This window comes from Acinetobacter sp. GW821-FHT09D10 (assembly GCF_059416285.1).
The window spans coordinates 369094-426764 of record NZ_JBWKOW010000002.1; the positions used below are offsets into that span (position 1 = coordinate 369094).

Consider the following 57671-nt stretch of genomic DNA (forward strand, 5'->3'; position numbering starts at 1 on the left):
GAAATAAAAGCGAAATAAACAAATTGCTAGTTGAAAAACTACGGAGAAAAATAATGCAAAGTAAAACATTATTGCTATTAAGCCTAGGTGCGATATTAAGTACAACTGCATCCGCACTTCCTTTAGATTCTAAAGGGGCTAAACAGCAGTTAAATCAGGCAGCAAAACAAAAAGTATTTCAGGGTAGAATCGATTTGGATGCCTTGGTCACTAATGATTCGAATGATTTAATTGTTGAATACAATATTCCTTCGGTGAGCGTGCCTTCTGGTTTAGAACGGCGGAGTTATATTGCAACAAATAAAAAGAATATACAGGCAAGGTTTAACCGTGCTGGCGGTGTGCAGGTACTACGAGACTACAATAATTTACCTTTAGCTTTTTATCGGATTAGTAACCGCGAAGCATTAGTCTCTTTATTAAATGATCCGAATGTTAAAGCGGTTTACCCAAATCGTATTAATCAAACCACGACCAATGAAAGCTTACCTTTAATTAACCAACCACAAGCAAACACCAATGGTTTTACGGGTGAGGGCTCTAGTGTTGCGGTGATTGATACAGGTGTGAACTATCAGCATTCCGATTTTGGTTGTACAGCAGTCAATACACCATCAAGCACATGTCGGGTGGTTTATTCTTTTGATAGTGCACCAGATGATGGAGCATTAGATGATGACGGACATGGCAGTAATGTTTCAGGTATCGTATCTAAAGTCGCAACCAAAACTAAAATTATTGGTATTGATGTCTTTAGAAAGGTGCGGTCTCAAGGTAAATGGGTCAGTACAGCCTATGATAGTGATATTCTTGCGGGGATTAACTGGGCTGTAAACAATGCACAAACTTATAATATTAAAGCGGTTAATTTAAGTCTTGGCGTTCCTGGCGTTAAATATACTTCAGAGTGTAGTGATAGTAGTTATGGAACCGCATTTGCCAATGCGCGTGCTGCTGGCGTCGTGCCGGTTGTAGCTTCAGGTAATGATGCATTTGCAGATGGTATTTCATCTCCTGCATGTGTTTCGGGTGCAGTAAGAGTCGGCGCAGTTTATGACAGTAATATTGGTGGTGTGTCATGGGGGAATCCAGTGAAATGTTCTGACCCAACCACGGCAGCAGACAAAGTGGCATGTTTTAGTAATGGCGGTAGCCTTGTGACTTTATTAGCACCAGGTGCAATGATTACCGCAGGTGGTTACACCATGGGTGGTACGTCTCAAGCAACACCACATGTGGCAGGCGCGATTGCTTTATTACGAGCAAATAGTGTGAGTCCGACCGAAAGTATAGACCAGACCATTACTCGCCTCAGAACGACAGGTAAACCAATTACAGATTCGAGAACGGGTTTGGTTTTTCCACGGATTGATTTGCTAACGGCAACAAATGGCTTGATCGCTAACTAAATAGCTTATTTATAATTTTTAAATCAGGTCCAAGAAATTTAAATGGCTATAACTCGTTGCAAAAGAAAGCTTCTGCAACGAGTTTTTTTATGGACAAGCCTTAATTACACTTTGCTAAATTAGCTGCATTAAAATTATTTTGGAGTTTTTTGAAGTTATTTTGAATTTCAGGATCTTGAATATTAAAGGTAGTAGAACTCTTAGTCGTAGAGTTGGTTGCTTGATTTAATATGCCTGACTCATCAGGGTATTGTAGGGTCGATGATGTAGCTGAAATTAGACCTTTATCATTAAATACCCAGTGTTCAGTAACGTGCCCGCCTCCTAAATAACCTGTAAATTCAATCATACAAGCTTGATTATCTTGTTTAATGAGCTTGGCCACATTACCTGTCGTTGATGGATAAGCTTCGATATTGGTGTCTTGCTCTAAAACTTGAGCTTGAGAATAAGAAGAAAGGGGCGTTGATGTTGCACATGCAGTTAATGCTAAGCAGCATAGTGTTGAAAAGAGAAGTTTTTGACTATTCATAAGGCAGATTCCTAGCTCTTTATAGTGAATGGTATTTATGTCTAGATTGATATTTGTATTTTATATTAAAGCGCGAAGTTATCGCGCTATCCAAAAAATTTAGTTAACCGTAGTGCTAGATTTACTTAACTCACCCTGTTCTATTGGGATGTTTTCACCGTTTCGGCTACTGGTAATATTTTGCTTGGCTTGATCTATTTTTGTTTCAGTAAAAGCTTTTGCTGTATCTGCTTTTTGTTGAACGACTTCTGCCTTTTCAGCAGTAAATTCTTTGGTATTTTTCCACTTTTCACTAATTTTATTTGAGGTCTTTTCAGAAGCACCTTGAATATTGTCTCCTAAATTTTGTATGCCTTTTCCTGTTTTATATAACAGTACACGCCCTAGGCTTGGATTATCACCATAAGGTTGTGTTTTAGGAGCTATTTCATTCACTTGTTGAGGTTGCGTTGTTTCAGCAAATAAGCTTGATGAAGCCAATATAGAGGTCGCAATACATAGAGTTTTTAGGGTTTTCATTTTGGATAAAACCTCCTCGACCAGAATCAAAAGATGAAGTGCTGATCTTACTGATAAAAATACAGCTTGTACTGCAATGAGATAAAACCCATACGATTTGATTACGATAAATCATCATTTCAAATATAATTAAATACCGTATCTAAATTTCTAGAATGATCTGGAGCCTCAAGTGATACAAAACATTGAATTAAAATGGTTATATGATCTGATTGTTCTAGAAAAATACCGAAATTTTACAGTCGCTTCTGATATTAGAAATATTTCTCAGTCTTCGCTGAGTCGTCGTATTCAAGCCTTGGAAAATAGTCTTGGTTTTGAAGTGTTTGATCGAGAAACTTCTCCTTTACAGTTAACAGAGCAGGGGAAGCTTTTTATATTACATGCTAGAAATTTACTGGATGATTTTGAGTTTAATATAGATCAAATTAAAGGTGATAATCATGTGCGAAGCAAAGTCACGATTGCTTCTGCGCATTCTTTAGCGGGATATATTTTCCCCAAAATTTTAGGAAACTTAAAAAACTACCAAGAAAAGATTTTTCATGTTGAGGCAATCAATGTGAATGAAACCGTAGATTCTCTTAAAAATGGTCAATGTGACTTTATTGCATCTTTCTATGATGATGACTTAATGAATCCACAATTTTTGTGCCATAAGTTGTTTTCAGCAAAGCTTTATTTAGTCACGGCTCCAAATCATTTAGGTCGACCTAAATTTTCACTCGAAGATACTTCAATTCCGCTCATGAACTATACCGATGACAGTTACATGGGGAAAAAGGTAAATAAATTTCTACAAGATCATCATTCGGACAAGTTTGAGACAAATTTTGTGTCTTCAATGAGTCTATTACTTAAGGACATGATCAAAGGCGGTTATGGCGTAGGGTGGTTACCCGATTACAGCATTCAAGATGAATTAAAACAAAATCAGTTAATGATCATGCCAATGAAAGAGTCAGTACTGTCTATCGATATTTATTTATATCGCAGTAGTGCAAGGCTTAATGCAACTTCTGAAGGATTATGGAATTTTGTGAAGGCAATTGATTGGACCATTGCCTAAACGTAATTATGCATAATTTGCATTAAATTTTATTTAATCATGCGGCTGATGCTGTTAATGAGTTCTGATACCACGCAATCGCATTTTTAATGAGTAAATCGGTCGCATCAACAAACAGTTCAGGATTTTCTTGGATACTGTCTTGTAAGATGAGCGGAATTTCAGTACATGCTAATAAGAATTTTATACTTTTGATTTGTCTATAAAAATGAATAACCTCACTCATAAGTTGTTTTGATTTTTCGATATTTCCTGCTTTGTATTGATAAATACTTTGCATCACTTTGTGTTGCATCTCAACAGATGGGGTAGAAAAATGAATATTGTTTTGGATGAACTGGCTTTGATAAAGCTGAGTGCTTATGGTGGCAGACGTCGCAAGAATACAAACTTCAGCAATTTGGCTGTCTTGAATAAAATGAACCGCAGATTCAATAATACTAATCATTTTGGTTTGGGTACGTTGCTGTAACTGGTTAAACCAAAAGTGGGCAGTATTGCAGGGAATAATGATACAGCCGACCTGCGCCGCTTCTAAAATTTTAAGATATTCAGCCATTTTTTCGAGTGGTTTATCATCATGATTTATAATTGATTGCGTTCTATCTGGAATGTCTGGAATAGAAACCGTGATGACAGGAATATGCTCTTGATCGCAATGTGCTGGCGTATTTTTAATAATTTTATCCATGGCATCAATCGTGGCTTGTGGACCCATACCACCTAAAATTCCAATTGCTTTATTCATGCTGAATGACTCAAAAAATACGTTATGTACTTAGCATCTGCTTCTTTTGAGTGAGGTCGTTGCAAAAAACGGATGGATCATGCAGTTTATGTTTTTATAATTAATTTTTAAATAACATTAACATTTTGTTTTGTATAAATAAAATTAAAATATTTAAAATTTCGTGATGTGTTTTATGCATCATTATTTTATGTAAAGCATAGGGTTTTACATGGAAGATTTTATTTGAATGCAAAGTTAGGCTATAAATTCTGACTTAATCAATTCTAAAAACATATCTCGAGCTTTATGGTTACTCACATTCTTATGCCAGAAAAACTGGTTTTGCATAAAGGCAAGGTGTTCAAATTTATAGCCTCGAATATTGGTTAAATTTTTATATTGCTCAAAAAGACTCTTTGGTACTAAAGACACACCAGAGCCAGCACTCACACAACCAATAATAGTGGCGTAACTAGTAATGCTGGTAATTGGAAGCGAGATATTTTTGAGCTTAAGCCATTCTTCAAGTGCAGCGCGGTAAGGGCAACCTTCAGTCCACATAAAAATTTCTTTACCAATCAAGTCTTCTTGGCAGTGGATTTCACCGAAAGATTCTGGGGCAATTAAAATAATTTCTTCTTGATAAATACTGAGCCTATTTAACATTGGAAATTCAATATTACCAGCGACAATAGCTCCGTCGAGTTTATGTTGAGAAATATCAACTAATAGCTGTTTCCATGTGCCAGTAATAATTTGAATGGAAACTTCTGGATAGCGTTGATGATATTTCGCGAGTAAGTTAGGTAAACGGGTTGTGGCAGAAGATTCAATAGCTCCAATTTTTAATGGACCAGAGGGTGGTGCATCAGGATGAATGCTTCGTTTTGCTTCATCACAAAGCGCTAAAATTTTTTGGCAGTAATTAAGAAAGATTTCTCCAGATGGGGTGAGCTTTAAACTTTTCCCTTCCCGATAAAACAGAGGCGCGCCGAGTTCTTCTTCAAGTTGTTTAATGCGTGCCGTGATGTTAGATGGAACGCAATGCAACTGCAAAGATGCCTTGGCCATCGTGCCGCATTCAACCACCGTTTGAAACATTTTTAACTGAGCGATATCCATGTTTTATCGTTCACTTTTAATGAATATTAGACTCAATATAAGTTAATTTTATTCAACTATCTATGCGCATATGATGAAAGAGTTCCATTTCATTAGCGCAGATTTAACATGGCAATTTCTCTTGCTGCCGAAACTCAGCCTCCGGCATTTAAACTCTATTTATGTATTGCTGTGACTGTCTTTTGTTGGGGCTATTCACCTATTGGAGTACATAGCGCTTTGCATTCATATACACCGCAGCATATTGCCTTGCTTCGCTTTTTGATTGCATCGGTTTTCTTACTACTTTTGGTCATGAAAAAAGGCATTCAGCCGTTAAAGTGGAAAGATGTTCCTGCGCTTGGGGTGTTAGGATTTTTCTCTGTGACCTTGCATCACTTGCTTATAAATACGGGGCAGAAATATGTGAGTGCGGTTGCATCCAGCATTTTAAGTCAATCTATTCCGCTATTTACCTTTATAGTTTCAGCTTTGATTTTTAAAGAGCAAATCCGTTTCAAACAGTGGTTGTGTATTTTATTAGGTCTTTGTGGTGCCATTTTAGTGGTTAGTGGTGATCGAGGCTTTGGTGTGCCGAGCCCTTATAGTTTGTTGATTGTTTTGGCAGCAATTGCATGGGCGATTTACTTTAATTTATATAAAAAATTTGCCTTAAATTATGATGCCTTAAGCATGATGTGCTACATCATTTGGTTCGGAACCATTCCTTTACTGTTCTATAGCGCGCAGTTGTCTGCTGAAATTTTACATGCCACTTGGCAGGCCAATATGTCGATTGTGTTGTTGGGTATTTTCCCCAGTGCGATGGCTTATGTACTTTGGGGCTATGTACTTAAAAATATGCCGTTAACGATTGCATCGAACTTTTTGTATTGCTCGCCGATTGTCGCAATGAGTTTGGCAGTTGTTTTCTTAAATGAAAAACCATCAATGATTGTGCTATTAGGTGGTGTGATTATTGTAGGGAGTTTGGTGTGGATGAATTGGGGGAATAATTCTTTTACAAAGCTGAGTAGATAATAATGTGGTAGTTATTGAGCGCTGATTTAAAAATGAGGGTATTAATTTCATTAAAAAATAATTATTTAAATCAGCATGTCTCAATAGTTTTTAGAATTTTATTTAATTATTTCATCTTAAGAAAGTTGAGTCGTAGTCAGAAATTAATATTTGAAATTAAATTATTCTATTCTTTCAACCTTTTCTATATGACTAGAAGAATCATATGTAATCTCAATTACAACTTTCTCTTTGTTAAGTGCTGAGTCTGGGATTGATACCGTTTCGTCTACGGAATCGAGCGATAATTCACTAGGCATTACATTATGTAGTGTCGACACGATTGTATTCGCTATTAAGCCGTTATATAAAGCCACTCCATATGCTTTTGGTTTATTGTTGATTTTATAGGAAGTGATCGTATCTATTCTTTTATCACCAATGAGTCTACTTACTACAGGTGGATGGAATTTATTTAGAAATTCATTTCGAGACATTCCAATTACATTAATCTTTTCTATAGCAGGTGGATTTGTAGTGTCGGGTAAAGTGATCCGATGGGGATTTATAGAACAAGCCATCTGTCCAACTGATGAGATAGAAATAACAAGTAATAAAATATTCTTCTTCATTTATATAATCTTAATTAATAAAAGCTGCTAATTTATAACGATATTTTTTGAAAATATCAAATTATTATAAAGACTTATCTGTGAAAAACACTTACACCAATAAAAGTCGTAAACAACTTAGGTAATTGAATCAATTATTGTGCTGTTGGGTAGGCGAATTATTATAGAAAGTTTTGGTGTGGATGAATTGGGGGAATCGGCGTACCATCGAATAAACTATAGATAAGCTATCAGTAGTTTAACCCTCCTATGTCATGTGCTACTTCCTTTAAGAGAATGAAATGATTGTTGTTACCTTGACCTATAAAAAACCATTAGCCGAAGTTGATGCTGTACTGAAAGAGCATATTGCATTTTTAGACCGTTACTATGAGCAGAAGAAATTTTTGGCATCGGGGCGTCGAGAAAATAGGGTAGGTGGAGTGATTTTAGTTTTAAGCTCTTCGATTCAAGAAGCTGAAGAAATTATGAAAAATGATCCGTTTTATACTCATGACGTGGCTGATTATGATTTTATGTGGTTTGAGCCATCGAAAAGTTTAGAAGAAATTAAAGCATTTGTTTGATTTAAAAAATAAAGAGATCCCTTTACTTTTTTACTAATTATCTATCAGCATGTACCTAATAATTATTTTTTAGATTAGAGAGTACCAATCATTGTAAAAATTTTGGTGATGGTGAATGGATGAATACTATTAAATAATAGATATAATTTTAAGTATTGCCTTCTCTATAAAACCTATACCTTTAAATTTATTATGGATTTTTAGAAAATACCTTGAGTTGAAACTTGTACTTTAATAGTATGGAGATAAGTGTGAAATTTGGATAAAAAATGTACTTACGAAATATTCATATTAGAAACATTGGGCCAATTGAAAAATTAGATTTAGAACTAGAACTTAAAGAGGATCTAAATCCTAAGCCAGTAATTCTAATTGGTAAAAATGGGTCAGGTAAAACATATACTTTGTCTTATATCGTAGATGCTTTTTATGAGTTAGCTAAGCAAGAATATAATGATGTTGTGGTTAAATCTGGAAATATGAATTCCCCTTACTTTAGGGTGATTTCAGGTATCGACATAAACACAAATGCGGATGATAAAAGTGCATCTGCTTATTTACGTTTTTTTAATGATCAAGAGAATCAGGAAATACATTATTGCGAGAAAGTCGGAAATATACGCTCTACCCAAGAATTATTAAATTTATATGGAAACAAAATTCATGGTTTTGAGAATGAAAATAAAAATGGTAAAAAAACTTTAGCTTCTGAAAAGGGTATAGAAAAATTATTTTCAAATACTATTACCTTCTTTCCGAGTTTTCGTAAAATAATTCCACATTGGTTAAATTTGAAGGCCCAAACGCAAGAGATATTTGATATTGAATCAAAATATTCAGGAAAATTGAATAAAGAAATAATGTGTGTGGACACTTTTCAAAAAAATATTCAATGGATGTTAGATGTAGTTTTGGACTCTGCGATTCTACCAGCAGAATTAGAGTGTTTTGATACTGACGATGAAAGGAATCAAATAATTCAGAATAAACATGCTATTAACAATTCCTATAGGAATATCAATAAAATATTTAAAACAATTTTAGATAATAATGAATTATATTTAAAAATTGGTTGGCGGAATGATGCTCATTCTCGATTATCTTTGCATAGTAAAGGGAAGATTATTGTACCAACCTTAGAACAGCTTTCGACAGGTCAATTAGTCTTACTTAATTTATTCATTACAATAATTAGACATGCTGACTATAAAGATTTAAATAATAGTATTCGTTTAGAGAATATTGAGGGAATAGTTGTTGTTGATGAAATAGACACGCATTTGCATACTAAACATCAAAGTGAAATCTTACCAAAGCTTATTAAGTTATTTCCTAAAATACAATTTATCATGACTTCTCATGCACCACTTTTTGTTTTAGGTATGGAAAAAGAATTTGGAAAAGAAAATATTCAGTTAATTGATCTTCCATCTGGGATGAATATTACTTCTGAACGATTTGGTGAGTTTGAAGAATCGTTTAATTTTTATAAGGAAACAATAACATTTGAAGAAGCTCTGCATAAAAAAATTCAGGATCAACAAAAACCATTGATACTCGTTGAAGGTAAGACAGATATTAAATTTATGAAGAAAGCTTTTGAGCTAAAAGGGAAAAATGAATGGTTAGAAAATATAGAAATAGATGAAATTGGTGTTACTCAAGAAGGTGGGCAAGTTAAATTTGGTGGTGAAAGCAGTTTAGATAAAGGTTTTGATTTTCTAAAACATAATTTAAATGCAATAAACCGAAAAGTATTATTTCTATATGATTGTGATACAAAAATTTCGAGAGAAACAATAGGTTATATTACTAAAGATAAAGTTCCTATGAATTTTGAAAATACTAAAATTAAAAAGGGTTCTGAAAATCTGCTTAAAGAAGAATTATTTACAGAAAATTTTTATCCACCTCGTGAATCAGTAGATGATTATGGAGGTGTTATAATTAAGAAAAATTTTGATAAAAACGTATTCTGTAATTATATTTGTGACAATCTTACAGATCCAACCGTATTTGATAGATATGAAGAATTAGTCTTTCCAATTATTGAACAATTCTTAGCTTAATAAAATAAAAAACCCGCTTTAAAGCGGGTTTTTTATAATAAAAGGTTAAATTAACCCTGTAATACACTTACATCAGCTATAGCAGTAAACAAGCTACGTAGCTGAGCCAATAAACGTAAACGGTTTGCCTTTAGGTCAGCATCATCCGCCATTACCATGACACCATCAAAGAATGCATCAATCGGCGCGCGAAGTGCTGCAAGCTTAGAAAGGGCAGCGGTGTAGTCTTTTGCTGCAAGTAATGGCTCAACTACTGGAGTAACTGCTTGAAGCTCAGCAAATAATGCTTTTTCAGCATCTTCAACCAAGTTCGCTTCAACTACAGAACCTTCTGGTGCTGCTTCTTTTGCAAGAATGTTAGCAACACGTTTATTTGCAGCAGCAAGTGCAGCAGCTTCAGGCAGAGCACGGAAGTGGTTTACAGCATTTACACGCTTGTCAAAATCAAGTGGAGATTTTGGTGCAAGCGCTTGAACCGCTTGAAGCACATCAACAGCAACGCCTTGGTCTTCATACTTGGCACGGTAACGACCTTCCAAGAATGCAACAGCATCAGCACGCGTTTTGTCGTGGTCTTTCACGATGTCGCCATAACCTTGAAGTGCAAGATTTACCAGTTCTTCAATCGTTACGTCCAATTCATTTTCAATGATTAAACGTAAGATACCAATTGCTGAACGACGAAGAGCAAACGGGTCTTTAGAACCTGTAGGCGCTTGTCCAATACCGAAAATACCAACCAGCGTATCTAAACGGTCAGCAAGGGCAATCGTTGTACCAGTTTTGGTTTTTGGTAAAACATCGCCAGCGAATTTTGGTAAATATTGCTCGCCTAAAGCTTCTGAAACTTCAGTGTTTTCGCCTTCAATGCGTGCGTAGTAAGTACCCGCAATACCTTGAAGTTCTGGGAACTCACCTACAAGCTCAGAAGTTAAGTCGCATTTAGCAAGTAACGCAGCTTTTTCAGCGTCGGCTGGGTTTGCACCAGTGATTGCAGATAATGCGACAGCAAGTTTTGCAATACGTGTCGATTTATCCCAAAGCGTACCAAGTTGTGCTTGGAATACCATGTTTGCCAATTTTTCTTTACGAGATGCAAGCGGTTGCTTTTGATCTTGTAAGAAGAAGAATTCAGCATCAGACAAACGAGGGCGAACAACTTTTTCGTTACCTTCAATAATTTGAATCGGATCTTTAGACTCAATATTTGAAACAGTAATGAAGTAAGGCTGTAATTTACCTTCGTTATTGATCAAACAGAAATATTTCTGGTTGTCTTGCATTGTCGTAATAAGTGCTTCTTGAGGAACAGCAAGGAAGCGCTCTTCAAAATTAGCACGAAGGGCAACAGGCCATTCAACGAGGCTTGTTACTTCATCAAGTAAGTCATTTGGAACAATAGCAGTTGCGTTAACTTCATCAGCTAACTTTTTCACTTGTTCTTGAATGGTCGCTTGACGCTTTTCAAAGTTCGCAACGACATATGCTTTTTCTAAAGCAGCTAAGTAGTCATTTGCATGCGCTAAAGTCACAGCTTCAGGTGCATGGAAACGGTGACCATAAGTCACATTACCAGCTTTATGATCTTGAATAGTTGCGTCAACAATTTGATCATCTTTGAGTAAAAGAACCCATTTCACTGGACGTACAAATTCGGTACGGCTTGCAGCAGAACGCATACGTTTTGCAATTGGTAAGCTGTCTAGCGCAGTTTGTAAAATCTGTGGAAGTAAAGTATCAAGGCTTTGACCTTTCACATCTTTTAAATAGCAAACTTTTTCAACTTTACCAGCTTGGAATGTTGAAAGCTGATCAACAGTAATGCCTTGACCACGCATAAAGCCTTCGAGTGCTTTAGTCGGTTTACCTTCTGCATCGTAAGCCGCTTGAACAGCAGGGCCATCAAAACGTTTTTGTGTATCAGCTTGAGCGGCATCGATATCAACAATTTTAAGCGCTAAACGACGTGGAGCTGCATAAGCTTCGATAGATGCGAAATTTAAGCCAGCATCTTTTAAGCCTTTTACCGTTTCTGCCTGTAATGCATCACGTAAGTTTTTTAAACTTTTCGGTGGAAGCTCTTCACAGCCAAGTTCGAATAAAACAGTATGTTTGCTCATTAGTTTTTCTCCGCCTTTGCTGCTTCACTTTCAGCTTGTGCTTTTAGCTGTGCCAATACTTCATCACGCAAGTGTGGTTCTGCCATTGGGAAGCCAAGCTCTGCACGTGCTTGTACATAACTTTGTGCAATCGCACGAGCTAAAGTACGTACACGTAAAATGTAGCGCTGACGCTCAGTCACAGAAATTGCGCCACGTGCATCAAGCAAGTTAAAGGTATGAGATGTTTTAACAACTTGCTCATAAGCAGGAAGAGAAAGTTTTGCTTCAATTAAACGGTTTGCTTCTGACTCATAAAAGTCAAAGAGTTCAAATAGTTTTTCAACTGGAGCGTATTCAAAGTTATAAGTCGATTGCTCAACTTCATTTTGATGGAATACATCGCCGTACGTCACAGTACCAAATTGGCCTTTGGTCCAAACAAGGTCATAAACCGAATCTACACCTTGAAGGTACATCGCAAGACGTTCTAAGCCGTAAGTGATCTCACCTGTCACTGGGTAACATTCAACGCCACCCACTTGCTGGAAGTAAGTGAACTGAGTTACTTCCATGCCGTTAAGCCAAACTTCCCAGCCTAAGCCCCAAGCCCCAAGAGTTGGAGATTCCCAGTTGTCTTCTACGAAGCGGATGTCGTGAGTAAGCGTATCAATCCCGATTGCTTTTAAAGAATCAAGATAAAGCTGTTGGATGTTGTCTGGATTTGGCTTAAGTACTACTTGGAACTGGTAGTAGTGTTGCAAACGGTTCGGGTTTTCACCATAGCGGCCATCTTTTGGACGACGTGAAGGTTGAACGTACGCAGCATTCCAAGTCTCAGGCCCTAAAGCACGTAAGAATGTTGCGGTGTGGAATGTTCCAGCGCCCATTTCCATGTCGTAAGGTTGTAGTACGACGCAGCCTTGTTCGGCCCAATAGTTTTGTAGGGCAAGAATTAAGCCCTGAAATGTATCAATGTGCGAGATGGCGCGACTCATGTAGCATCCACGAATTTATGAGAAAAATTGCCCCTAAGTATAAGGATTTTGTGGGGGAGTGGCAAAGACTAGTTTCTATACCTATAAAAAATTATTGGCTGTCATTTAGCTGGGATTTTCCTGCATGTTTTGCTTTTAATCGAGGTTGAAATGATGCAAAAAACCAAAAAATGAGGCTAAGAATAAAACTTACAGTGAATGTAGAGGTTGAGATCAAAGTACGTCCAACAGTTGGGAATACATAATCAAATATTGGTAAATTATGAGAAATATTTTCATAGATCGCTAAGAAGAAATAAATCAAGCTAAATGATACATGTGCACCTAACCACATTAATGGAAAAATAAAGCGGTTTTTAGTAATGAGTACTTGGCATATCTTAAGTAGTAATGGGAATAAGATAATATAATAAGTACCAACAAAGATTCCAATAATATAGAGGAGATCAAGTGCAAACTTGCCAGTAAGTACGGACAATAAAATTAAGAGGCTGATCGGAATAAGAGGGGTAATAATAAGAGCAATTTTAGGTTGGTATTCGATATTTGGCGTTGTTGGATTCATCATAATCATAGTAGGTTATGTTTTTTTAAATTCTAAAATGATCTGTTGATAATGTCCATGAACCATTAAAATAAGATTATTATCTTTTGTATTTAATACATCTTTTGATAGGATGATTTCTCATAATTTAAATTAGATTATTTTAGAATGAATTTGAAAAAATATTATTTTGGAATTTTAATATTATTTTTAGGCTTTGTTGGTTTTTACTATTTAAAGAATAATTGGATTTATTATTCAGCTAAATATAACTACAATTTCAATAAGTTAAATGCAGATGAGCTGAATAATTATGCTGCATTATTATATTATAAAAATAGAAATGATTGGATTCAAAGTGAAGAGGGTGATGAGGCCACTGAAGCAAAAAAAGCCTTAGAAATTGAAAAGCTCTTTCAACAAGCAGCTGAACAAGGGAGTGCTTTAGCTAAATTGAATTTGACTACGCTTTATTATCGGAAAGAAGACTTAAGTGCTTTTGTACCTAAGATGTTCAAACTCTCTGAAGAGGCAGCGCAAGCAGGCAATGCTGATGCTCAGTTCAGGGTGGGTACGTTTTATCATCTAGGTTATGGTGTAGATACAGACTATAAAAAAGCAATGTATTGGTATACAAAAGCTGCTGAGCAGGATAATCCAGCAGGAATGAATAATATAGGGGTTCTTTATCAACAAGGCTTAGGGGTAACAGAAAATGGTAAGGTTTCAACAGAGTGGTATATTAAAGCCGCCAATCTTGGTTATGCAGATGGTCAAGAAAATATGTTTCAAAATTATTATTCTGGGTTAAATGGTCTACCTAAGGATAAAGAGGAAGCAATGAAATGGCGTGATATGTGCTCTTACCGTACAGAGGAGATACCAATACAACCAGTTTATAATATCGATCTTAAAGTTGATGAAACCTATCCGAACACCTGTAAAAATCAGTAAAGCTTTAAATTGCCACTATACGGAATGATTGGGACTATTTCATAAATAAAAGAAATGAATAGTTTTCTATTGCTGAAGAAAGTTCAACTTATAAAGATTTTATATTCAATTAGCAGAGCGTTCATTCAATGTTGATGTTCTGCTCTTTAGTCTTATTATCTTTATAGTTATACCAAGTCAATAATGCCCAAAAATTAAAAGCTGTAATTAGTGTAGAGATCCCAATCCAACTAAAAATAAGCTCGGAAAAAAAGGTCTTAAAGGATAAGTTAGCAAGCGTATTAAAGATGAGGAGTATACCTAGTGCTGTTAAAAATATTGTTATGAAATTTAGAAGCTTGAATTTATTTAGTAATATAGATGTTGCTATAAGGAATGGTAAAAAGAAGAGATATATAATGAATAAATAAGTAAGCATAGAACTCATTGAAGCTAAAATAATGAGCACTGGTATAGGAGCGAACAATAGACTCTTTATTATGTCTAAATACCGATAGGCAACCGTTACAGAATTTTTGTTATATTGAAGCATATTAAAAATTATAGAATCGAGAATAAATTATGCTGAAATTTTGCTGCAAACTCATTGTTTTATCCAGTCTTTTTTGTAGTCCATGGCTATACGCACAAACTGACACTGATGAGCAAGATGAATATAACCAATGTGTTGATCAGACGATTAAAGAAATGCAGCTTGAAAGCATTAATAACATGGTCGTGCATAGTTGCTCTGAACAAGCTAAAAAGACTTATGAAGAAAAAATTGTTGCTCTGATTGATCAAATTCGTACACAAAGCGAAGAATACAAACAGCCAGAACGTTATCAAGATATTTTAAAATCTCAGCGACTTTGGAAAGCTTATGTAGATCAGGAGTGTAACAATGCAGGCTCATACATTGGCTCGCCGATGTATTCGTATTGCCCTATGCAAGAGTATGCAGCGCGTGTAAAACAACTAGAAGAATACGTTAACTAAGGCGGATTATTTAAACGTCACCTCATGACGCTTAGCGTACTCCACTGGATTAAATTTAAGAATGAAAAATGATATTTTTTAAACGATGCCATAAATGAGTCGTTTGATATGTCTGATCGCATTCGAGAAAAACTACAGATTCTTGCTGATGCTGCTAAATATGATGTGTCTTGCTCATCAAGTGGCAGTGACCGTAAAAATAAAGATAAAGGTTTGGGTGATGCCAGTCATTCAGGTATTTGCCATAGCTATACCGAAGATGGCCGCTGTGTATCTCTCTTAAAAATTCTATTTAGCAACGTATGTATTTTTGACTGCGCTTATTGTGTTTCACGTCGTTCTAATGACGTTCAACGTGCAGCATTTACGGTACAAGAGGTGGTGGACTTAACCATTAATTTTTATCGACGTAATTATATTGAAGGCTTATTTTTAAGCTCAGGCATTTTTAAATCAGCCGATCATACGATGGAGCGTATGCTTCAAGTCGTGAAGAAGTTACGCCTTGAAGAAAACTTTAATGGCTATATTCACCTAAAAACCATTCCGGGGGCATCGCCTGAACTGATTCATGAAGCAGGTTTATATGCTGATCGTATGAGTATTAATTTAGAGATGCCGACCGAAATTGGGCTAAAGACTTTTGCACCAGAAAAGTCCCATCAGGAAGTGCAAAAAGATTTAGGGTTAGTGCGTGACAGACTTATTCAGCTTAAAGATGAGCGACAAATCATTAAGCATGTACCGAAATATGTACCAGCAGGGCAAACCACTCAAATGGTAGTGGGAGCACATCAAGAGTCAGACCAAGATGTCTTGTTTATGGCAGACAAGCACTATAAAGAATTTAAGCTCAAACGGGTCTATTTTTCGGGTTACATTCCAATTAATACCGAAAATAATTACTTACCAGCAGTCGGTTCTGCACCGCCGTTACTTCGGGAAAATCGACTCTATCAGAGTGATTGGCTGATGCGGTTTTACGGTTTTCAGGTCAATGAAATCGTAAATGAGAAATTCCCGAATTTGGACCTCGATGTTGATCCAAAATTGAGCTGGGCTTTAAGGCATCCTGAGCAGTTTCCAGTAGATCTAAACCGTGCAGATTATCAAATGATTTTACGTGTACCCGGCATTGGGGTGAAATCGGCCAAGAAAATTGTGCAGGCTCGCCGTTTTGGCAAAATCCACATCGATTTACTTAAAAAGTTAGGTGTCGCCTATCAGCGAGCAAAATTCTTTATTCGCTGTGAAGACAGTCCAAAATTCCAAAAAGAATTATCTTCAAGCTTTATCCGGCAGCAGATTTTAACGCAGGGTTCATCGAAATATGTGCAGCAGCTTTCGCCACAATTAAGCCTTGGGTTTTAGTCATGTTTAATTATGAGGTAGCTTACTATTTTGATGGTTCAATGGTTGGGCTGCTGAGCTGTGTTTTTCGTGCATTTCAATTTAAAGAATTGCAGGTCAGACTTTGTTTGAATGATGCGGCTCAACATGGCTTATTTGCCGATAAAATTGAGGTTTCAAATAACGAGCAACATGCCGAGCGTGTTTGGTCCGCACTACAAAAAAAGCTTACATCTTCATCATTAAAACAATTTTATTTTGCTTATTTATCTGAATCGTTAGATGCCTATCAGCATTTATTTAATTACTGTATTTACGTTTTTACTAGTCACTCATCGATAGAAAAAGATTATTCGCACCCAAGTGTTTTAGCAATTTCGCAGTGGACGAAAAAGGTCGGGCGAGAGAAGCATCGGATGGAAGCTTTTATTCGTTTTAAGAAAACCAAAGATGAGCTGTTTTTAAGTCTGGTACGTCCCGATTTTAATGTTTTACCGCTCATTCAGCCGCATTTTAAACGGCGTTATCAAGATCAGCGTTGGCTCATTTATGATGAGAAACGTAAGTTTGGACTTTATTATGATTTAAGGGAAATACATGAAGTTTCACTCGAAGCACCCAACATCGACCGTAATTTAAATAACGGAATGAGCCAAAGCTTTCAGCTGGAGTTAGATGAGCAAGAAGTCTTATATGACCAGCTTTGGAAAGATTATTTTAAGAGCGTAAACATTACGGAACGTCAGAATATAAAACTTCATGTGCAATATTTGCCGAAACGTTATTGGCGCTATTTAAATGAAAAACTAATTGAATATTAAAGTTTTAAAATAACAAAAGATAATTCAACAGAGTTTCTTATCTTTGAAAGATATAATTTAAATGCACTTTATGTGGCTTTGGGCGTATACTTTTGCCCGTTATAAATAACGGCATATCCCCAAAGGTGTTCTGTGAGTGTTATACAGCGAGAATGGTTACAGATTTTAAAACCAAATTTTAAGGTTTTACCCTTAAAAGAACGGTTGCTTTGCGGTGTTGGAGCACTGTGTGGTTTAGCAATTTCTTCTTTAATTAGCTGGTATGTTTTAGGTGGAATTAATGCCTGGTACATTGCACCCATGGGAGCTTCATCTGTTCTTTTATTTGCTGTGCCAACCAGTCCATTGGCTCAACCATGGAATGTGATTGTTGGTAATACGCTAGCCGGAATTATTGGGGTTGTCTGTGCACAGTGGATTCCTGATTTAACCACTGCTTTTAGTGTCGCAGTAGGCTTTGCCATATTTTTGATGATGACCACTGATTCTTTGCATCCACCGAGTGGTGCAGTTGCGATTACGGCTATATTGGGTGGTGCTGCAATTCATAAATTGGGATTTTATTTCGTTTTTTATCCGGTTCTACTCAACTCGTTACTTTTACTCGGTTTCGCCGTCTTTTTTAATAGATTAATTGGAAGACATTATCCAGTTACCGCACGTCTCAATGAGCGTAGCAAAGACCCAACACCAACTCAAAAAGTATCGATTCAGCCTAAAGATATTGAATACGCATTAGAGCACCACACTGAATTGCTAGATATTAGCCAATACGATTTAGAAAAAATTATTTTAGATGCACAGGAACATGCCAACGAACGCATAGTCAATCAATATACCTGTCAGGATATTATGAGCCGTGATGTGATTAAGTTGCATGAAGATGATGATATTCATCAGGCGCTGGATAAGTTCAAGCATATTAACCTTATGAGCTTACCGGTGGTCAATGCTGACAATCATCTAGTAGGAACTTTAGCGTTATATGAAGTTGTGGAATGGTTTAAAGGTGCAGCGGACCCAAGAAACTCTTGGCAGCATTATGTGAAACAGATTATGAGTCATAGAGTGGTGACAGTATTGCCAACACAGCCTATTCAAGATCTTGTGCCTTATTTTGTCGAAAAATCTTTTAATTATATTCCAGTGGTCGAGGAGCGGAAGTTAATCGGAATGATTAGCCGTGCAGATATGATTGCTGCTTTACAACAACAGTTAAATCGTAAGTTATAGTTTTTAAGAATAAAAAAAGCTACGGTTGATTAGGGGATGCAACCGTAGCGACCAAAATTAATTAACGTGTTTGCTCTTCATGTACAGTTCGGACGGATTGTCGATAGCCTTCAATATGTTCTGGCTGTTTTTTCGGAATGACTAACCACAAAACCAGATAAACTAAGATTCCGGGAAAGGCCGCACTCATAATTGAAATCACAACAAAAATAATGCGTAGTAAAGTTACGTTCCAACCAAAACGTTCAGCAATACCACCCATTACACCGGCGATCATGCTATGTCGGTTCGAGCGATATAAACCAGAACTGGCCATCTAATTCTCCTTAAAAATAAAAAGTTACAAGGAATTGCTTATTCTCTTGCTTAATAAAAATATGGAGACGAAATAACGGGTTTAAAGTCTTCTAACAAGTAAAATGGTTAAAATATGTAAAGGATTAGAATGAAGGAAACCAACATCAACTAAAATGCACCCTTTCAGGGCTTAACGGTTTATCGCATCAATTGGCTCGTGCCTGAAATGAATATAAACATGGCTGTTGCTGTTATCTGTGAATAATGTATATGTCTTTGAAGCGGTCTAGGTTTTTAGTTAAGCATTTGGTTGTAGGGACTATGATGTGCCTGACACTTAGTGCTTGCGACATAAACCACACCAACTCCAAAGATCACTCTAGTCTAAGTTCTAGTTCTACTAATGAAGAAAATTTAATAAAAAATAGTACATCTACAAAAACATTAGATTATGTGGCAGGTCGTACTTTTTTACCTGAAGAAAATTTAGATCAAACCAAAAAATTAAGCGCAATCTCATTGCAATATGTAGGGCGATATCACACCCGAATTTCATGTGAGGATGCATTTGCCGATTGTGAGTCTGGAGAGGCGGAGTACATTTTAAATTTATTACCCAATGGATCAGCTTATTGGAATGTTATTCATTTTGGCCGAGTGGGAAGTAAGGATGGAGCCAAAAGTACTGCTATAAATCAGTTGTGTCCTGATTTAAATTGGAAAGTACATGAAAGAGAGCATGAGTTAACCATTCACTGTCCTTTATCTAATGTTAATTTTTATTTTAATGTTGATTCAAACAAAAGATTGATCGTGAATCTAGAAAAACTGTTTTATAGCGACTACGGTAAAAACCGTGAGTTTTTGGAACAAAACTATTTTGTTCCGAAGCAAGCTTATGTTCTGACTAAAGAATAAATATTAAATTTTTACTTGAATAAAAAAGAGCGCAATATGAATTGCGCTCTTTTCATTTCACGATTTAAAAATCATTAGTAGTCGAAGCTAAAGTGTTCAACTGGTAATGATGTTAATGTGCGAGAGGTTGTCACCATTGATTCTGCATGACCTTGGGTGCGAGGTAACATACGGTCAAAGTAGAAGTCTGCAACTTTGATTTTTGCCTTATAGAATTCAGGCGTTTCTGCACCATCACCTGCTTCAAGCTTCTCAGACGCAATGACTGCTTGTTGCGCCCAGAAGTAAGCCATCATCACGTAACCTGAGAACATCAAGAAATCTACAGAAGCAGAAGATACGATGTCACGGTCTTTACGTGCAGCAAGCATAATACGAACTGTTAAAGTGTTCCACTGAGCACAAAGCTTAGTTAAATCCCAAGCAAAACGACGTAAGTACTTATTACGTGCGTGTGCAGCACAGAATTTTAAGATTTCAGCAGTGTAGTCACGAACCACTTTACCTTTTGAGCTAAGCAATACTTTACGACCAATCAAGTCAAGTGCTTGAATGCCTGTTGTACCTTCGTATAGCGTTGAGATACGAGCATCACGAGCGATTTGTTCCATGCCCCATTCTTTGATGTAGCCATGACCGCCGTAAACTTGCATACCGTTATTTGCAGCTTCTAAACCAAGTTCAGTCAAGAAACCTTTCAAAATTGGTGTGTAGAAACCAAGTTTGTCATCGTAGTCTTCGTAAGCAGCTTGGTCGCCACGTGTTAATGCATCTGTCATTTTGTCTGCAAGTTTTGCAGCATGATAGATCATTGAACGGCCACCTTCAGCAATTGCTTTTTGAGTCAACAACAGGCGACGTACGTCAGCATGATGAATGATGGCATCTGCAACTCTTTCAGGTTCTTTTTTACCAGAAAGTGCACGCATAGACATACGATCTTTCGCATAAGGTAATGCACCTTGGAACGATAACTCAGCGTGCGCAATACCTTGAACAGCAGTACCAATACGTGCTGTATTCATGAAGGTAAACATTGCATGTAAACCTTTGTTGACTTCACCGATTAAATAACCAGTGGCATTATCAAAGTTTAGTACAGCAGTTGCAGAAGCACGGATCCCCATTTTGTGTTCGATTGAACCACAGGTCACTGCATTACGTTCACCGATACCACTATCAGCAGTAGGGATGAATTTAGGTACGATAAATAATGAAATACCACGAGTACCAGCAGGCGCATCTGGAAGACGTGCGAGTACGATGTGAATAATATTTTCAGTTAAATCATGTTCACCGGCAGAAATGAAGATTTTTGTACCAGAGATTTTATAAGTGCCATCTGCTTGAGGTTCAGCTTTAGTTTTAACTTGTCCTAAGTCTGTACCACATTGAGGTTCGGTTAAGCACATTGTGCCGCTCCAAGTTCCTTCAACAAGTTTAGGCATATACGTTTGTTTTTGCTCATCGGTACCGAATTGCAAAATGGTGTTCATACAACCCGAGCTTAAGCCAGGGTACATTGTGAATGACCAGTTTGCAGTACCCATCATTTCTGATTTGATGAGGTTTAAAGACATTGGTAGGCCTTGACCACCAAATTCTTCTGGATAAGAAAGACCTTGCCAACCACCCATAACGAACTGGTCATAAGCTTCTTTAAAGCCTTTAGGTGTAGTTACTTCGCCGTTGTCAAAATGGCAACCTTCTTCATCACCAGACTGGTTAAGTGGCGATAATACGTTTTCACAATAATCTGCCGCACCTTCAAGAATCATATCAACGGTATCTGGATCTGCATTTTCACCATTTGATAAAGTTTTGTAGTGAGCAGGGTAATCTAATACTTCATTCATTAAGAAACGAATATCATGTAGCGGGGCTTTATATGCTGGCATGGCTTTAATCCTAATTTTGAATCATTGTGGGATTATCTGAATCGATGATTTGATTATTCACTCGCATGATAAAAATACAATGATAATCACATCCGAAAGAAATGTCAGAAAAGCGAATTTTGTCGAAAATAAATACACCTGAAAATACATTTTCTGCTACATTCAGGACTTATACTTTTATGTGAAAAAACAACTATTTTTATATTTTTAGCAAGTTTTGCTAAAAATATAAAGCGATAAGGTTTTAAAAAAGGTTATGCATTTAAAATATCTCAGTTTATGTTTATTCAGTTTGGGTTTGACCGCATGTGCGCAGCATAGCCTACGTCCATCAGTGGCATCTGCTCATTTAGATCAAAAAGTCATTCAGGGTATGAATGCAATGTATGAATACCCAAGCTATGACTACCGCGGGCATTTTAAAGTTAATGTTGATTCAAATCAGCCCAACAAAATAAGCACTGTAGAGAAGAGTGCTCAACTTGATGCTGAAGTGCAAAAAAAAGTAGATCAATATTTACGTGAACAAAAAATTAATTTGAATAAAAAACAGAAGCAGGCGCTCTATGCCGCAATTGCAAATGAGCAATCTGTTTCGGGTGTATCTGGCGAATCACGTTCAGAAAAAGTAAATGCCGTTTTAATCAATTTATTAAATGATCTCCAATTTAGTTACGATGGTTCAGTTCATTATCGTCAAAAAATGGGGTCTTTAAACCTTACGGCAAGATATGAAAAACCGACTTTGCTCGTGCAGGCAAAATTGCCAATGGTGCTTGATCTAAAGGATTATAAGTTTTACGTTAATTATTTCGGATTAATGCCTTATTTGGTGAATAAAGATAATCAAAACAACTTAGCCTATGTCGATTTTTCGAAATATAAAGATCTGTTTACGAACGTCGATATGAAGAAGTTCGTTGAATATGTGAAGGCTTCTGGCGCCGTGTCTTATCGTTTGGCTGATCCGCAAAATTTACAACGTTTACCAATTACAGACGCTGACCGTAAGGCAGGAGTTGTAGAAAAAATTCGTTTAAAAGATACGGTTGAAGAGTTGCTACTGCAAGTCGATCTATATGGTCAAGTCAATGAAAAATACCTGCAAAAAAGTGTTTTAGGATTTGATGACCAAAAGATTGCTGAATCTATAGCAACTGAACTTGCTGCTTCTGAAGCTAAGAAAAAGTCAGGTGGTGCCGAAGGGCAGAAGGTTTCTTCTGACGATGCAGCGGCAGTCAGTCAACAACTTTACTCACTCATTAACGCTCATTTTGGCGGTACATTGGCTTCTGAGGAAGGCGATGAAGAACAATCAAGTGCCGCTCAAGAAGCAACGGCAGCAGCAGACGAGGCTTCTGCTTCAGGCCAAGATGAGGATGCTGCTGATGTTGCGGTAGCGGATGCTGAACAAACTACCCAAGATGAAGAAGGCCCAACCCTTACAGAAGAACAATGTGTTGAGTTACAGACCCTTAAAAAACCAGTAGTTTTAGGGGATATTAATTACTGTCAAATATATGGTGTTGATGTTCTTGATCAAAGCGTAGAGAGTGCCCAAAAAACTCAGATCAAGTCTCGTCAAGCTGCTTTAAAACAAACTTTTGCTGCTTATGATCAGAACCAGTTTGTGAATGATGAAGCATTCAAAGCTTTATGGTTAAAGCATAAAGCAGAGATCGAACAAGCTTTACCAAAACAAAGAAATCCAATTACGATTGATGTTGGACTCGATGAAAAAGGCCGTGCAGTCAACGTAGATTACGATATTGCATATACACCAGCTGAATTTAACCATCGCTTTAATATTAAAGCAGACATGCAAATTCTAAATTATGGTAAAGCAACTTCAATTGACCAGCAGCAGCTTAAACAAGCTAAATCAGTTGCTGAAGCAAGTAAGGGTTCTTTATTTGAAAACTTTGTAAAAGGCTTTAGTGAAAAACTTGGGCAGAGTGATGTTTCTGAACATGCAGTTGGCCCACATAGCGATGTACAAGATTTAGATTCGAATCTGGCGCTGTTGGCTAACCAAACTTATGATGCAACACGTGCCTATGACAAAACGTATAAGGCTGTGTTTATTGCAAAATTGACTGCCGAAAAACCGTCATATATTAATTATTATTCAGTTCAACAGTTGCAAGAAATTGCTGAAGTTTATGCTTATTGGTTCTCTGAAGAAGAAACCTATAATCCTCAAGGTAAGGCTTTAGAGCGTATCGAGGCATTGCAGAAAAAGCATCATCTTGAACAAGAAGACCAGTTTGATAATGATTTAGGCCGTGCTGTAGACCATATTGTGATTACAACAATGCAAGGTAAGGCTGGGCGTGAAGCATGGCAAAAATTACAGAAACAATATAAGCAGCCTGAGCAGCTTTTCTCGAAACAATATCAATTAGAATTTGAACAACAAAATGGTGCTTCTGCTGAAGAAAAACAATTGTTGTCACAAACAGCTGATATTTTAGGGAAGGTGTATGTTGCTGCACGTAAACAGCAACTTACGGAAAAAACAATTCAGAATTTAAAACCTGAACATAATGAATTTATTGATTATGAGATTTTCCGAGATGTTTATCAGCAAATGGTTACGACCAAAAAATAATAAATGAAGTAAAAAAAGAACCTACTTAAAGTAGGTTCTTTTTTTATATTTATAGAAAATCTTTTAATTCAGGTCTTACGCCATTCCAGATAGAAAAGGATTCAATAGCCTGACCGACTAACATCCCAAAACCTTCAGAATAGGGCACATTGCGTTGTTTAGCTTGCTCAAGGAAGCTAGATGGCTTGCCATAAGCCATTTCATAGGCATATTTAAACTCTAAAGTTTCTGGGAGTTGTAATGCATCACCCGAGAGGCTTGCAGAAGTTGCATTAATTACAATATCAAATTTCCCTTCTAGCTCATTTAGAGAAATTGCTTCTAATTGAGCTTGCGGGACTGCTACTTTTAGGTCATCTACAAGTTGTTCGGCACGAGCTAGAGTACGGTTTGCAATCACAATCTTTTTTGCGCCAGCCTGAACTAGAGGGTAAATAACACCACGAGTTGCACCACCAGCCCCTAAAATTAAAATAGTGGTATTTTCTAGGTTCCAGTCTAAGGCTTGAATTGCGGCCACTAAGCCTTGGCCATCAGTATTATCGCCGTGCAATTTGCCATTTTGCATCCATAACGTATTCACTGCTTTTGCAATCTGAGCACGCTCAGTTAGCACATTGCACAAAGCGAAAGCCTGTTCTTTAAACGGTACAGTAACGTTCATGCCACTTCCGCCATTTGCAAAGAAACTACGCATACTCGGCTCAAAACCATCAAGAGGGGCAAGACGTTTTTGATAGTCGAGATCAACACCTGTTTTTTGAGCGAAATCATGATGCAATTCAGGAGAGCGTGATTGTTCGATTGGGTTGCCAATTACTGCAAACTGTTTGGTCATTCTTATATCCAAAATTTTAAAATGGCGTGAAGCAGTTAAAAACGTGTGCTGAATATTCAGCAGGCCTCACTATAAGCCAAATTGGAATCAGAAAAAATATTTGAATGATGTTCAGAAAAGTGAAAATAAAAAAGGAGATTCTCTAGGGTGGAAGCCAAAGAATCTCCAAAAAGCAAAAAATTAAGCGACTTTTTCTTTTAAATTTAGCCAGTCACGTGGTTTTAGGTAATAGTCAGTTAAACGTTTCTCTGGAGAGTCTTCATCCCATTCAGGACGATAAGACCAACCTGCAAGGTTAGGTAGACTGACTAAAATAGATTCGATACGTCCACCTGTTTGTAAACCAAACAATGTTCCGCGGTCATAGACTAAGTTGTATTCGACATATCTGCCGCGACGGTAAAGCTGAAACTCTCGTTGTGCTTCGGTGTAAGGTTGTTCACGGTGTTTTTCAAAAATTGGCAGAATGGCATTTAAATAGCCATTACCCACAGCTTGAATATATTTAAAGCAAGTTTCGAAATCCCAGCCATTTAGATCATCAAAGAATAAACCACCGACACCACGTTGCTCATCGCGATGTTTTAAATAGAAATAATCATCACACCATTTTTTATGTTCAGCATAGACACTGTCACCAAAAGGCTGACACAGGTCGTAAGCGGCTTGATGCCAATCGATAACATCTTGTTCATCTGGATAGAACGGTGTTAAGTCAAAACCACCGCCAAACCACCAAATTGGATCTTGTCCTTCAGGCTCTGCAACGAATAAACGTACATTGGCATGAGAAGTTGGAATATTGGGGTTTTTAGGATGAATTACTAATGAGACACCAAGTGCCTGCGCTTTAGCACCAGCAATTTGAGGGTGTCTTTCTGTAGCAGAAGCGGGGAGTTTACTAATGTTGATGTGAGAAAACATCACACCACCTTTTTCAATCACTGTACCATTTTGCAAAACTCGTGAACGACCACCACCACCTTCAGGACGCTCCCAATCATCAATAATAAATTCGCTCGTACCGCCGCCAGCTTTTTCTTGTTGTTCTAAACCAGCACATATACGGGCTTGTAAATCGAGGAGAAATTCGCGGACACGTTGAATATCTGTTGAAGTCGGATGTTGCATAGTGACCCTCAAAGATGATTGAGATAGGAGATAGATACATCAAAGCATAAAACCATAAAAAAAGTAAGGGATTTTTAAGAAATGTCTCAAAAATCCCTTCCAATTATTTTTAAATTTATAATTTTGGCTTAAAAATCATCTTTTTGATAAAGGTGATCCATACGTTCACGTTTGGTTTTTAAATATTGTTCATTAAAAGGGTTGCGTCCAACCGTTAATGGAACACGGCCAACGATATTAATTCCTTGATCTTTGAGTGCCTGAATTTTCAAAGGATTATTGGTAATTAATTTAACTTCTTTCACTGCTAAGTGATCGAGCATAATGCTACACATGTCATAACGACGTGCATCGGCAGGTAAATTTAAAAGCAAATTTGCATCTACGGTGTCATGCCCCTGATCTTGTAAGGCATAGGCACGAATTTTATTAGTCAGTCCAATGCCACGGCCTTCTTGACGTAAATATAAAATAACGCCTTGTCCTGCCTCGTTGATGAGCTTTTGAGTTGCCTGTAATTGAGGGCCACAGTCGCATTTTAATGACGCAAACGCATCACCTGTTAAGCATTCTGAATGCACACGAACCAAAACAGGACCTGTAGGTGGATTTTCTAACCCTTTAGAAAGTGCCACATGTTCTTCACCTGATACCGGATCTTGAAAAACAGAAATATTGAATTCACCAAAAGCGGTCGGAAGTTTTGATGTTGCAATGAACTCTATAGGCACAGATTAACTCATCTTTTAACCGAAAACGGTTTAAAGTATAGCGTAATGCTGGGAGATTGGTCGAATTGTCATAATCATTTTGCGTATGAAGGTTTTCTTTTTTGTATAAAGAAGACGATAATAGTTGATAAATAGTCAGATTATTCAGGATAATCTGCCAACCATACCCATGATGTATGAGAGACTGCTTTGCATGACCTCGTTCGCAAATGTGGCTGATTGAAGGTGACTTCATTCGATTGTATGATCGACCCATTTTGACCCAGCTTAGGATTTGCCAGGCTTATAAAGGCTTTGCCACATATGTTGTATACCGAAATTCCAACTCAACGCCCTGTTACGCCATTGTTAGATGCAATTGATCATCCTCAACAATTACGTCAGCTCGAGCATAGCCAATTGGTTCAAGTGGCTGATGAGTTGCGTCAATATATTTTATATGCAGCAGGCCAGAGTGGTGGCCATTTCGGTGCTAATCTCGGCGTGGTTGAGCTGACGGTTGCGCTGCATTATTGCTTTAATACTCCAAATGACCGATTAGTTTGGGATGTAGGACATCAGGCCTATCCGCACAAAGTCCTGACAGGTCGTCGTGAACAAATGACGACGATTCGTTCTAAAAATGGTTTAGCAGCATTTCCAGCTAGAGAAGAATCAGTTTTCGATACATTCGGCGTAGGACATTCATCAACAGCAATTTCAGCTGGTTTAGGAATGTCATTAGCACGTCGTTATCAAAACGACCCATGTGAAGTGGTTTGTATTGTAGGTGATGGTGCAATGACAGCGGGTATGGCATTTGAAGCCATGAACGATGCTGTTGCACATAATGCCGATTTAATTGTTGTGCTCAATGACAATGACATGTCAATTTCTTGTAGTACAGGTGGCTTTGCTAAACATTTGGCTGCAATTTGGGAAAAAGGCCATTTAGTTAACGTTAATGAAGATGGCGAAGCGTATATACAGCCACATCCAAAATGGACTTATAACTCTCGTTTGCATCAATCAGCAACAGACGCAGCCGATAATTTATTTAAAGCAATTGGTTTTGATTACTTTGGTCCATTTGATGGCCATGACGTAAATCAACTGGCCCAAGTATTTAATGCTCTGAAGAAGCGTAAAGGTCCACGTTTAGTTCACGTCTATACTAAAAAAGGTAAAGGTTTTACTCCCGCAGAAGCAGATCCGATTACTTATCATGCAATTAGCAAAATTAATGCAACCTCAGCAGGTAAAACACCACCTAAATATTCTGATGTATTTGGTCAGTGGTTATGTGATGAGGCGGCACAAGATGAGCGCCTACTCGCGATTACACCTGCGATGTGTGAAGGCTCAGGCATGGTTCAGTTTGCTAAAGAATTTCCACAGAGATTCTTTGATGTCGCGATTGCTGAACAGCATGCTGTAACACTTGCAGCAGGAATGGCTTGTGAAGGCTTAAAACCTGTTGTTGCAATCTATTCGACGTTCTTGCAGCGTGGTTACGATCAGTTTATTCATGATGTTGCATTACAAAACCTTGATGTGACTTTCGGGATTGACCGTGCTGGTTTGGTTGGTGAAGATGGTCCAACTCATGCAGGTGCATATGATTATGCATACATGCGTACAGTTCCAAACATAGTCATCATGGCGCCAAAAGATGAAAATGAATGTCGCCAGATGCTTCATACAGCCTATGTCTATAATGGACCAGCTGCGGTACGTTACCCACGTGGTGCTGGTATAGGTGTTGAAATTCAGCAAGAGTTGACCGCTATTGAATTAGGGAAAGCCGAAATCGTTGCTGAAATAAAAACTAGCTGTGAAGAGCAGATTACAATTTTGGCATTTGGTAGCAGAGTGATGGTTGCTATAGAGGCTGCTGAACAATTTGCACAAAAACATGATGTGGGCGTGCGTGTTGTAAATATGAGGTTTGTGAAGCCGCTTGATGAAAACATGATTCGTGATTTGGCTGAAAATACTCATTTATTTGTCACAGTTGAAGAGCATGCCGTTATGGGTGGTGCAGGTAGCGCTGTCAATGAGTTTATGGCGCAAGAACAAATTGTGAAACCTATCATTAATTTAGGCTTGCCTGATTTGTTCTTACAACAGGCTTCACACGGACAAATGTTACAAGACTGCGGGTTGGATGCTAAAGGTATTTTGAGCTCAATTGAGAGAGTTTGGCTTAAGCTCAATCAGGTGGTTTAGGCCTCCAATAAAATTTTTGAAACATTTTCCCCCTAAAAGCGCATATATTTGCTAAAATATCTGCGCTTTTATGCATTATTCTTTGTCAAAATCTTCAAATTTGTCTAGTGGGTGTTCAATGGAACCTATGGTGGTTATGGCTGCGCGTGCGGCTCAAACAGTTGGTCAAGAGCTTTTAAAAGCGCATCAAAATCGTCATAAACTCGATTTACAAGTTGAAGAGAAAGGCATTGATGGCCCGGTAACACGTGTAGATCGTTATTTAGAACAATTAGCGATTGATACGTTGCGTAAAAGTTATAAAAACCATAGCTTCTTAGGTGAAGAGTTTGGTTTGCAAGAAGGCAAAGGCCATGATGCAGAGTGGTGCTGGGTAATTGACCCGCTTGATGGCACACAAAACTTTATTAATGGTTTCCCTCATTTCTGTATTTCTATTGCAGTTCAACATAAAGGTGTTACTCAACACGGCGTAATCTACGATCCAGTACGTGATGAGTTGTTCTCTGCTAGCCGTGGTCGCGGTGCAGTTATGAATCAACGCCGTATTCGTGTAAATGTAAAAGATAGTTTAGAAAATACATTCTTGGCAGTAGGCCATCCTTACCGTGCTAAACGTGCTGGCGAAATCGTATCTTATGCAGAGCAGCATTTCGCATCGTTATTAGCGGTTACTCAAGCAGGTGCTCAAATCCGTCGTGGCGGTTCAGCTGCTCTAGATTTAGCATATGTAGCTGCTGGTCGTTTTGATGGTTTCTTTGAGCTTGGTTTAAAGCCATGGGATATTGCTGCTGGTGAACTTATTCTTAAAGAAGCGGGCGGTGTAGTTGTTGACGCACGTGGTGGTAATAACTCATTTGAAAATGGTCAAGTACTCGCATGTTCGCTTAAATTGTTAAAACCTTTAATGCAAACTGTTGTTCCAGCTTGGGATAAAGCTGCAAAATAATTTAGCTTATTATAAATAAAACCCTCTTTAATCAGAGGGTTTTGTGTTTTAAGTAAAGAGTAAAATTAAATTAATTCAAGAAATATAGATAAAGTTGATTAAAACAGGTGACTTTTAATTTATTTCTGCTATAATCCGCCAACGCACTTAAATTTCCGTTCATTACCTGAACATTCTGTTCTATTCATTGTAAGCGCACGCCGTCCATAGAGAGGACCATTTCTTGCGCCCCGATCGCTCAGCGATTCTTCAGGTTCGGCCGTAATCAAGCATGCGTTTAGTCCACATCGTCGTTACTCGGATTGCTGCTGAATAAAAGCTTTCAGCTAATTTTGCTTTGCCGCTTTTTGCCGATGTCTATTTTGTATTTATTAAAAATGGAGCACCCACAAGGGTGAAACTCTCTATGAGCAAATCTTTTGCCGAATTTTCTTTGCATGAAACCTTACAACAAGCGCTTGAAGGTTTAGGTTTTACTACCCCGACTGCTGTACAAGAACAAGCAATTCCTGCTGCTTTAGAAGGTAAAGACCTTCTCGTATCAAGCCAAACTGGTTCTGGTAAAACTGCAGCATTCTTACTCCCAACATTAAATGCTTTAGCTGGTCAAGAGTCTGTTGTACCGTTCAAAGACCGTATGAAAGCAGTGACTCAACCGAATATCTTGGTAATTTCACCAACTCGTGAATTGGCACAGCAAGTAAGTCAAGATGCAATTGCACTTGTACGTCACATGAAAGGTGTTCGTATTGCTGCCATTATGGGCGGTATGCCATTTGCAAAACAAATTCAACAATTAAAAGGCGCGCAAGTTGTTGTTGCAACACCTGGTCGTTTACTTGACTTGGTGAATCGTCGTCAAATTAAATTAGATCAAGTAGATGCTTTAATCGTTGATGAAGCGGACCGTATGCTTGACCTAGGTTTCTCTGAAGACTTAGAAGCAATTAGCGAATTAGCAGCTAACCGTAAACAAACATTAATGTTCTCTGCAACATTTGCTGATCGTATCATTCGTCTTGCATCATGCATGATGAAAGATCCTATGCGTATCGCAATTGAAACAGGTCATTCAACCAATACAGATATTACGCAAACATTGCATTGGACTGATGGCTTCGAACATAAGAAAAAATTACTTACACATTGGTTAAGTGATGAAAACTTAGATCAAGCTGTTGTTTTTGCTAGCACGCAAGAAGATACAGATATGTTGGCAGAAGAACTTGCTGAAGCAGGTCATTCTGTTGTTGCACTTCATGGTGCAATGCCACAAACAGTTCGTAACCGTCGTTTACGTAGTATTCGTGAAGGTCGTGCAAAAATCCTAGTTGCAACTGACGTTGCTGCTCGTGGTCTTGACGTTCCGACTATTTCTCACGTAATTAACTTCGGTCTTCCGATGAAGCATGAAGATTATGTACACCGTATTGGTCGTACTGGTCGTGCTGGTCGTACTGGTCAAGCAATTACTTTAGCGACTTATCGTGAACGCGGTAAGATTCGTGCACTTGAAGAATATTTAGAAGCACGTTTGAGTGTTTCTGAAATTGAAGGCTTAGAGCCATCTCCACCTCCTGCTCGTTCAGGTCGTGATGGCGGTGGTCGTGGCCGTAGTGGTAATGGCGGCGGTGGTCGTGATGGTCGTCGTAGTGGCGGCGGTGGTTTTGGTGGTGGTCGTCGTTTTGAAGGCGAAAGCAACTTTAAACGCCGTGAAGGTGGTCGTGATGACCGTCCACGTCGTAGCTTCGATGATAAACCACGTGGTGAGCGTCCAGCGTTCGGTGGTGAAGATCGTCCGCGTCGCGAATTCAATTCAGACCGTCCACGTCGTGAAGGTGGTTTTGAAGATCGTCCACGTCGTGAGTTCACTTCAGATCGTCCACGTCGCGAAGGTGGTTTCAATGATAAACCGCGTTTTGAATCGAATGATGACAACCGTGGTAATCGCGTAGATTATAAACCACGTCGCGAAGCTGGTTTTGGTGATCGTCCAAAACGTAGCTTTGGTGGTGAAGATCGTCCGCGTCGTAGTTTTGATGATAAACCACGCGGTGAGCGTCCAGCATTTGGTGGTGAAGATCGCCCACGTCGTAGTTTCGATGACAAACCACGTGGTGAGCGTCCAGCGTTCGGCGGTGGTGATGATCGTCCAAAACGTAGTTTTGGTGGTGAAGATCGTCCGCGTCGTAGCTTCGATGATAAACCACGCGGTGAGCGTCCAGCGTTTGGCGGTGAAGATCGTCCGCGTCGTAGTTTTGATGACAAACCACGTGGTGAACGTCCAGCGTTTGGCGGTGGTGATGATCGTCCAAAACGTAGCTTTGGTGGTGAAGATCGTCCACGTCGTAGCTTCGATGATAAACCACCGCGTCGTAAATTCGACCGCTAATCAATATTTAGTTTGAAAAAAAAGGCCAGTAAAAATACTGGCCTTTTTTATTTTTCAGTTTTGTTATAAACTAACAAAATGTGAATTGGTTCAATTTTTTATTAAATAATGCGTAAAAGTAAGCGAAAAGAAACAATAATGGCACAATTGAAGAACCTTTTGGTTCAGCATGGTTTGCCTTATCTCTTTATTGCACTCGTTTTGTGTAATGGTGTTTACTTCGCCTACGCTTTTATAAATGGAAGTTCTGTTGAGCAATTCCAAGCTTCTGAATTGACCTCTTTTTACGAACATACCTCTTCTATTTCTATAAAATAAGTTAGATTTGCTTTTGTCAAAATTACAACAAGTTTGCTAATTTTCAGTGTTATAGTATGCGTGCATAAAAGTGCAGGAACGATTGCCATTATGAATAATAAAACTCCTCTCTCGACTCAACCACTTATTGAAGTGAAAAACTTGAGTTTTAATCGAGGGGAACGCGTCATTTATGACAATATTAGTTTAAATATACGTCGAGGCCAGATTACGGCCATTATGGGACCTTCTGGTACAGGTAAAACAACTTTATTACGTCTGATTGGTGGACAGCTTGTTCCAGATCAGGGGGAAGTTTTACTCGACACAAAAGATATTGCCAAAATGTCTCGTCAGGAACTTTTTTCCGCCCGTGCACGTATGGGAATGTTATTTCAGAGTGGCGCTTTATTTACGGATATGTCCGTTTATGAAAATGTGGCGTTTCCAATTCGAGCGCATACTAAGCTTCCTGAAAATCTCATTGCTGAACTGGTTGCGTTAAAACTTGAATCAGTGGGTCTACGTGGTTCTGAACAATTAATGCCGACAGAACTTTCAGGTGGTATGAATCGTCGTGTAGCATTGGCTCGCGCGATTGCACTTGATCCCGATTTAATCATGTACGATGAACCTTTTGCTGGTCAAGACCCAATTGTGAAAGGTGTTTTGACGCGTTTAATTCGTTCACTACGTGAAGCGTTAGATTTAACAACAATTATTGTTTCGCATGATGTTGCAGAAACATTATCGATTGCTGACTACATCTATGTGGTAGCTGAAGGAAAAATTCAGGGAGAGGGTACACCTGAAGAGTTGCAAAAACATGCTTCTCCATTTGTACACCAATTCTTAACAGGTTCGGCAGAAGGACCGGTTGAATATCAATTTAGTCATCAAGCTTATTTAAATAACGAGGTTCGTCCATGAATACGATTGCCTGGTTAGGTAGACTCGTTATTGAGCGGATTCGAGGCATTGGTGCTGCGGCACATATGCTCTTGCAGATTATTTTTTCATTTCCTACCAAGGGTGGTTTTGGTCGTTTTGGTTACCAAATGCACCGCGTAGGTGTGATGTCCTTACTTATTATTACCGTTTCTGGTTTGTTTATTGGTGCGGTTCTTGGCCTGCAGATGTATAGCATTTTGGTTACTTTCGGTGCTGAGTCGATGTTGGGTACAGCGATTTCGTTAACCCTACTCCGTGAGCTTGCTTCTGTGGTTGCTGCATTGCTATTTGCAGGACGGGCCGGTTCTGCATTGACTGCCGAAATTGGTTCAATGAAGCAAAGCGAACAGCTTGCCAGTATGGAAATGATCGGGGTTGACCCTTTAAAGCAAATCGTATCACCACGTCTTTGGGCAGGTATAGTCAGTTTGCCAATGTTAACTGTGATATTTGCTGCGATTGGTATTATTGGTGGCAAGATGGTCGGTGTTGACTTTTTGGGTGCTGATGAAGGCTCCTTCTGGAGTGGTATGCAAAATACAGTGCGTTTCTGGCATGACATTTTCAATGGCACGATTATTAAAAGTATTGTTTTTGCTTTGATTTGTACATGGGTCGCTGTTTATCAAGGCTATGCCTGTGATCCGACACCAGAAGGTATTGCAACGGCAATGACTCGGACGGTTGTGTATTCTTCATTATGTGTTTTAGGTTTTGATTTCGTGTTGACTGCGGTCATGTTCGGAGGGATTTAATGAAATCACGTAGTAGTGAACTGGCCGTTGGTATCTTTGTTATCATCTTCGGTATTGCGTTGTTTTTTTTAGCGATGAAAGTCAGTGGTCTTGTTGGTACGAACTTAAGTGATAGTTATACCATGAAGGCTCAGTTTGATAACGTCAATGGTCTAAAGCCTCGTGCTAAAGTAACAATGAGTGGTGTTACAATTGGTCGTGTTGATTCGATTACGCTTGATCCAGTTACGCGTTTGGCTACCGTAACATTTGGTTTAGATGGAAAATTGACAAGTTTTAATCCTGAACAATTAAAAGAAGTTCAGAAAAATGCACTGGAAGAGTTACGTTATAGCTCAGATTATACTCAGGCTTCTCCAGAGCAACAAAAAGCAATGGAACAGCAACTGACCAGTAACATGACCTCCATCACCAGTATTGATGAAGATGCTTATATAATGGTAGCAACGAATGGTTTGTTGGGTGAGAAATATTTGAAAGTTGTACCTGGTGGTGGTGTGAACTACTTAAAACGAGGTGACACGATTTCAAACACTCAAGGAACTATGGATTTAGAAGATTTAATTAGTAAATTTATTACTGGTGGCGGGGCTGGTAAAGTTGCTGCCGGTTCAGGCTCAACAGAAGCAGATGCTCCTGCAAGCACTAATAAAGATAGTGCACAAGCCTCATTTGTTGAGTAAAAGATTATTTGAAGGAGTGGTTCCTGGTGAATACGTTGTTTAAACAAACCCTGACAGCAAGTCTTTTGTCTACCATGATTGCAGGTACAGCTTTTGCTGCGCCTTCAGAAGCACCACCTGATTTTATCAAGCGTGTTGCTGATGGTTTGATTGCTCGTTTAAAAGCTGATCATGCTAAATTGCAAGCAAACCCTGCTTTAGTGAAGGCTATCGTACGTCAGAATTTAGACCCGTATGTTGATTCACAAGCATTTACACGTATTGTAATGGGTACTTATGCGACTAATCAGTATAGTACAGCTGCACAACGTGCTCAGTTTGAAACAAACTTCCGTAATACGTTAATTGAAAATTACGGCAGTGCATTTGCTAAGTATACGAACCAAAGCTATACAATGCGTCCTTATAAAGCAACTGCGGGTAAAAATCCTGTAGTGACATTGGACTTTAATCACAATGGTGAAAAAATTCCTGTGTCTTTCCAGTTAGCTGATAAAGGTACTCAGTGGAAAATCCGTAATATCAATGTTTCTGGTATTGATTTAGGATTGCAGTTCCGTAACCAGTTTGCTGCAACAGTGAAGCGTAATGGTGGCGATTTAAATAAAGCAATTGCAACCTTCCAACCGGATGCAGACGCTGCTGTTAATCAGAACAAACAGAAATAAGTAGGTGAATAGTGGTTCAGTATCTCAACCAACAATTGGTTGTTTCGGGAAAAATTGATTTTGAAAATGCCGAACAACAGTATAAAGCTGGGTTAGATATCATTAAGAAGCAACAAAGCTTTCCTTTAGTGGTAGATTTAACACAGCTTGAGCATGGTAGTACCTTGGCATTGGCTGTTTTAGTTCAATGGCTACGTATTACTCCGCAGAATACTGGTTTACATTTTAAAAATGTACCCGAAAAAATGCTGAAGATTATTCAAGCCTGCCATTTGCAGGAAGATCTACATCTGATTTGATCTGTAAAATATAAAAAAGCACCTAAATATAGGTGCTTTTTTATGCTTGGAATTAGCATTTTATTACAAAGCTTAGATCCATTTCTTCCATCGGAAGTAAATAATAGGACCAATAAAGAAGCCCATAATAATGAGTAAAACAATAAAGAAACTAGTCGTACCATGTGCGAAAGGTAATACATCTGTGTTCATACCATAGATACTGGCAATGAGCATAGGTGGAGCTAACATACTTGGTAAAATCGAGAATCGACGGATCGTGTCATTCTGCTCGGTATTAATGAATCCAGACGTTGTATCAAGCAAGAATCGTACTTTTTGGAATAAGAAGGCATCATGTTCTACGAGTGAGCGAACATCTTCACTAAGTTCGCGAATATCCGCATCGTAAATATGACTACCTAATGCGCGTGGACGTGATAAAAAAGTAAGTACACGTCGTAAATCAATTAAACAGAGCTGCGCTTTTCCTAGCATATCTTCTTGTTGAGCTAGGCGTGTAATCATGTCGTCAAGATCTAGAATTTGTTCACGCTGGTGGTTATTTAGAACTTCAGTAGAGTATTTTTCTAAATCTTTGTGGATATCTTCCAAGATATCCGCAAGCTCATCGAGTTTTGCCTCAAGAAGGCCTAATAAAATCCATGTTGGATCTTTATAGTCCATGTCATAGTCATTTCGACGGGCACGTGCACGGAAGGCACGAAAGGCAACTAATTTTTCTCCCCGCATCGTAAAGAGACGGTCTTTATGTAAGATAAATGCAACCGTTTGCACCATCGCTAAAATGTGTGATGAATCTTCTGCATCACCATCAACTTGATAATTTTTATTTTTCGTTAAAAAATAGGTGCTGATATGCAAAATACCGTCATCATCACGGTAAAATCGTGCTGAGGATGAAATATCTTCAAGCGACTTTAGTGTGGGTAAGTTTTGATCATAGGCATCTAAGACCCATTGTTGCTCTTCTTGCGAGGGGGCAATAAGATCAAGCCAGACTAATTCGGGATGTAGATCAAATCCACCATTGATGGTGGCATCTTCCAGACTTCCGCGTTCTGTGGCATAAAAGGCTTCAAGCATGTGTCTTTTTTCCTCACGCAGTCTGATGGAAATGGATGGGTGTATTTTAGACAAGGATTTGCCGAAAAACACTTGCTAATACGCTATTTTGCAAAAAAAAACTTTATCGATAGTTTAGTTTGTCAGCATGACAGTTCAATAAAACGGTTTTTTACACTATGAATTCAATTTGTATTTTCTGTGGTTCATCTCTTGGTTCAAACCCAATTTTCCAACAAGTTGCCCAAATTACAGGCGAGGCTATTGCAAAACAAGGTAAGACCTTGGTTTATGGTGGTGGTCGCTCAGGTTTGATGGGCGTTGTCGCTGATAGTGCCTTACGGGCAGGTGGACAAGTCATTGGAGTAATACCTCGTGCTTTGGTCGATCGTGAGTTAGCTCATCCGGGCTTAACCAAATTATATGTTGTCGAAAATATGCATGAGCGTAAGACCAAAATGGCAGATCTGTCCGATGGCTTTATTGCTTTACCAGGCGGTGCGGGTACATTGGAAGAAATCTTTGAACAATGGACGTGGGCGCAATTAGGTATTCATCAAAAGCCATGTGCTTTCTTAAATGTAGCTGGCTTTTATGAAGATTTACTTAAAATGATTCAAGGAACGGTAGATAATGGATTTAGCCAAGCACGGTTCGTTGATAAATTGATCGCATCAGACAAAATCGAAGATATTCTTCAACAATTTGAACAATATCAGGCTCCTGCTCCAAAATGGGCAAATGCTGATGTACAGCCATAAAGAGGTTAAATAGGTGAAAACAATTACGGTCGCTGCTGCAGTGATCTTGAACGAGCAAAATCAGTTATTGCTCGTAAGAAAGCGTAATACCCATGCTTTTATGCAAGTGGGCGGTAAGCTGGAACCTAATGAGGCGCCAGAGATCACCATGCAGCGAGAAATTCTAGAAGAAGTTGGAAGTTCTTGTGTAATTGAGCAATTTCTTGGTCGTTTCGAAACAGCAGCGGCGAATGAACCAGATCACATTCTGGTCAGTCATTTATATCTTGTTCAACTCGATCAGGCTCCTAAAATTGCTGCCGAAATTGCAGAAATGAAATGGGTGGATCTAAATGATTCAGAAACACACCTCGCACCATTAACCCGTGAAATTGTTATTCCTTGGTGTGAGCAGCATTTATCTATAGTTTAATCATCTTAGCTCGTTAAAGTTGCCGCTAAACAAGCGGCATGAATGGTTGTACATCCTAGTTGCTTTAATACCTGATTAAGGGCGTAAATTGAACTTCCGGTGGTAACGACATCATCAATAACGAGCACACGGCGATAACGCCGTTTTTCTTGAGTAAATGCAATAAATTGTTGCTCAATGTTCTCAAAGCGTTCCAGTCGAGAAAGCCCTTTTTGCGAATGCTCAGCAAGGCGTTGCACCGGCTGCCAAACAGGTATTTTTAACTGCTTGCTTAAGATCTTTGCGAGTAACAATGATTGATTAAAACCACGTTCAATTAAGCGTTGATTCGAAATCGGCATAGGTACAATAGCTTGTACTTTGGGAAATTTGAGTTGTTGTAAAATTTCACCTAACAAGATTTGATAGTGTAATTTTTGTTCATATTTAAACTGCTGAATGATTCGGTTGACTGGATATGCATAATCACAGGCCACAAGAACTGGTTGATCATTACGTTGAATTATTTGTTTAAGCCATGGTACCTGTTCCCAACAGTCCTTACAGAGCGAATGTTTTTCTCGCACACCTGACTCACACAACAAGCAAGGTGAGAGTGAGTGGATAAGATGCTGCGGATTTAAGAAACTAAACATATGCATAACGAGGCGCCTCAGGAAGCCAACGTTTTAATAGCGCATCTGCTTGTTCTGGATAATCTTTTAACACTTGCTGAGCTACATAATGAGCTTGACTCAGTAAGTGGTCATCTCGCTCTAGACGAGCAACTCTAAATCCCATATCTCCAGTTTGTTTAGTACCTAGTAATTCACCCGGCCCGCGTAACTCAAGATCTTTTTCTGCAATCACAAAGCCATCATTACTTTCTCTTAAAATAGAAAGTCTCTCTTGGCCATTTTGTGAAAGAGGTGTTTTATATAAAAGTACGCAAAAGCTGGCTTGAGCTCCTCGACCCACACGACCACGTAATTGGTGTAACTGAGAAAGCCCCAGACGTTCAGCATTTTCAATGACCATAATAGAGGAGTTGGGAACATCTACTCCAACTTCAATGACCGTGGTTGCGATAAGAAGCTGTAATTCATTATTCTTAAACGCTTGCATGACCGCTTGCTTTTCATCGGCTTTCATTTTGCCATGCACCAAGCCAATATTGAGCTCTGGAAAGCGCTCTTTCATTTCTTGATAAGTTGCCTCTGCTGCTTGAGCATCTAAAGTCTCAGACTGTTCAACCAGTGTACAAACCCAATATGCTTGTTTCCCATCTCTGCAATTTGAAGCAATTCGTTGAAGTACTTCCTCACGACGATCAAGAGGAATGGTAACTGTTTGAATTGGAGTACGCCCAGGTGGTAACTCATCAATAATTGATGTGTCTAAATCACCATAGGCACTCATTGCTAGAGTTCTTGGAATAGGAGTAGCCGTCATGACGAGTTGGTGCGGGGTGAACTGCTCAGCACCTTTATTACGTAGAGCTAGACGCTGATCTACGCCAAAACGATGTTGTTCATCAATAATCACTAGACCTAATTTTGCAAATCCAACGTTATCTTGAAATAAAGCATGTGTACCAATAATAAGTTCAGCATGGCCTTCTTTAATCTGTTGCTCTGCTTGAGCACGCGCTTTACCTTTTTGTTTTCCAGATAACCATGCGACAGTAATGCCTAATGGTTCAAACCAACGCTTAAAATTTAAGTAGTGCTGTTCTGCAAGAATTTCAGTAGGAGCCATTAATGCAACTTGCCAATCAGCTTCTAAAGCATGGCAAGCGGCTACAGCGGCAACCAAGGTCTTTCCAGCGCCTACATCGCCTTGCACTAATCGAAGCATTGGTTGGTTCTGCTTCAAATCATTCAAAATTTCTTTAGATACACGTTTTTGTGCATTGGTCATTTGAAAAGGTAAAGCTTCTAATAGTTTTTTGGCTAATATTTTGCTGCTTGAAAAAGCTGGAGAAGCAATTTGGCGAATATAAGCACGTCGATTAAGTAAACTAATTTGGTGTGCAACCAACTCTTCAAAAATAAGCCTTTGCTGTGCGGGGTGTGAACCTTGAGCCAATTGAACCATATTGGCATCAACTGGAGGCTCATGAATGTAATACAAAGCCTCTTTAAGCGCATAGCCATTGGTATATTGTTTGGGAAGCAACTCTGGTAAGGCATCACTATGGTGCTTTAAAGCTTGTTTTACATATTCGCGTAATTTGGGTTGAGTCAGCCCATCTGTACTGGGATAGATTGCTGTAAGCTGAGTTTTTGGTAGAGGCGTGTGTTCATTAATGAGCTGAATTTCAGGATGATACATCTCAAGGCCGCGTGCGCCTACGCGAACTTCACCAAAAATACGTAAGCGATGACCTGGTTTTATTTTGTCAGTCAGGTTTTTATAAATATGATAAAAGCGTAAGGTGACTTTACCGAATTCATCTTGAACCAAGGCTGCCATAGATTTTCGTTTTCCCGGAGGGAAATCAATTGATCTGACCTCACCTTCGAGTAAATAGCTACGCCCAACCACAAGTTGATTCATTGCAATAATCGTACTGCGGTCTTCATAATCACGTGGCAGATGAAACAGTAAATCATCTGTGGTAAAAATATTTAGTTTTTCGAGCAGGGCTGCTGAAGCCGATCCAACGCCTTGTAACTGATGGACTGAAGTCATGTCCCCTCAACGAGTTTTCTATGCATATATTATTTATCGGTTATGGTAAAACATCTCAGCGTGTTGCTAAACAACTATTTGAGAAAGAACATCAAATTACCACAATCAGCCGTAGTGTAAAAACAGATAGTTACGCAACCCATCTTGTTCAAGATATCTTTAAACTCGATTTAAGTAAAATTGAACCTGTAGATGTTGTATATATTTTACTTTCCCCAAACGAGAGTACGGTTGAGGGCTATCAGCATACTTATGTAGATAGTATTGAACCGATTCGAGAAGCATTAAAACCACATCCGGTACAAAAAATAATCGTAGTCTCTTCTACGCGGGTATATGGTGAAAATGCAGGGGAGATCATTGATGATTTTAGTGAAATTCAGCCAAGCGATGCACAAGGCCATATCTTACGGAATATGGAGTTACTTTGGCAGAAGCATTATCCAAACCAATGTGTAATTGTTCGTCCTACAGGTATTTATGGAACTTCCGTTGCCCGTTTGAAGAAAATGGCTGAAAATAGTCAAAGCTATCCAAATATTCATTATAGCAATCGAATACATATTGATGATTTAGCAAGATTTTTGGCTTTTATGGCTGATTATGAAACTCATCAAGCGAGCTATATTGTGACTAATAACCAACCATTGCCTTTGCATGAAGTTATCGTGTGGTTTCAAGAAAAATTGGGATTGCCAGAGTTAACTTTAGAATCGAACCAAACTTCAGGTAAAAGAATTTATGCTAAACATTTGCTTCAAACAGGTTTTCAATTAGAGCATCCAATTTGCTTTAATGACTATTTATTATGTTTAAATGTTCATAGTACTAAATAAAATTTTGATTAAACTTTAAATAAGAATAGAAATACCTGATGAGGCAGTCAAATTGCCGATAAAGATAAAAAGGTTGAAAGTGAAAAAAATTTGTTTAGCTCTTATTTTGAGCGTAACAGTTGTTGCGAGTTGGGCCGAGGATCAGGTGTGGTGTGCATATGATCCGATTGGTTCCCAAGGGGATATCACACGTCGTTTAAATGACATTCGATTATTTGCTCAGCAATATCAAGTCAAATTTAAAGTGGTTACCTATCAAAAAGAACAACAGGCCATACAAGCATTTGACGAGGGTAAATGTTCAGGTTTAGCGGCATCTAATTTTAATACTTATCGTTATAACCAGTTTATGGGGAGCACCGCAGGTATCGGGCTTATTCCTAATAATCGTACTGCTAAAAGCTTATTGCAGCTTTTGAATCATCCAACAATCGAGAAAAGGTTAATTTCTAAGGACTATGAAGCACTAGGGATGATTCCTGTTGGTACTGCCTATATGGTCCTAAAAAATAAAAAAATCTCTAGAGTTGCTCAATTAAGAAATCAGCGTATTGGGGTGTTACCAAACAATCCACCACAACAGGCATTGGTACGAAGTGTGGGTGCTCAGCCAGTTTATGTTGATTTATCTAATGCGATTGTTCAGTTTAAGCAAGACAAAATCGATATAGTTCCTGTCCCAATATATGGGCTATTGCCATATAATTTACAAAAAGAATTTGGACCAGATGTCCAAGTCATTAACTTCCCTTTGGCATATTTAGGCGTCAATTTAATTATTAAACCACAAGCTTATCCTGCTAATTTTGGCCGAAAAATTCGAGGATGGTTTGTTCAAAACAGCCAATTACTGACTAACCGTGCGACCCAGTGGGAAAACCATTTACCTGCCTATTACTGGGTAGATGTCTCTTTTTATGAAAAGCAGAGTTATGACGTTATGGTTGCAAAAATACGCAATCAGTACGTACTTTCAGGTTATTACGATGCTTATTTTGTTCAACTTATGAAGCGTCTGCGTTGTATGGATGATCCACGTTATTTTGAATGTCCAAGTCGCTAATAAAATAAAAGGCAACGAAAGTTGCCTTTTATTTTGACTCAAAATCTTAAGATTTTTTACGTTTTAAACGTCGTTTTGCTTGTTGAGATGCCATAGCTTCAAGCGCATCTTTTAACTCTTCGTCGGTAAAGGTCGTGATGTGTTGCAACATTTGTAAGGTTACTTCATCAAGAACCAACTGTGCACCAGCAGCCATTTGACGGAAATTATCATCAAACTCGATTTGGCCTTGGTCATTTGTTCGAATGTAATTTTGCTGTGTAAGTACTTTTAAGAAGCTTTGGAATAAAGCTTTGTCAAAGAACTCTGGCGAATTAAATTCATATAGAACTGACAAGCGTTGTCCGAGTAAATGACTTAATTCTTCAACTTGTTTAGCAGAAATATTACCCGAACCACGTTGAGTAATGAGCGCAAGCGTCATGTAGTAACGCTCAAGACTTTGCTTAACAGGTGTAGCTAAAACAACAAGTTGATTATGCTCTTCAGTATTTGGTGCAGAGCTAATCAAGTTACCTTCATCGTCTTGTTGAATCAGTTTCGATTGAACCAATGCATCTGCATATTGCTCAATTTGTTCTTTAAGCTCGCTACTCTTCCATTTAAGGAATAACTCAGCTTTCAAGAATGGATACAGGGTATAGATGACATTGGTTAAATCTGAACGGCTGATTTTTCCATTGTGTTCAACAAGTGATGCAACCAATGACGGTAAAACAAAGGCGTGCAAAATGTTATTACGGAAATAGGTCAGAAGAACAGCTTGATTGTCTTCAATCCCAATAATATCGCCGAGTGCATGCTGAACTCGTTTAATGAGTTTAAGCTTTAAACCATAAGCAATAATTTCTTTACCAGAAAGTGGCGTTACTTCCATACGTTGGTCATATGGGAAGTTTGATGCCAGATTGCGGTAAGCTTCAAGCTGCTTAATACAGATTTCTTCATCAAGCGTATGCTTAGGAGTTGCAAGCAAAATAATAGAAAGTAAAGAGACAGGGTTAATCACCACAGCTCGGTTAATATTTTCTAAAATTGCATGTGCAGAGCTATTTACTGCATCTGAAACCGCTTGAGGAATTGGGTCGTCATTTTTCTCGATATGAACATTTTCTGCATTATGTTGTTTAAGCAGATCATCAAGGAAAACAGGCTCACCAAAGTTCACGTGGACTTTACCGAAAATACGTTCAATTTTTCGTAAGGTTTTCACAATACCAAAAATTGATTCAGCTTCTTTCGGTTTACCTTGCATTTCGCCCACGTAAGTCGAGCCTTCCATCAGTCGTTCATAACCAATATAAGTTGGTAAAAAGACGATAGGTTTAGCACGGCCACGTAAATGGCTGTGAACTGTCATGGCAAGCATACCAGTCTTAGGCGGTAATAGGCGTCCTGTACGCGAACGTCCACCTTCAATAAAGTATTCAAGAGGGGTGTTGCGTGACAAAATACTATATAAATATTCTTTAAATACCGTTGTATAAAGACCATTTCCACGGAAAGAACGACGAATAAAGAATGCGCCACCTCCACGTAAAAGTTGCCCTACAAATGGTAGATTTAAGTTATCACCCGCAGCAATATACGGAACCATTAAGCCACGTTTATAAATCACGTAGGATAATAATAAATAGTCAATATGACTGCGGTGGCAAGGTGTATAAACCACTTCATAATCTTTTGCCAGTTCACGAACAGTACTGAAGTTATGCACTTCTACGCCGTCATAAAGCTGGGTCCATAAACGTGTTAAAGCAAGATCGGCAAAGCGGACTGCTGAGTGTGAATAATCTGATACGACTTCATTCACATAGCCAATCGCACGACGCTCAGCTTCGAGCATGCTGACTTTTCCGCGAATACTTTCACGGCGGATCGCTTCTTGCACATCGCGAGATTTTACAACTGACTGCATGACATTACGGCGATCCGATAAATCGGGGCCTAAGACCACTTCACGTTGACGATCTAAGTAATCATTTAACGTACTTACAATATATGTAGCTGGTGAAAGGTTTGGATAATGCTGTTGTGCATATTCAACCAGTTCACGTAGCGATTGCGGTTCATGAAATTCTAAATAGGATTGGCGGCCATGCAAGCCAATGTTGACCAATTGCTTAACGGTGCTTGGTGTAGCCCATGTATCTGAAAATAAGAGCTTAAACCAAGAATCTTCTTTATCTGGTGTACGGCCCCATAAAACGGTAACCGGAACAAGCTCTATATCAAGTTCAGGATTTTCTTGTAAGACTTCAATTAATTTTAGTAAGCGTGGTGGAAAAGCATGAGGAGGCGGATTCAGTAAATTATTTTCATCATTGTGCTGTAAAAATAAAACCGATGCTTTTTCCTGATGAGTGCCAACAACTAATGGGTCTAACGCGGGTTTTAAATTTAAACGACGCGTTTCTCCATCAACCACCAAAGCATTGCTTCGAGAATGGTTTTGTAAGACATAGCACACCACTTTCTGGCGGTCAGTCTTTGCTTCTGTTTCTGATACTGGTTCAGTAGGAACTTCCCCAAGAACATGTGGTGTTACCACGAGGTCAAGTAGTTTACTCGAAAGCCGACGATACATTTGACCAAACCCACTCTTGGACATAAGAACTCCTACTTCTTAAAGACAAATCCCAGCACCAAATGCGGAGGGTAATTATTTTGAGGCATTTATTGAAAAAAACAATATGCTAATAGCTTATAAATTATAATGCTTTTGGCATATTTTATCGTTAAAAATCGTATTTTTAGCTGTTATATGAGCAATGTTCGTCAGAAGTTGACTGATTGTTCCATGTGCAAATAGTTTTTTATGGCACAATAGATTCTACACATCTGTCCTTTAATACGATTTTTTTACCTGAAATATGAAGGTATCTCTCATGAATGCGTTAACCCAAGAACTTGTCGAGCTTTTGACTTTAGAAAAGCTAGAAGAAAATATTTACCGTGGTATCAGTCGGAATCTGGTCGGTAAACGTGTCTTTGGTGGACAGGTTTTGGGTCAGGCTTTACGTGCAGCATCTTATACAACTGATCGCCCAGCGCATTCTTTACATGCATATTTTTTGTATGGTGGCGATATTAATGCCCCAATTATCTATGAAGTAGACCGTTTACGGGATGGGAAGAGCTTTGTAAGTCGTCAAGTTCGTGCGATTCAGCATGGGCGAGTAATATTTTCAGCTATGGTTTCTTTTGCTAATCCGGAAGAAGGTTTGAACTATCAACATCAAGAACCCGAGTATCCTGCACCAGAAACGCTTAAATCTGAAAATGAGCTGAAACAAGGTATTCTAAACTTTGTACCTGAAAATGTTCGTGCTAGCTTTATGCGCGAGCGTCATGTAGAAATTCGTCCAATTGATCCAGTAAATCCATTTCAGCCGCAACCAGAAGCTCCATATAATGCGCACTATATCCGCACGCATGACCGTATTCCAAAACAATTAGATGATATTGCTTTACATCAAGCGATTGTTGCCTTTTATTCAGATTTTACCTTAATGACAACGGCTTTAAGACCGCATGGGCTGAGTTATATTTCTCCAAGTTTGCAATGTGCAAGCATTGATCATGCAATTTATTTCCACCGCCCACTGCGTGCAGATGAGTGGATGTTGTATGACATGGAAGCAACGGTAAGCGCAGCTTCACGCGGTTTAAACTTCGGTCGTATGTGGCAAAATGGTCAGCTTGTATGCAGTACAGTACAAGAGGGTTTAATCCGTTTGCGGGAAATTGAAACGCAATAGATTCCTCGAAAAAGCCATCTAACCAGATGGCTTTTTTCTTTTTAGGGAAACGATGTGACAAAAAATTGCTCGAATGAAAAGCAAGCTCATGTCATATTGTAAAAAGGTATGCCAACTGAAAAAAATAATGCTGATATGAACTTAAATACACAAATTCTGATTGCCGCCATTTTAGGTTTAGCCTTTGGTTTCCTACTCACAATGTATCCAGACACTGCTTTTGTAAAGCATAGTTTATATGGGCTTGGAATACTAAGTAGTGTTTTTATTGGGCTCCTTAAAATGCTTTTGGTACCTTTAATTTTTAGTTCGATTGTTGTAGGTGTATCCAATCTACAGGCAGGCGGACAGTTAGGGCCAGTCTGGAAAATCACATTTTTATGCTGTTTAACTACAACCACTTTAGCCTTAATTTTAGGCATCAGTTGTGCTCATTTATTTGAAGTTGGACGTGGCATAGATATTTCTATTTTCCAGACATCTATGCAAAATTATCAAGCGCCAGATAGTTTGAACCCTGCCAGTTTTTTCACGAATTTTATTCAAAATACTTTAATTAATCCATTTAAAGCGTTTAGTGATGGTAACGTTTTAGCTGTCGTAGTCTTTGCTTTATTCGTCGGTGTCGCTTTGGTGCAGGGTGGGGAACGTTTCAAAAGTATTCGTTTATTGAGTCACCAATTCTTTGAAATGATGATGCTGCTGGTTGGCTGGGTGATGAAATTAGCGCCGTTGGGTATTTTTGCTTTGTTAGCAAAGTTAATGGCAACAGAAGATATTTCAGTATTAAGTCGTTTGGCTGAATTCGCGGTCGTTGTAACAGGCACAACCATTTTTCATGGTGCTGTTGTTTTACCACTACTGCTTTGGATTTTCGGTCGCATGAGTCCTTGGACTTTTTTCAAAGGGACTCGTACAGCACTGATTACTGCATTTGCAACCAGTTCTAGCTCTGCCACTATGCCGCTTAGTATGAAGTGTGCGCAAGAAAACTTAGGCGTACGCCCGCAAACAGCAGGATTTGTTATCCCATTAGGCACACAGTTAAACATGGATGGTACTGCACTATATGAAGCGGCAGCTGCATTGTTTGTGGCAAATTTGGTGGGTCTAGATTTAAATCTGACACAACAAATTATAGTGTGCTTAACAGCAATGATTGCATCACTGGGAGCCCCAGGAATTCCAAGTGCGGGTATGGTCACCATGATTATGGTTTTACAGTCTGTGGGTTTGCCTGCTGAGGCAATTGCAATTTTACTTCCGATTGACCGTTTGTTAGATACAGTCAGAACGGTGGTAAATGTGCAGGGTGATATGATGATTAGTGTGGTTGTAGACCGTTATACGAAAGATAAAGATATCAGTGTCTAACTATCTATAGATCAAAAAAAGCAGGATTTTGAATCCTGCTTTTTTTATTTTAAGCAGCTTGAAGCTCTGCTCTTTTTGCTGCTGGAGATTGCGATAAATAGCTAACCGCATCTTCAGTGCTGCCTTCTTTGACTGGATCATACCAAGGCATGAGGTAATCAATTTGCTGAGCAATAAGCCAGAGTGGGTTAGGTAAAACCTGATTATCTTTTCGGCTAATTTTGTACCACTCTAAAGTAACCCACACTGGAAAAAATCTAGATTTAGCCGCATCTGCAAAACGTGGATCTTGTTTCATAATATGTGCAGCGCCATCTACCCATAATCCAAGTACAAGTGTGATAACAGCAAGACTCATATAGTAGCGTGGAATATAACCGCCACCAAGATGACGATATAAATCAAAGGCAACCGTGCGGTGTTCAATTTCTTCTGAACCGTGCCATTTAACCAGATCCACCATTTCTGGATCTGCGCCTAGTTCTTCCCATCGCTCGTTATATAACGCATATTTACCCAACACGCAGGTCATATGCTCAACAGTTGCAATAACTCCTAAACGGAATAGATCCCACTGTTTTTCTAAAATTTTTGGAACTACTCTATCAAAAGGTTTATCTGCCAAAGCGATAGTAAATAGATAATTCATAATGTCCAGATTTCTCTGGATATCAATATTACGTGCGCTTAAATATTCTTTGTTTGCAGAAGTGTGAGCATTGGCATGCATAGCTTCCTGACGGATAAATGCCTGTACATCCTGCTTGAGTTTTTCATCTGTAATTTGCGGTAAAACCTTATTATACAAACGGCAAAACCAGAACTCTCCAGCAGGCAAGATATTATTAATTTCATTAATAAAATAACTTGCGAAAGGTTGATTAGGAATCCAGTCGACAGGGGTATCTTTCCAGTCAAATTTTACTTTACGTGGAAGAATTTTATAATCAATAGAAGAACCTAAAGCCTTGTTCTTCAAAAAAGATAACAATTTCATCATTTATTCCTGATTTTTAACTCGATGAAGTTAAGAATGAGTATAAAAAAAGCCCCTACATTTGTGTTTAGCAATAGGGGACAATTGAGTATAAATTTAATGAAGAAATTGTATCTGTGAGGATAATTTAGCTTTCAGCATCCTCATCTGTCGCTTCAGGGATTGAATCGACATCAAATTCGGGCTGTTGATCAAGCGTAAAATGCAGGCGTCCACCCATGACACTTGCAAGCTCTTCCAAACCTAATTTATTAAGTGAAGAGAAAAGCTGAATAGAAAAATCAAGCTTCATTTTTTTAAGTTGCTGTTTAACTTCAAGTAATACTTTATTTGCAGGACCGCGATTAAGTTTGTCTGCTTTTGTTAATAGAATATGAACAAAGAGATGACGTGAATAAGCCCATTCCAGCATCATCATGTCAAAATGTTGTAGAGGATGGCGAATATCCATAAGTAGCACTAAGCCTTGTAAGCTTTGGCGATGGATCAGATAGTTTTCTAATTCCTTTTGCCACACCTTTTTCATATCTTCAGGTACAGCTGCATAACCGTAACCTGGAAGATCGACTAAACGCTGATCTGGGTTACCTAGACTGAAAAAGTTAATCATCTGGGTACGGCCTGGCTTTTTAGAAGCGCGGGCAAGTTGTTTCTGATTGGTTAATGCATTAATCGCACTAGACTTACCAGCATTTGAGCGCCCTGCAAAAGCAATCTCGTAGCCGCTATCTTCAACACAAAGTGCCAATTTAGGTGCACTCATTAGAAACTCAGCTTGGCGTAACCAGTTTAGTGATTGCACAGCATAGGCTGTGATCGCCGGATCTGGTGCTTTTTCATAGCTGATCTTTTGTTTGGGTGCGAGTCTGGCTTTGGTGTCTTTCGATTTTTCACTACGACGCATAAAAAATAACTTTTTAGATGAGAGGGCTCGTGCCTAGTATAAAGGAGCTTGGTTATTCTTGCTAATTTTCAATAAATCTACTTATGAAAATCAATAGAAGTCAGATTTGTAAAAAGGCAATAGGAGAGTCAGGTGGGGCAGACTTTGACTGTTGCAAAACCTCTCCAAGCGTGTATTGGTCTAGACTTTGGTAAAAGCTTTCTAAAGCTTGGTCAAGAATACCTTTTAAACCACAGTGACTTCGCAATACACAAGGTGGCGTATTGCATTCAACGATTTGATTGTCACCCTGTAATATTCGAACAATTGAACCTAAATTTGAGTTAAGTGCATCTGGATTTAAGCGAATTCCACCGCCTTTTCCACGAATGGTAATAATCCATTCCTGCTTACCCATGAAGTGAACAACTTTAACCAGATGGTTTTGTGAAACATGCAAATCTTTCGCGATTTCTGCAATCGTGTAGGGTGCATCACTTGGGCGTGCAACATACATTAATAGTCGTAATGCATAATCGGTAAATTTATTAAGCTGCATGATCACCAAAAATGGAAGAGATTAAAAGGATGATCATCTTAGCCTGAAAGTCTAAATATGAAAACTTTCAGGCAAGAGGTTTTTATATTAGAGCGTTAAAGGCGCTGAAACTTGAACTTGATCGCCAACTCTATAATGTTCAAGCAAGATATTCGCTACTGAGAACTCTGTATGGTTTTCTTCAGGCTGAACTTCAAAATGATATGAGTTGTTTTCCTGAGCTTCTGTAAATTTAAAAGCTTTCGGTTGTTCAAGCTGCTCATCTGGAACTTGTACTTTAACCGAAATAAAAGCATTTGCAGGTCCGCTAAGTACGTCTTCATGGTCAGTTGCTTTTAAGGTGAAACGTTTGCCAGATTCAAGAGGATCAATTTGAGTAATTTCAAATGAACGCCAGCCAGCCCATCCACCATTTAAGTTTTCAAGTTGTTCATATTTTTGTTTTTCAACGCCAATCAATATATCTGCCAATTGTAAATAAGCCTGTTTCCACGCCTCAATAAGTTCTGATTCAAATGGCACGTTGAGTACTTCACTAATTGAATGAAGTAAGTTGTCGCCAACAATTGCATATTGGTCTGGTTGAATATCTAAACTCACATGTTTCGTCGTAATACGCTCAACTGCTTTCGCTAAAACAGTAGGGTTCTCAATATTTTCTGCATAAGCAAGAACGGCAGCTGCAAGAGCACGAGGTTGACGTAAGCTAGTTTGGTCATCCAAGTTAAAAACATTTTTTAATTCAGGGTTGTTATTAAGCATACGCTTATAAAAGTATGTGGTCAGCGTAACGCCGTGTTCACGTAAAACAGGTACTGTAGATTTAACGAGTTCGATTTGTTGTGGAGTCATGGCTAGACCTTATTTATCTGGCTATATAAGATGTATTTAAAATACATCTTTAAAAAAACAATCGCAATAGATTTTTTATAAAAACCATAAAAAAATTAGGGAATATAAAATTCCCTAATTTAAAAGTGATATATCGAAGAAAGTTATTTACCAAATAGTGAACCTAGTAGGCCCCTTACTAATTTTTGACCTGTACTTCCCCCTAGACTGCGCGCGGCACTTTTTGCAAAAGTACCCACAATATCTTGCGTAAGCTTGGCCCGTTCACGTGCTGTTCGTTCTTCTTCTTTTTGCTGTTCACGTGCTAATCGCTCTTGTTCCTTTGCTTGCTGCTTTGCTAAAGTTTCTTGCTCTTTTTCTTGTTGTTTAGCAAGTTCAGTATTTTGTTGTTGTTGCTCACGTTCAGCGACTTTATTTTGTAGCATTTCATAAGCGCTATCACGATCTACAGCTTGTTCATAAATACCAGCAATAATACTTTGTGAGATTAGAGTTTGACGCTCTTCTGGAGTGATTGGTGTAAAAGCAGAGTAAGGAGGCATCACCCAGCCACGTTCTACAATTTGTGGCGTACCTTGCTCATCAAGACAACTAATGAGCGCCTCACCAACAGCCAGTTCGGTAATGGCTTCATCAACTTTAAAGTTTGGATTGGCACGGAACGTATCTGCTGCGGTTTTTACTGCTTTTTGATCTTTAGGCGTAAATGCACGTAACGCATGTTGAATGCGATTGCCAAGCTGGCCAAGAACACTTTCTGGTAAATCGAGTGGATTCTGAGTAATAAAATAGATGCCAATACCTTTAGAGCGAATTAAGCGTACAACTTGCTCAATCTTTTCTTGTAATGCTTGACTGGCATTGTCAAATAATAAGTGAGCCTCATCAAAGAAAAACACGAGTTTGGGTTTGTCCATATCGCCAACTTCTGGAAGCTGTTCAAACAACTCCGAAAGCATCCATAACAAGAAAGTGGCATATAGCTTAGGCGTATTCATCAGCTTGTCAGCAGCAAGAATATTGATATAACCATGTCCATTTGCATCGGTTTGTATAAAGTCCAGAATGTTTAAAGCCGGCTCACCAAAAAATTGTTCACCACCTTGGTCTGCAAGAGCAAGTAAGTTACGCTGAATAGCGCCTAAGCTAGCCGGAGATAAATTGCCATATTCTGCTTTAAACTCCGCTGCATGTTCACTAACGAAGGTGATCATGGCTTTTAGGTCTTTAAAGTCTACTAACAGTAGGCCCTGATCATCCGCAATTCGAAAAACTGCAGCTAATACACCTTCTTGAGTATCATTTAAATTGAGCATACGAGCCAATAAAATTGGCCCAATCTCAGAAATAGTAGTGCGAATAGGGTGGCCTTGCTGGCCGAACAGATCCCAGAAAACGACAGGGTTAGCAGCAAAAGGAACGCTATCAATCTGTAATAATTTTAGACGTTCATTAAACTTATCTGAAGCCTCACCTGATTTTGCGAGACTCGAAACATCGCCTTTAGCATCGGCAAGAAATACAGGAACGCCGATTCGAGAGAAACTTTCTGCTAGAACTTTTAAAGTAACTGTTTTACCTGTACCTGTTGCACCTGCAATTAGGCCATGGCGGTTAGCAAACTGAGAAAGCAAAACAATTTCTTTTGATGTGTCATTCAGATTTTTAGCAATAACAATCGGTGTACCCATATATTTTTATCCTTTGGTTCGAGCCACTATAATGTTGTCGTTTTTACAGTTGTTTCAGTGCATTTTCGATATCTTGGATTAAATCTTGCGGATCTTCCAGTCCTATACAGAAGCGAACTAATAAACCTTGTTGTAAATGTGTATTCTCAAGTTTTCTCATCATTTTTAAATCATAAAGCATGATCAGGCTAACTGGTCCTCCCCAGCTAAAACCGAGTTTAAATAACTCTAATGCATCACAGAAGCGACGTACTGCGGTAATGTCATAATCTGGTTTGAAAATAACGCTGACTAAGCCAGCACTTTGCCCATTTGTGCAGATTTCTTGCCAATATTGATGGCCTGGGGCGGTCTCATCACTTGGATGTAGAACTTGTGCAAATTGAGATTGGTCTTTTAGCCATTTAAGTAAAGTTTGAGCATTGGCTGATTGTTGTTCATAGCGTAAAGACATATGAGCTAGACTGCGTTGGACTTGAGCCGCATCGTCTCCTGAAACTGCAATACCTAAAATGGCATGCGTACGGAACAGACGATGATGGAGTTTATCATCACGAGTTACAATGCTACCCATTAAGATGTCACCGCCACCGCTCGGATATTTGGTTAGAGCATGGACGGTTAAGTCGACTGATAGGTGTTCATCTGAAAAATTAAAAGCATTAAACGCAAGCCCGGCTCCCCAGGTGTTATCTAATGCTGTTAATACACCATGTTTTTTAGCTTTTTTGACTAGATTTTTAAGATCGGGGAATTCTAAAGTAACCGAACCCGCAGCCTCCAACCATAATAGTTTACTTTTTTCAGTCGGTTGAAAACTTGAAGCGTCAATAGGGTTATATACTTTAACAATAACGCCATATTGATTTTGTAGATGATTTAAATGTTCTAGATTAGGCCCATAAATGTTGTCTGGGACCCATACCTCATCATTAGTGCTTAAAAATGCTGAGTTCACAACATTAATTGCTGATAGGCCACTCGGTGCAAGCAAACAATGCAGTCCACCTTCAATTTGTGCAATATTGTCGCCTAAGGTGAAGGTGGTCGGGGTGCCATGCGTGCCATAGCTATAGTCGTAATCATCAGTCCAATGGCGATCAAAAAGGTGCGAAGTTGATTTAAAAATAATAGTGGATGCACGAAATAAGGGTGGTTGCACTGTTTCGATAAATTGCGGAGCCTTTCTTGGTGCGTGAATGAGGCGAGTCTGGAAGTCGTTATGCTTTTTCATAGTGCGTTGCATTTTAGATAATAAAGTTAGATTAAGAGAAATTTAAGTTCTTCGCTAGATTTACGAAGTTTTATAAGACGTTTCGTTACAGTAGACCCATAAAATAAAAACTTGGCTTTATTTTTGCAAAGACCACTACAACATTCTAACAACAATAGGTTTAAGCGCATGAAGTCGCATTTACGAGTTCACTATTTTCAACACATTGCAGGTGAGGGATTTGGAAGTTGTTATTCATTTTTAAAAGCCCATCACGCGACCATTAGCTCTACGGAGTTTTTTGCACTTCCGGTTGATCGATCACTTGAAATAGAGGCTTTACCCAGAATCGAAGAAGTTGATTTGTTACTGGTCATGGGTGGAACGATGAGTGTAAATGATGAGGCAAATTTTCCATGGCTAAAGATAGAGAAAAGATGGTTGCGCCGTTATTTGGCAGCAGGAAAGCCTGCTATTGGTCTTTGTTTAGGGGGGCAACTGATTGCTAATGCATTGGGCGCGGCGGTGAGCCGTAATCGCTATCAGGAGCTTGGCTGGTCAACGGTCCAGAGAGTTGCAAATTTACCTCAAGAAAGCTTTCCGTTACCTGAAAAGATAAATGTTATGCAATGGCATAGTGAGACATTTGAAATACCTAAAGGCGCTATACATTTGGCGGAGAGCAGGGCTTGTCGCAATCAGATGTATCAGATTGGGAAAAATGTACTTGGCTTTCAGTTTCATCCAGAGATGACACCAGCAGCTTTGGCGCTGTTACTTGAAGATGAAGAGGAGTTGTCTATTTTTGACGGAGAATATGTTCAATCTACGCGTGAACTACAGTATTCAGAAGCACAAAAATTTGAGCAAGGCAATCAACTCCTAAATAAAGCTATTGAGTTTGTAATAAATGCCTAGATGAACTCTGAATGCTCGATCAAAGCAGGTTTTGTGGAGAAAATAGAAAAAGAGAATTGCATAAGACTTAAACAATCGTTATAATGAGCGACCCTCAATAGGAGGGGCATTTGCTGCGAAGAAAGTGGCAAATGTGCATTACAGTCGTGGCATCGATCATGACCTTAGTGATTTTCACTGCCTTTGACACTTACCAATGGGTGAGATGCGTCAAGGGTGATTCTTTATATGTTTGGCTTGGAGTTTACTGGTATGTCTAACCAGAGAATTCGTATCCGTTTGAAGTCTTTTGATCATCGTCTGATTGATCAATCTGCTCAAGAGATCGTAGAAACCGCTAAGCGTACTGGCGCACAAGTTTGTGGTCCAATTCCGATGCCTACTCGCATCGAACGCTTCAACGTTCTTACTTCACCGCACGTTAACAAAGATGCGCGTGACCAGTACGAAATCCGCACCTACAAACGTTTGATCGACATCGTTCAACCTACAGATAAAACTGTTGATGCATTGATGAAATTAGATCTTGCGGCTGGTGTTGATGTTCAGATCGCTTTGGGTTAAGGCTTTCGGTTGATTAACTTTTAAGTTAATTAGGCCGCTTTTTTAGAGGTTTATGCACATGGCTATTGGTTTAGTCGGTCGCAAATGTGGTATGACTCGCATCTTTACAGATGCAGGTGTTTCTGTACCTGTTACAGTCATCGAAGTCGATCCAAACCGCATTACGCAAATCAAAACACTTGAAACTGATGGTTATCAAGCTGTTCAAGTAACTACTGGTGAACGTCGCGAATCTCGCGTAACTAACGCTCAGAAAGGTCACTTTGCGAAAGCTGGTGTTGCTGCTGGTCGTTTAGTTAAAGAGTTCCGTGTTACTGAAGCTGAGCTTGAAGGTCGTGAAGTTGGCGGTACTATTGGTGTTGATTTGTTCACAGTTGGTCAAGTTGTTGACGTAACTGGTCAATCAAAAGGTAAAGGTTTCCAAGGTGGTGTTAAGCGTTGGAACTTCCGTACCCAAGACGCTACTCACGGTAACTCAGTTTCTCACCGTGTATTAGGTTCTACAGGTCAAAACCAAACTCCTGGTCGCGTGTTCAAAGGCAAAAAAATGGCTGGTCACTTAGGTGATGAACGCGTAACAGTACAAGGTCTTGAAATCGTATCTATTGACGCTGAACGTTCTGTTTTAGTTGTTAAAGGTGCAATTCCTGGTTCAACTGGCGGTGACGTGATTGTACGTCCTACCATCAAGGCCTGAGGGGAAATACCGTGAATTTGAAAACTGTTTCCGGCTCTGCTGTTGAATTGTCTGAAGTTGCTTTCGGACGTGAATTTAACGAAGCTCTTGTACACCAAGTTGTTACTGCTTATTTAGCAGGTGGTCGTCAAGGTACTCGTGCTCAGAAGTCACGTGCAGACGTTTCTGGCGGTGGTAAAAAACCATTCCGTCAAAAAGGTACTGGTCGTGCTCGTGCGGGTTCTACTCGTAGTCCTATCTGGGTTGGTGGTGGTAAAACTTTTGCTGCTCGTCCACAAGATTGGTCTCAAAAAGTAAACCGCAAAATGTACCGCGGTGCAATGCAATGTATCTTAGCTGAACTTGTTCGCCAAGATCGTCTTGTATTAGTTGAAGAGTTTGCTATTGCAGCTCCAAAAACTAAAGAATTGCTTGCTAAGCTTGGCGATTTAAATGCCGCTCGTGCATTGATCGTTACTGAAGCTGTAGATGAGAACTTATATCTTGCAGCACGCAACCTTCCGCATGTAGATGTGGTGGATGCAACTGCAATCGATCCTGTAAGCTTGATCGCGTTTGATAAAGTTGTTATGTCTGTAGCTGCTGCTAAGAAAATTGAGGTAGAACTCGGATGAACAACGAACGTATCTATCAAGTCCTTAAAGGACCAGTCTTCTCAGAAAAGGCACAAGTTTTAGGTGATACTGTTGGCGTTCAAGTATTTAAAGTAGATATTAATGCTACTAAACTTGAAGTTAAAAAAGCAGTTGAAAAACTTTTTGGTGTAGAAGTTGTTAAAGTTAACACTACTATTACTAAAGGTAAAACTAAGCGCTTTGGTAAAACATTGGGACGTCGTTCTGATGTTAAAAAAGCATACGTCACCCTGAAAGCCGGCCAAGATGTTGAAATGGCTGACTTGGGCGATACCGCTGAAAGCGCAGCGGAATAAGGACGAAAATTATGCCGATTCAAAAATGTAAGCCAACGTCTCCAGGACGTCGCTTTGTAGAGAAAGTGGTTCATGATCACCTTCACAAAGGCGCGCCTTACTCACCGTTGGTTGAAGCAAAAAAACGTACTGGTGGTCGTAATAATAACGGTCACATTACAACTCGTCACG

At 38.8% G+C, this 57671-nt stretch carries 57 protein-coding genes and 1 pseudogene (2 of these 58 only partly in view); 34 read left to right on the forward strand and 24 right to left on the reverse strand.

Features of this window, described 5'->3' with window-relative positions:
• Positions 1-18: the 3' end of a hypothetical protein gene (locus tag AC07M3_RS08430; protein WP_494567119.1), read on the forward strand. It extends 291 nt beyond the left edge of the window; the window shows 18 of its 309 coding nt (coding positions 292-309); its start codon lies off the left edge, out of view; it ends in the stop codon at positions 16-18.
• 35 nt (positions 19-53) lie between these two features.
• The gene (locus tag AC07M3_RS08435) at positions 54-1409 is read left to right on the forward strand and encodes a S8 family peptidase (protein ID WP_494566956.1); all 1356 of its coding nucleotides are present in this window, start codon (positions 54-56) and stop codon (positions 1407-1409) included.
• Positions 1410-1509: 100 nt separating this feature from the next.
• Here AC07M3_RS08435 and AC07M3_RS08440 read toward each other — a convergent pair whose 3' ends face one another.
• Positions 1510-1941, reverse strand: a complete 432-nt coding sequence (locus AC07M3_RS08440) for a hypothetical protein (protein ID WP_494566955.1) — start codon at positions 1939-1941, stop codon at positions 1510-1512.
• A gap of 99 nt (positions 1942-2040) precedes the next feature.
• The gene (locus tag AC07M3_RS08445; RefSeq protein WP_003653724.1) at positions 2041-2460 is read right to left on the reverse strand and encodes a hypothetical protein; all 420 of its coding nucleotides are present in this window, start codon (positions 2458-2460) and stop codon (positions 2041-2043) included.
• Between the two features lie 172 nt (positions 2461-2632).
• On the opposite strand from AC07M3_RS08445, the gene AC07M3_RS08450 reads away from it, so the two are divergent.
• Positions 2633-3529 carry a LysR substrate-binding domain-containing protein gene (locus AC07M3_RS08450; RefSeq protein WP_494566954.1) on the forward strand — a complete coding sequence of 299 codons (897 nt, stop codon included), beginning with the start codon at positions 2633-2635 and terminating at the stop codon, positions 3527-3529.
• 37 nt (positions 3530-3566) lie between these two features.
• Here the strand turns inward: AC07M3_RS08450 and cuyB are convergent, their stop codons facing one another.
• Together cuyB and AC07M3_RS08460 are read right to left on the reverse strand one after the other, a co-directional pair.
• Positions 3567-4277: a cysteate racemase gene (gene cuyB / locus AC07M3_RS08455; RefSeq protein ID WP_494566953.1), complete on the reverse strand. Its 711-nt coding sequence runs from the start codon at positions 4275-4277 to the stop codon at positions 3567-3569.
• 237 nt (positions 4278-4514) lie between these two features.
• On the reverse strand, positions 4515-5381 hold the full coding sequence (locus tag AC07M3_RS08460) for a LysR family transcriptional regulator (RefSeq protein WP_494566952.1): 867 nt from the start codon (positions 5379-5381) through the stop codon (positions 4515-4517).
• A gap of 108 nt (positions 5382-5489) precedes the next feature.
• On the opposite strand from AC07M3_RS08460, the gene AC07M3_RS08465 reads away from it, so the two are divergent.
• Positions 5490-6401: a DMT family transporter gene (locus tag AC07M3_RS08465; RefSeq protein WP_494566951.1), complete on the forward strand. Its 912-nt coding sequence runs from the start codon at positions 5490-5492 to the stop codon at positions 6399-6401.
• A gap of 161 nt (positions 6402-6562) precedes the next feature.
• Here the strand turns inward: AC07M3_RS08465 and AC07M3_RS08470 are convergent, their stop codons facing one another.
• Positions 6563-7012, reverse strand: coding sequence for a hypothetical protein (locus tag AC07M3_RS08470; RefSeq protein ID WP_151744443.1), 450 nt, complete (start codon positions 7010-7012; stop codon positions 6563-6565).
• Between the two features lie 281 nt (positions 7013-7293).
• On the opposite strand from AC07M3_RS08470, the gene AC07M3_RS08475 reads away from it, so the two are divergent.
• Positions 7294-7578, forward strand: coding sequence for a YciI family protein (locus AC07M3_RS08475; protein ID WP_494566950.1), 285 nt, complete (start codon positions 7294-7296; stop codon positions 7576-7578).
• Positions 7579-7847: 269 nt separating this feature from the next.
• A complete protein-coding gene (locus AC07M3_RS08480) occupies positions 7848-9647 on the forward strand; it encodes an AAA family ATPase (RefSeq protein ID WP_494566949.1) in 1800 nt (599 codons plus the stop codon).
• Between the two features lie 50 nt (positions 9648-9697).
• Here AC07M3_RS08480 and glyS read toward each other — a convergent pair whose 3' ends face one another.
• The 3 genes from glyS to AC07M3_RS08495 form a co-directional block, all read right to left on the reverse strand.
• A complete protein-coding gene (gene glyS, locus AC07M3_RS08485) occupies positions 9698-11767 on the reverse strand; it encodes a glycine--tRNA ligase subunit beta (protein ID WP_494566948.1) in 2070 nt (689 codons plus the stop codon).
• A complete protein-coding gene (gene glyQ, locus AC07M3_RS08490; protein ID WP_494566947.1) occupies positions 11767-12744 on the reverse strand; it encodes a glycine--tRNA ligase subunit alpha in 978 nt (325 codons plus the stop codon). Before glyQ ends, glyS begins: the two co-directional genes overlap by 1 nt.
• 91 nt (positions 12745-12835) lie before the next feature.
• Entirely contained in the window at positions 12836-13318 is a 483-nt protein-coding gene (locus AC07M3_RS08495; RefSeq protein ID WP_494566946.1) for a hypothetical protein, read from the reverse strand.
• Between the two features lie 138 nt (positions 13319-13456).
• Here AC07M3_RS08495 and AC07M3_RS08500 point away from each other — a divergent pair, with 138 nt between their 5' ends.
• From AC07M3_RS08500 to AC07M3_RS08520, 5 genes are all read left to right on the forward strand, one after another.
• The gene (locus AC07M3_RS08500) at positions 13457-14242 is read left to right on the forward strand and encodes a tetratricopeptide repeat protein (protein WP_092710736.1); all 786 of its coding nucleotides are present in this window, start codon (positions 13457-13459) and stop codon (positions 14240-14242) included.
• Positions 14243-14803: 561 nt separating this feature from the next.
• Positions 14804-15220 carry a lysozyme inhibitor LprI family protein gene (locus AC07M3_RS08505; protein WP_494566945.1) on the forward strand — a complete coding sequence of 139 codons (417 nt, stop codon included), beginning with the start codon at positions 14804-14806 and terminating at the stop codon, positions 15218-15220.
• Between the two features lie 108 nt (positions 15221-15328).
• Positions 15329-16591, forward strand: a complete 1263-nt coding sequence (locus AC07M3_RS08510; RefSeq protein ID WP_494566944.1) for a putative DNA modification/repair radical SAM protein — start codon at positions 15329-15331, stop codon at positions 16589-16591.
• A 2-nt stretch (positions 16592-16593) separates the two neighbouring features.
• Positions 16594-17391 (forward strand): TIGR03915 family putative DNA repair protein, encoded by a 798-nt coding sequence (locus AC07M3_RS08515; RefSeq protein ID WP_494566943.1) that lies wholly within the window; start codon positions 16594-16596, stop codon positions 17389-17391.
• A 132-nt stretch (positions 17392-17523) separates the two neighbouring features.
• Positions 17524-18624 (forward strand): HPP family protein, encoded by a 1101-nt coding sequence (locus AC07M3_RS08520; RefSeq protein WP_494566942.1) that lies wholly within the window; start codon positions 17524-17526, stop codon positions 18622-18624.
• Positions 18625-18685: 61 nt separating this feature from the next.
• Here AC07M3_RS08520 and AC07M3_RS08525 read toward each other — a convergent pair whose 3' ends face one another.
• Positions 18686-18940, reverse strand: coding sequence for a PspC domain-containing protein (locus AC07M3_RS08525; RefSeq protein WP_004639576.1), 255 nt, complete (start codon positions 18938-18940; stop codon positions 18686-18688).
• 251 nt (positions 18941-19191) lie between these two features.
• Here AC07M3_RS08525 and AC07M3_RS08530 point away from each other — a divergent pair, with 251 nt between their 5' ends.
• Positions 19192-19839 carry a hypothetical protein gene (locus AC07M3_RS08530; RefSeq protein WP_494566941.1) on the forward strand — a complete coding sequence of 216 codons (648 nt, stop codon included), beginning with the start codon at positions 19192-19194 and terminating at the stop codon, positions 19837-19839.
• Between the two features lie 74 nt (positions 19840-19913).
• Here AC07M3_RS08530 and AC07M3_RS08535 read toward each other — a convergent pair whose 3' ends face one another.
• A complete protein-coding gene (locus AC07M3_RS08535; protein ID WP_003653705.1) occupies positions 19914-21737 on the reverse strand; it encodes an acyl-CoA dehydrogenase C-terminal domain-containing protein in 1824 nt (607 codons plus the stop codon).
• A 256-nt stretch (positions 21738-21993) separates the two neighbouring features.
• On the opposite strand from AC07M3_RS08535, the gene AC07M3_RS08540 reads away from it, so the two are divergent.
• Positions 21994-24348: a hypothetical protein gene (locus tag AC07M3_RS08540; protein WP_494566940.1), complete on the forward strand. Its 2355-nt coding sequence runs from the start codon at positions 21994-21996 to the stop codon at positions 24346-24348.
• 49 nt (positions 24349-24397) lie between these two features.
• On the opposite strand, the gene aroE is transcribed toward AC07M3_RS08540, so the two are convergent.
• The 3 genes from aroE to ribA form a co-directional block, all read right to left on the reverse strand.
• Entirely contained in the window at positions 24398-25186 is a 789-nt protein-coding gene (gene aroE, locus AC07M3_RS08545) for a shikimate dehydrogenase (protein WP_494566939.1), read from the reverse strand.
• Between the two features lie 180 nt (positions 25187-25366).
• Positions 25367-26317 (reverse strand): oxygen-dependent coproporphyrinogen oxidase, encoded by a 951-nt coding sequence (gene hemF / locus AC07M3_RS08550; RefSeq protein ID WP_465083481.1) that lies wholly within the window; start codon positions 26315-26317, stop codon positions 25367-25369.
• A 128-nt stretch (positions 26318-26445) separates the two neighbouring features.
• Positions 26446-27048, reverse strand: coding sequence for a GTP cyclohydrolase II (gene ribA, locus AC07M3_RS08555; RefSeq protein ID WP_005043912.1), 603 nt, complete (start codon positions 27046-27048; stop codon positions 26446-26448).
• A gap of 303 nt (positions 27049-27351) precedes the next feature.
• On the opposite strand from ribA, the gene dxs reads away from it, so the two are divergent.
• From dxs to AC07M3_RS08600, 9 genes are all read left to right on the forward strand, one after another.
• The gene (gene dxs, locus AC07M3_RS08560; protein ID WP_494566938.1) at positions 27352-29256 is read left to right on the forward strand and encodes a 1-deoxy-D-xylulose-5-phosphate synthase; all 1905 of its coding nucleotides are present in this window, start codon (positions 27352-27354) and stop codon (positions 29254-29256) included.
• A 118-nt stretch (positions 29257-29374) separates the two neighbouring features.
• Positions 29375-30205, forward strand: a complete 831-nt coding sequence (locus AC07M3_RS08565) for an inositol monophosphatase family protein (protein ID WP_003653693.1) — start codon at positions 29375-29377, stop codon at positions 30203-30205.
• A 406-nt stretch (positions 30206-30611) separates the two neighbouring features.
• Positions 30612-32597: a DEAD/DEAH box helicase gene (locus AC07M3_RS08570; protein ID WP_132070377.1), complete on the forward strand. Its 1986-nt coding sequence runs from the start codon at positions 30612-30614 to the stop codon at positions 32595-32597.
• Positions 32598-32705: 108 nt separating this feature from the next.
• Positions 32706-32915 carry a hypothetical protein gene (locus AC07M3_RS08575; RefSeq protein ID WP_026055540.1) on the forward strand — a complete coding sequence of 70 codons (210 nt, stop codon included), beginning with the start codon at positions 32706-32708 and terminating at the stop codon, positions 32913-32915.
• 90 nt (positions 32916-33005) lie between these two features.
• Complete coding sequence (locus AC07M3_RS08580) at positions 33006-33824, forward strand: ABC transporter ATP-binding protein (protein WP_005038453.1); 819 nt, start codon at positions 33006-33008, stop codon at positions 33822-33824.
• Positions 33821-34600, forward strand: a complete 780-nt coding sequence (gene mlaE / locus AC07M3_RS08585; RefSeq protein ID WP_005038455.1) for a lipid asymmetry maintenance ABC transporter permease subunit MlaE — start codon at positions 33821-33823, stop codon at positions 34598-34600. The genes AC07M3_RS08580 and mlaE overlap by 4 nt, the downstream gene beginning before the upstream one ends.
• Positions 34600-35283, forward strand: coding sequence for an outer membrane lipid asymmetry maintenance protein MlaD (gene mlaD / locus AC07M3_RS08590; RefSeq protein WP_005038457.1), 684 nt, complete (start codon positions 34600-34602; stop codon positions 35281-35283). Before mlaE ends, mlaD begins: the two co-directional genes overlap by 1 nt.
• Before the next feature lie 26 nt (positions 35284-35309).
• Positions 35310-35951 carry an MlaC/ttg2D family ABC transporter substrate-binding protein gene (locus AC07M3_RS08595; protein WP_005038459.1) on the forward strand — a complete coding sequence of 214 codons (642 nt, stop codon included), beginning with the start codon at positions 35310-35312 and terminating at the stop codon, positions 35949-35951.
• An 11-nt stretch (positions 35952-35962) separates the two neighbouring features.
• Positions 35963-36250: an STAS domain-containing protein gene (locus tag AC07M3_RS08600; RefSeq protein WP_080027838.1), complete on the forward strand. Its 288-nt coding sequence runs from the start codon at positions 35963-35965 to the stop codon at positions 36248-36250.
• A 72-nt stretch (positions 36251-36322) separates the two neighbouring features.
• On the opposite strand, the gene AC07M3_RS08605 is transcribed toward AC07M3_RS08600, so the two are convergent.
• Positions 36323-37336, reverse strand: a complete 1014-nt coding sequence (locus tag AC07M3_RS08605) for a magnesium and cobalt transport protein CorA (protein WP_004639553.1) — start codon at positions 37334-37336, stop codon at positions 36323-36325.
• Between the two features lie 158 nt (positions 37337-37494).
• Here AC07M3_RS08605 and AC07M3_RS08610 point away from each other — a divergent pair, with 158 nt between their 5' ends.
• Positions 37495-38076: an LOG family protein gene (locus AC07M3_RS08610; RefSeq protein ID WP_307012167.1), complete on the forward strand. Its 582-nt coding sequence runs from the start codon at positions 37495-37497 to the stop codon at positions 38074-38076.
• Between the two features lie 13 nt (positions 38077-38089).
• Positions 38090-38488, forward strand: a complete 399-nt coding sequence (locus AC07M3_RS08615; RefSeq protein WP_133747466.1) for an NUDIX hydrolase — start codon at positions 38090-38092, stop codon at positions 38486-38488.
• 5 nt (positions 38489-38493) lie between these two features.
• On the opposite strand, the gene AC07M3_RS08620 is transcribed toward AC07M3_RS08615, so the two are convergent.
• Entirely contained in the window at positions 38494-39123 is a 630-nt protein-coding gene (locus AC07M3_RS08620; protein ID WP_307012474.1) for a ComF family protein, read from the reverse strand.
• Positions 39116-41161 carry an ATP-dependent DNA helicase RecG gene (gene recG / locus AC07M3_RS08625; RefSeq protein ID WP_426455426.1) on the reverse strand — a complete coding sequence of 682 codons (2046 nt, stop codon included), beginning with the start codon at positions 41159-41161 and terminating at the stop codon, positions 39116-39118. Before recG ends, AC07M3_RS08620 begins: the two co-directional genes overlap by 8 nt.
• A gap of 20 nt (positions 41162-41181) precedes the next feature.
• On the opposite strand from recG, the gene AC07M3_RS08630 reads away from it, so the two are divergent.
• Together AC07M3_RS08630 and AC07M3_RS08635 are read left to right on the forward strand one after the other, a co-directional pair.
• Positions 41182-41997, forward strand: coding sequence for a Rossmann-fold NAD(P)-binding domain-containing protein (locus AC07M3_RS08630; RefSeq protein WP_307012162.1), 816 nt, complete (start codon positions 41182-41184; stop codon positions 41995-41997).
• Between the two features lie 79 nt (positions 41998-42076).
• Positions 42077-43060, forward strand: a complete 984-nt coding sequence (locus tag AC07M3_RS08635; RefSeq protein ID WP_494566937.1) for a putative solute-binding protein — start codon at positions 42077-42079, stop codon at positions 43058-43060.
• A gap of 46 nt (positions 43061-43106) precedes the next feature.
• Here the strand turns inward: AC07M3_RS08635 and plsB are convergent, their stop codons facing one another.
• The gene (gene plsB / locus AC07M3_RS08640) at positions 43107-45671 is read right to left on the reverse strand and encodes a glycerol-3-phosphate 1-O-acyltransferase PlsB (RefSeq protein WP_045433169.1); all 2565 of its coding nucleotides are present in this window, start codon (positions 45669-45671) and stop codon (positions 43107-43109) included.
• A gap of 277 nt (positions 45672-45948) precedes the next feature.
• On the opposite strand from plsB, the gene AC07M3_RS08645 reads away from it, so the two are divergent.
• The gene (locus AC07M3_RS08645; protein WP_092710363.1) at positions 45949-46821 is read left to right on the forward strand and encodes an acyl-CoA thioesterase; all 873 of its coding nucleotides are present in this window, start codon (positions 45949-45951) and stop codon (positions 46819-46821) included.
• 108 nt (positions 46822-46929) lie between these two features.
• Positions 46930-48195, forward strand: coding sequence for a dicarboxylate/amino acid:cation symporter (locus AC07M3_RS08650; protein ID WP_035359955.1), 1266 nt, complete (start codon positions 46930-46932; stop codon positions 48193-48195).
• A 49-nt stretch (positions 48196-48244) separates the two neighbouring features.
• Here AC07M3_RS08650 and AC07M3_RS08655 read toward each other — a convergent pair whose 3' ends face one another.
• The 7 genes and pseudogenes from AC07M3_RS08655 to AC07M3_RS08685 form a co-directional block, all read right to left on the reverse strand.
• Positions 48245-49195, reverse strand: coding sequence for a metal-dependent hydrolase (locus tag AC07M3_RS08655; RefSeq protein WP_494566936.1), 951 nt, complete (start codon positions 49193-49195; stop codon positions 48245-48247).
• Between the two features lie 124 nt (positions 49196-49319).
• Positions 49320-50096 (reverse strand): ribosome biogenesis GTP-binding protein YihA/YsxC, encoded by a 777-nt coding sequence (gene yihA / locus AC07M3_RS08660; RefSeq protein WP_092710353.1) that lies wholly within the window; start codon positions 50094-50096, stop codon positions 49320-49322.
• A 100-nt stretch (positions 50097-50196) separates the two neighbouring features.
• Complete coding sequence (locus AC07M3_RS08665; RefSeq protein ID WP_004639536.1) at positions 50197-50634, reverse strand: RrF2 family transcriptional regulator; 438 nt, start codon at positions 50632-50634, stop codon at positions 50197-50199.
• A gap of 87 nt (positions 50635-50721) precedes the next feature.
• Positions 50722-51486: a globin domain-containing protein gene (locus AC07M3_RS08670; RefSeq protein WP_004639534.1), complete on the reverse strand. Its 765-nt coding sequence runs from the start codon at positions 51484-51486 to the stop codon at positions 50722-50724.
• A 2-nt stretch (positions 51487-51488) separates the two neighbouring features.
• Positions 51489-51640, reverse strand: a pseudogene (locus AC07M3_RS08675) (hypothetical protein).
• Positions 51630-53177: a helicase HerA-like domain-containing protein gene (locus AC07M3_RS08680; RefSeq protein WP_494566935.1), complete on the reverse strand. Its 1548-nt coding sequence runs from the start codon at positions 53175-53177 to the stop codon at positions 51630-51632. Before AC07M3_RS08680 ends, AC07M3_RS08675 begins: the two are co-directional and overlap by 11 nt.
• Before the next feature lie 43 nt (positions 53178-53220).
• Positions 53221-54411 carry a PLP-dependent transferase gene (locus tag AC07M3_RS08685; protein ID WP_494566934.1) on the reverse strand — a complete coding sequence of 397 codons (1191 nt, stop codon included), beginning with the start codon at positions 54409-54411 and terminating at the stop codon, positions 53221-53223.
• 168 nt (positions 54412-54579) lie between these two features.
• Here AC07M3_RS08685 and AC07M3_RS08690 point away from each other — a divergent pair, with 168 nt between their 5' ends.
• The 6 genes from AC07M3_RS08690 to rplB all read left to right on the forward strand — a co-directional run.
• Positions 54580-55308, forward strand: coding sequence for a type 1 glutamine amidotransferase (locus AC07M3_RS08690; RefSeq protein ID WP_035358201.1), 729 nt, complete (start codon positions 54580-54582; stop codon positions 55306-55308).
• Positions 55309-55560: 252 nt separating this feature from the next.
• Entirely contained in the window at positions 55561-55872 is a 312-nt protein-coding gene (rpsJ, locus tag AC07M3_RS08695; protein WP_000070912.1) for a 30S ribosomal protein S10, read from the forward strand.
• 58 nt (positions 55873-55930) lie between these two features.
• A complete protein-coding gene (gene rplC / locus AC07M3_RS08700) occupies positions 55931-56569 on the forward strand; it encodes a 50S ribosomal protein L3 (protein ID WP_004639526.1) in 639 nt (212 codons plus the stop codon).
• Positions 56570-56580: 11 nt separating this feature from the next.
• Positions 56581-57183, forward strand: a complete 603-nt coding sequence (gene rplD / locus AC07M3_RS08705; protein ID WP_003653663.1) for a 50S ribosomal protein L4 — start codon at positions 56581-56583, stop codon at positions 57181-57183.
• Positions 57180-57500 carry a 50S ribosomal protein L23 gene (rplW, locus tag AC07M3_RS08710; RefSeq protein ID WP_003653662.1) on the forward strand — a complete coding sequence of 107 codons (321 nt, stop codon included), beginning with the start codon at positions 57180-57182 and terminating at the stop codon, positions 57498-57500. The genes rplD and rplW overlap by 4 nt, the downstream gene beginning before the upstream one ends.
• Positions 57501-57511: 11 nt before the next feature.
• On the forward strand, positions 57512-57671 hold the 5' end (the start) of the coding sequence (gene rplB, locus AC07M3_RS08715) for a 50S ribosomal protein L2 (RefSeq protein WP_004789629.1). Its footprint extends 665 nt past the window's final position; the window shows 160 of its 825 coding nt (coding positions 1-160); it begins with the start codon at positions 57512-57514; its stop codon lies off the right edge, out of view.

Coding starts and splice junctions, on each gene's coding strand:
- AC07M3_RS08460 (WP_494566952.1), bottom strand. CDS start 5,381: ATGGATATCGCTCAGTTAAAAATGTTTCAAACGGTGGTTGAATGCGGC.
- cuyB (WP_494566953.1), bottom strand. CDS start 4,277: ATGAATAAAGCAATTGGAATTTTAGGTGGTATGGGTCCACAAGCCACG.
- dxs (WP_494566938.1), top strand. CDS start 27,352: ATGTTGTATACCGAAATTCCAACTCAACGCCCTGTTACGCCATTGTTA.
- glyQ (WP_494566947.1), bottom strand. CDS start 12,744: ATGAGTCGCGCCATCTCGCACATTGATACATTTCAGGGCTTAATTCTT.
- AC07M3_RS08650 (WP_035359955.1), top strand. CDS start 46,930: ATGCCAACTGAAAAAAATAATGCTGATATGAACTTAAATACACAAATT.
- AC07M3_RS08570 (WP_132070377.1), top strand. CDS start 30,612: ATGAGCAAATCTTTTGCCGAATTTTCTTTGCATGAAACCTTACAACAA.
- AC07M3_RS08565 (WP_003653693.1), top strand. CDS start 29,375: ATGGAACCTATGGTGGTTATGGCTGCGCGTGCGGCTCAAACAGTTGGT.
- AC07M3_RS08465 (WP_494566951.1), top strand. CDS start 5,490: ATGGCAATTTCTCTTGCTGCCGAAACTCAGCCTCCGGCATTTAAACTC.
- AC07M3_RS08645 (WP_092710363.1), top strand. CDS start 45,949: ATGAATGCGTTAACCCAAGAACTTGTCGAGCTTTTGACTTTAGAAAAG.
- AC07M3_RS08690 (WP_035358201.1), top strand. CDS start 54,580: ATGAAGTCGCATTTACGAGTTCACTATTTTCAACACATTGCAGGTGAG.
- AC07M3_RS08655 (WP_494566936.1), bottom strand. CDS start 49,195: ATGATGAAATTGTTATCTTTTTTGAAGAACAAGGCTTTAGGTTCTTCT.
- plsB (WP_045433169.1), bottom strand. CDS start 45,671: ATGTCCAAGAGTGGGTTTGGTCAAATGTATCGTCGGCTTTCGAGTAAA.
- AC07M3_RS08535 (WP_003653705.1), bottom strand. CDS start 21,737: ATGCCAGCATATAAAGCCCCGCTACATGATATTCGTTTCTTAATGAAT.
- AC07M3_RS08505 (WP_494566945.1), top strand. CDS start 14,804: ATGCTGAAATTTTGCTGCAAACTCATTGTTTTATCCAGTCTTTTTTGT.
- AC07M3_RS08680 (WP_494566935.1), bottom strand. CDS start 53,177: ATGGGTACACCGATTGTTATTGCTAAAAATCTGAATGACACATCAAAA.
- AC07M3_RS08500 (WP_092710736.1), top strand. CDS start 13,457: ATGAATTTGAAAAAATATTATTTTGGAATTTTAATATTATTTTTAGGC.
- AC07M3_RS08495 (WP_494566946.1), bottom strand. CDS start 13,318: ATGATTATGATGAATCCAACAACGCCAAATATCGAATACCAACCTAAA.
- AC07M3_RS08575 (WP_026055540.1), top strand. CDS start 32,706: ATGCGTAAAAGTAAGCGAAAAGAAACAATAATGGCACAATTGAAGAAC.
- AC07M3_RS08580 (WP_005038453.1), top strand. CDS start 33,006: ATGAATAATAAAACTCCTCTCTCGACTCAACCACTTATTGAAGTGAAA.
- recG (WP_426455426.1), bottom strand. CDS start 41,161: ATGACTTCAGTCCATCAGTTACAAGGCGTTGGATCGGCTTCAGCAGCC.
- AC07M3_RS08445 (WP_003653724.1), bottom strand. CDS start 2,460: ATGAAAACCCTAAAAACTCTATGTATTGCGACCTCTATATTGGCTTCA.
- AC07M3_RS08540 (WP_494566940.1), top strand. CDS start 21,994: ATGCATTTAAAATATCTCAGTTTATGTTTATTCAGTTTGGGTTTGACC.
- AC07M3_RS08435 (WP_494566956.1), top strand. CDS start 54: ATGCAAAGTAAAACATTATTGCTATTAAGCCTAGGTGCGATATTAAGT.
- AC07M3_RS08480 (WP_494566949.1), top strand. CDS start 7,848: ATGTACTTACGAAATATTCATATTAGAAACATTGGGCCAATTGAAAAA.
- AC07M3_RS08605 (WP_004639553.1), bottom strand. CDS start 37,336: ATGCTTGAAGCCTTTTATGCCACAGAACGCGGAAGTCTGGAAGATGCC.
- rpsJ (WP_000070912.1), top strand. CDS start 55,561: ATGTCTAACCAGAGAATTCGTATCCGTTTGAAGTCTTTTGATCATCGT.
- glyS (WP_494566948.1), bottom strand. CDS start 11,767: ATGAGCAAACATACTGTTTTATTCGAACTTGGCTGTGAAGAGCTTCCA.
- AC07M3_RS08515 (WP_494566943.1), top strand. CDS start 16,594: ATGTTTAATTATGAGGTAGCTTACTATTTTGATGGTTCAATGGTTGGG.
- mlaD (WP_005038457.1), top strand. CDS start 34,600: ATGAAATCACGTAGTAGTGAACTGGCCGTTGGTATCTTTGTTATCATC.
- AC07M3_RS08670 (WP_004639534.1), bottom strand. CDS start 51,486: ATGACTCCACAACAAATCGAACTCGTTAAATCTACAGTACCTGTTTTA.
- hemF (WP_465083481.1), bottom strand. CDS start 26,317: ATGCAACATCCGACTTCAACAGATATTCAACGTGTCCGCGAATTTCTC.
- AC07M3_RS08525 (WP_004639576.1), bottom strand. CDS start 18,940: ATGGCCAGTTCTGGTTTATATCGCTCGAACCGACATAGCATGATCGCC.
- AC07M3_RS08440 (WP_494566955.1), bottom strand. CDS start 1,941: ATGAATAGTCAAAAACTTCTCTTTTCAACACTATGCTGCTTAGCATTA.
- AC07M3_RS08620 (WP_307012474.1), bottom strand. CDS start 39,123: ATGTTTAGTTTCTTAAATCCGCAGCATCTTATCCACTCACTCTCACCT.
- yihA (WP_092710353.1), bottom strand. CDS start 50,096: ATGCGTCGTAGTGAAAAATCGAAAGACACCAAAGCCAGACTCGCACCC.
- AC07M3_RS08510 (WP_494566944.1), top strand. CDS start 15,329: ATGTCTGATCGCATTCGAGAAAAACTACAGATTCTTGCTGATGCTGCT.
- AC07M3_RS08530 (WP_494566941.1), top strand. CDS start 19,192: ATGTCTTTGAAGCGGTCTAGGTTTTTAGTTAAGCATTTGGTTGTAGGG.
- AC07M3_RS08685 (WP_494566934.1), bottom strand. CDS start 54,411: ATGAAAAAGCATAACGACTTCCAGACTCGCCTCATTCACGCACCAAGA.
- AC07M3_RS08475 (WP_494566950.1), top strand. CDS start 7,294: ATGATTGTTGTTACCTTGACCTATAAAAAACCATTAGCCGAAGTTGAT.
- rplW (WP_003653662.1), top strand. CDS start 57,180: ATGAACAACGAACGTATCTATCAAGTCCTTAAAGGACCAGTCTTCTCA.
- rplC (WP_004639526.1), top strand. CDS start 55,931: ATGGCTATTGGTTTAGTCGGTCGCAAATGTGGTATGACTCGCATCTTT.
- AC07M3_RS08665 (WP_004639536.1), bottom strand. CDS start 50,634: ATGCAGCTTAATAAATTTACCGATTATGCATTACGACTATTAATGTAT.
- mlaE (WP_005038455.1), top strand. CDS start 33,821: ATGAATACGATTGCCTGGTTAGGTAGACTCGTTATTGAGCGGATTCGA.
- aroE (WP_494566939.1), bottom strand. CDS start 25,186: ATGACCAAACAGTTTGCAGTAATTGGCAACCCAATCGAACAATCACGC.
- AC07M3_RS08610 (WP_307012167.1), top strand. CDS start 37,495: ATGAATTCAATTTGTATTTTCTGTGGTTCATCTCTTGGTTCAAACCCA.
- AC07M3_RS08470 (WP_151744443.1), bottom strand. CDS start 7,012: ATGAAGAAGAATATTTTATTACTTGTTATTTCTATCTCATCAGTTGGA.
- AC07M3_RS08630 (WP_307012162.1), top strand. CDS start 41,182: ATGCATATATTATTTATCGGTTATGGTAAAACATCTCAGCGTGTTGCT.